This is a genomic window from Polynucleobacter arcticus (genome assembly GCF_013307205.1).
GTDB classification, from domain to species: Bacteria; Pseudomonadota; Gammaproteobacteria; order Burkholderiales; family Burkholderiaceae; genus Polynucleobacter; species Polynucleobacter arcticus.
Genome location: NZ_CP028940.1, coordinates 719,660 through 775,168 on the forward strand (window position 1 = coordinate 719,660; position 55,509 = coordinate 775,168).

The window sequence follows — 55,509 nt, forward strand, 5'->3', positions numbered from 1 at the left end:
GCGACATCTCTGAGACAGTACGTAAGCTTAAGGCTGCTCAATACACAGCAGCTCACCCAGGTGAAGTTTGCCCAGCGAAGTGGAAAGAAGGCGCAGCCACATTGACTCCATCTTTAGATCTCGTAGGCAAGATCTAAGCTTTGTAGTCAATATGCACTAGTAATTAATAGACTCTCTTCGGAGAGTCTATTGGGTAGGATCAGAAGCAGATTTCCTACCCAATAGACTCATCAAAAAACATCGGGACTCATCAGGACTCATCAGTAATCAAGACCAAGGAATACATCATGTTAGATAACAATATCAAATCCCAACTCAAGGCCTATTTTGAAAAAATAGTGAGCCCGATCGTTCTGGAAGCCACTCTCGATGAGAGCGCCTCATCTGCTCAAATGCTGGAGTTGCTGAACGAGGTTGCGGAGCAATCTGACAAGATCACTGTAAAGACTGCGGGTAAGAGCCAAAATATCCCTAGCTTTACAGTTGGTAAATCCGATGAAACTGCTCGCATTGCATTTTCCGGCTTGCCAATGGGTCATGAGATGACTTCCTTCATCTTGGCAATTTTGCAATCCAGTGGCTATCCACCGAAAGTGGAGCAAGATGTCATCGACAGCATCAAGGGTCTTGAAGGTAAGAAGCGCTTTCAGACATTTATCTCCTTGTCATGCCACAACTGCCCTGATGTAGTGCAGGCCTTAAACCTCATGGCTGCCCTCAATCCGAATATCGAACACGAGATGATCGATGGCGCCCTCTTTCAAGGTTTGGTTGACCAACACCAGATTATGGCAGTACCGACCGTCATTTTGAATGGCGAAGTGTTTGGGCAAGGTCGCATGAGCGTTGAAGAAATTGCTGCCAAACTCGATACCAGCTCCTCAGCACGCGATGCCGAAAAGTTAAGCGCAAAAGCTGCATATGATTCATTGATCATTGGTGGAGGGCCTGCTGGCGCCTCTGCAGCAATCTACTCCGCCAGAAAAGGCATTAGAACAGGAGTTGTGGCTCAAAACTTTGGTGGTCAAGTTGCTGATACTGTAGGTATTGAAAACTTCATCTCGGTTAAAGAGACCGAAGGCCCTAAATTGGTGATGGCACTTGAGCAACACGTGAAGGAATATGACGTCGATCTCATGAACCTACAAACTGCTAAGGGCTTAAGTAAGACTGGTGATGAAATTGCCATTACTTTGGAAAATGGCGCCGTTCTGAAGAGTAAGACCGTAATTCTCAGTACAGGTGCACGCTGGCGCGAAATGAATGTACCCGGAGAGCAAGAGTATCGCGGCAAAGGCGTGGCTTACTGTCCTCACTGTGATGGCCCTTTATACAAAGGTAAGCGCGTAGCAGTGATTGGCGGCGGAAACTCCGGAGTTGAGGCTGCGATTGATTTAGCGGGTATTGTGGATCACGTCACTTTGATTGAGTTTGATACCAAGCTGCGTGCGGATGCGGTACTACAGAAAAAAATGTATAGCATGCCTAACGTTACGGTGATCATGAATGCCTTAAGCAAGGAAGTGTTGGGTGCTAATGGCAAGGTAACCACTCTGCGCTACGAAGATCGTGCTAATCAACAGATGCATGATGTCGCACTAGAAGGGATCTTTGTACAGATTGGTTTACTGCCTAATACTGATTGGCTTAAGGGTGTGATTGATCTTTCTCCTCGCGGTGAAGTCATCATTGATCAAAAGGGTGAAACATCCATGCCTGGCGTGTTTGCAGCTGGAGACTGCACTACAGTTCCCTTCAAGCAAATCATCATCGCTATGGGTGAAGGCGCTAAAGCCTCCCTCTCAGCATTTGATTATTTGATTCGTTCCTAAGACTTCACAGTAGGAATTGGATGTAAAAAAGCCCCGATTATCTCGGGGCTTTTTTTTGCTTTGCTTAGTTTAGTTTAGTTTAGCTTAGATCATCGCTGAGCTTGATGTGCCATCTGCAATAGCTCTGCTAAGTGTTTCACTTGACGACCCGTTTCTTGCTCAATCTGCTCCCTACAGCTAAAACCATTCGTGAGAATAATGGTCTCCTGATTGGTAGCTCGAATCGCTGGCAGCAAGACTAGCTCACCAACTGCTTTTGATAGCTCCACATGCTCAGGATTAAATCCAAATGAGCCGGCCATACCGCAGCAGCCACTATCAATGTAATTTGCTTTAGCACCCAAAGCGCTGAGGAGCGCTACATCACCCTTAGTGCCAAATAAAGACTTCTGATGACAATGAGAATGCACCAAGATATCGCAATCTAAAGGTGGCGGCACATAACCCTGTTCATGCAAGAAATCCCCTAACAAATAACTGCTAGATGACAATAACTTCGCTCTGGGATCATGAGGAAAGAACTTCAATAGCTCATCTTTAAATACGGACATGCAGCCCGGCTCAAGACCGACCACGGCAATCGGTGAATCAACACCTGCATCAATCTGGTCCCCAATAGAATCTAGAATTTTCTCGAGCTTTTGCTTGGCGAGATCTAGATACCCAAAGTCATATAGAGGGCGGCCACAACACAAAGGCGTCTTTGGCAAGGTTGCCTCAAAGCCTGCATGTGCTAGCACCTCAACGGCAGCATTAGCGACCTCAGGGTGGAAATGCTCACAGAACGTATCGACCCAAAGAATGACTTTCTTCTGCCCAATACTTGCAGGCTTTGATTGCTTGAATTGCTTTCTAAAAGATTGGCTAGCAAACTTCGGCAGGCTACGCTCTTGCGCTACACCACCAACCCATTTAGCAATGCGAGATAACACTGGAGTTTGCATCACGCCATTCATCAGCCAAGAGAACGGGCTCGCTAGTGGAGCCCAGTCGCCAATGCGGCCCATGGTGAGAGCCTGACGAGGCCTGCTATTGGTCTCGTGATAGTGAGACAAAAACTCCGCTTTGTACGATGCCATATCGACGTGGGCAGGACAGTCGCTCTTGCAGCCTTTACAGGAGAGGCAAGTATCTAGCGCCTCTTTGAGCTCTTTGCTTTCCCAGCCATCCCGAATCACTTCACCCTGCAGCATTTCCCAGAACAGTCGTGAGCGACCGCGAGTCGAGAAACGCTCTTCTTTGGTGGCGCGATAGCTAGGGCACATCGTACCTACTTTTTCACTACGGCACTTACCCATACCAACGCAACGCTCAACCGCTCTTTGGAAACCATTACCCTCTTGGCTCAAGAAATTGAGACGTGTCTTGATGTTGACTACTTTATATTCCGGACCCATGCGTAGGTTTTCATCTACACGGTAGGGATGTACTACCTTACCTGGATTGAGTTTGTTCTGCGGATCCCAGATCCGTTTGAACTCATGCATCGCACCCATCAACTCTTCGCCAAACATAATTGGCAAAAATTCTGCTCTAGCTTGGCCGTCGCCATGCTCACCAGTAAGTGACCCCCCAAATGCCACTACCAGAGTTGCAGCATCCCGAATGAAAGATCTAAATTTAGCGACGCCTTCTGCACTGCGTAAATTAAAAGTGATGCGCGCATGAATGCAGCCATCACCGAAGTGTCCATAGAGTGATGTTTCATACTCGTAGGAGTCTACTAATGCCTGGAAAGCTCTGAGGTACTCGCCCAGGCGATCTGGATCGACTGCGGCATCTTCCCAGCCGACGACTGGATCAGGAGAATCGGGATCGATCGATAGATGGGTTGCAGATGCGCCATTCTCACGAATAGACCAAATGCGTTTCTGCAACAAAGGATCAGGGACCAGCCAAGTTGAAGGCTGAGGCCCTTTAGTTCTTACCTTGAAATACTCCTCTGCTTTTTCAGCCTGAGCGATCGAACCCTCTAACGTGTCATCACCGAACTCCACTACCACCCAAGCGTTTCCAGGTGGCAATAAATCAATTTCAGCCTTAGCTAAATTGCGCTGCTGCAAACCTCGAATAATTTTGTAATCCAAACCTTCAATTGCGATTGGATTAAAGGATTGGTATTCAGGCACGGCATCGCCTGCAACATAAATATCTTCAAAACCCAATACCAAGACAACGCGCTTAGCGGGACTTTTCACCAGTCGCACTTTGGCAGCCAGTGTTAACGCACATGTGCCCTCAGTTCCAACCAAGGCCTTCGCCACATTAAATCCATTCTCCGGCAAGAGTTGGTCTAAGTTATATCCAGAGACACGGCGCTTGATATTCGGAAAACGAGCACGAATGAGGTCGGCATAACGATCACGTAAGGTCAGCAAGTCTTGATAGATCTGACCTTTACGTCCACCAGCAGCAATAATGTCTTGCAATTCTTGATCCGATGTTGGGCCAACCCAAAAACGCTCGCCGTCGTAAGTAAGAATCTCTAAGGCTTCGGTGTTCTCCAGCGTCTTACCTGCCATCACCGAATGGGCACCACAAGAATTATTAGCCACCATGCCGCCTAAAGTGCAGCGGCTGTGCGTAGAGGGATCCGGGGCAAAAGTGAGGCCATGGAGCTCAGCGGCATCGCGCAAAGAATCACAAATCACGCCCGGCTCAACCACTGCATTACCGGCAGCAGGATCCAAAGAAAGAATGTGATTGCAATACTTGGAGATATCAAATACGACCGCATTATTTACGGTCTGGCCGTTCATAGAGGTGCCTGCGCCGCGCATCAACACAGGCGCTTTATTGCGGTGGCAAATTTCAATACCTTTGATAAATTCTTCGGTATTTTTTGGAGTGACAACCCCAATCGGAATTTGACGGTAATTCGATGCCTCTGAGGCATAGACCGCCTGATGGGCTGTATCGAAATGCACAGAGCTACCTAGAGCTGCTGTCAGCTCAACATTGAGCTGCTCCCACTGAGAAATACCACCCATAATCAATCCTTGTTAGCTACGATTACCCTGCTTAGGCATTGTTTATTCTAACAATTCTGGATGATTTGTGATTTTTTCCAAATAAATCAAATAAGCTAAATTGGGCCTGATTTAGGGAGTCGTCTTGGCAATAAAAAATGCCTTGGGAACCTCAGTACACCAAACAACGCCATCACCAACTTGACCCGTTTGGCAAATAGTGACAATGCGGTCCATAAAGATCTCAGCAACTTCATCATTGCAGACAATTTCGATCTTCACTTTCGCAGAATAGTCCGTGAGCTCATCCTTAATATTGGACTTACTGGTCCGATTAGGAGCGCTACAGCCTTCAACCTTGGTCACCGTCATACCCGGAAATCCCGGGGTTTCTATTAATGCCGTTCTAAGAGCGGCTAATTTATTTGGGCGTATTACCGCCTTGACTTCCATCATGCTTCCACCTCTTTATCTTCAAACCATCTATATAAGACGGGGAGTACTAGCAATGTTAATGCTGTTGAGGTAATTAATCCAGAAATCACCACTGCTGCGAGAGGGCGAGTGACCTCTGATCCCGGTCCGCCAGAAAACAGCATTGGCACTAAAGCCAGCATCGCTACCGAAGCAGTCATCATGACGGGCCTAAACCGGTGACCGCAACCATGAAGTAATGCATCCTCCATGGTGTAACCGTCCTCACGCAACTGCTTAATGAAGGAGATCAATACGACGCCGTTCAGCACCGCGATACCCCATAAGTTAATGAAGCCCACCGCTGCAGGCACTGACAAATACTCTCCTGTAATGAACAAACCAAAGACTCCCCCAATAGAAGCAAACGGGAGCACCAGGATGATAAGGCCGGCCAAACGGATGGACTTAAAGAGCATGAACAGCAGGAAGAAAATAGCAAGAATGGTTAATGGAATGATGACCATTAAGCGTGCCATAGCACGCTCCATATTTTCAAACTGACCGCCCCACTCCAGGGTATAGCCTTGAGGCAACTCTACCTGCTTGGCAATACGATCTTGCGCCTCTTTCACAAAGCCACCAAGATCTCGGCCTTCCACGTTAACGCCCACCACCAAACGTCGCTTACCCGATTCTCGTGAGATCTGTGCAGGGCCGTCGACTAAAGTAATTTCAGCCAAATCACGCATCAATACTTGAGCACCCTCTGGAGAATGCAGGATAATATTTTCGATGGCATCCACTTTATTTCTATAGGACGATGGGTAACGAAGCATCAATGGAAAGCGACGCTCTCCTTCATACACGATACTAGCCTGCTTACCACCGATAGCGGTTTCAATGACCTCGTTGACATCCGATACATTGATGCCATAGCGTGCGATGGCATCTCTATTGATCACAATGTTGAGGTAGTTTTGTCCAGAGGCCTGCTCAATACGCAAGTCGTTACTACCCTTCATCTTAGTCAGAATTTGACTAATTTGAGCACCTAACTTTTGGAGCATGACCATATCATCCCCAAAGATTTTGATCGCAACCTGAGAGCGTACCCCAGAGACCATCTCGTCAACTCGGGCAGCAATTGGCTGTGAAATAGATAACTCAATACCAGGGAGTGTTTTTAACTTATTACGAATTTCTTGCGCTATTTCTTCCTGACTCAATTTTCTGTCGCCCAAAGGCTTGAGCGTCACAATCGGATCAGACTCATTTGGCTGACCTGGATCCGCGGGAGACTCCCCTTTTCCTAAACGCGAGACTGCCATCTGAACATCTGGAATAGTCATGATGCGCTTAATTGCTTCAAATTCCAGCTTGATTGATTCATCCAAGGAAATATTGGGAGCACGAACAATCACCGGAGTAATTGCCCCCTCTTGCATCACCGGAATAAATGCCTTACCAAGTAAAACAAACCCCACCAAGCTGACAACCAAACCAATTAAAGAGCGCTTCACCACTAACTTCGGATTAGCCAAACTCCAATGAAGCCAACGCTCGTAAGGCGCACGTAGGCGAGCTACTAACTTGGTGTCATCCTCACTACCCCCCTTAAGGATGTAGGAGCATAAAACTGGTGACAAGGTAAACGATAGGATGAGAGAGATAGTCAACGCAATAGCAATCGTGATGGCCATTGGCGCGAACATTTTTCCTTCCATACCCTCGAGCGAAAGGAGGGGCATGAAGACCAAGATGATGATGCCAACACCAAAGAGCACTGGAGTTCCAACCTCGGTAGCGGCCTCTAAAATAATTCGGTTCTTGGATTCTCCAGACTTTAAGCGCTCACCTAATTTCGCAAAGGTATTCTCGACCACCACCACCGATCCATCCACCATGATGCCAATGGCAATCGCAAGACCTCCGAGCGACATGAGATTGGCTGAAATGCCATAGCGGTTCATTACCAAGAACGTCAGGAGCGGTGTGAGGATCAGAGTAGCTACCACGATAAGTGATGAACGCACATCCCCGAGGAATAAAAATAGCAAGATGACGACCAGAATGACGCCTTCGACTAAGACCTTAGCCACGTTAAACATCGCCGCATTGACAAGATCTGTACGATCGTAAAAAGGCACAATTTGCAGGCCATCGGGTAGTAACTTGCCCTCATTAATTTCGGCAACCTTGAGTTTGATCCGATTGACGACATCGCGCGCATTACCACCACGAATCATCTGAATAATGCCGGCAACACTCTCGGTGTAACCATTCTTGATAGCCGCACCCTGACGGACTTCACTACCAATTGTGACTTCAGCAACGTTCTTTACATAAACCGGAATCCCCTTCACTTCTTTGAGAATAATTTTTCTAATGTCTTCTGGTTGGGTAATCAGGCCAACTCCTCGAATGAGATATCGTTCTGCGTAAGTGGGCAGTTGGCCTCCACCAGAGTTTGCATTATTTCTGGCGAGTGCCTCATATACCTCGCGCAAACTAATTTGATAGTGGCGCAATCTTTCTGGATTGACTAAGACTTGGTATTCACGGGCATAGCCACCTTGGGTATTAATCTCTGCTACGCCAGCTACAGAGCGCAGCATCGGTCGCACAATCCAATCCTGTATTGTGCGGCGCTCCTCTAGCTCCTCCACGGTTAACTGTCTATCTCCATCCGAAGGATGATCGAGTGTGTACTGATAGATCTCGCCCAAACCTGTTGATGGGGGCGCCATCACCGGCGTAATTCCCACGGGCATCTTGGAGGCAACTTCAATTAAGCGCTCGGTGACCAACTGCCGCGCAAAATACAGGTCTGTTTTTTCAGTAAAAACCAAAGTAATGACAGAGAGGTTATTACGATTAAGCGAGCGCATTTCAGTCAAACCAGGCAAACCGGTCATTGCCAGCTCAATCGGCACCGTGACAAAACGTTCCACCTCTTCAGGTGAGCGGCCTGGCGCCTCTGAAGCAATCTGCACTTGTACATTGGTGACATCTGGGAAAGCATCTACCGATAAGCGTTTTGTCGCCAACAAACCAGCAACCATCAGCACAATCGCAATAATGACTACCAATAGCCTTTGCTTTAGTGAGAGACGAACAATTTTCTCAATCATGCTAATTATCCGCCGCTCAGCTGTCGCTTGCGCTCAGTATTCAGATGAAATGCACCATCGACCGCAATTTCTTGCCCCTCTTTGAGGCCAGAAATAACCGGACGATAGCCCTTCCCTTCCGGCCCTAACTTGACGGTCACCATGCGATAAGTATCGTCATCTTCGCGAATGAATACGTGGTCATAATTATCTTCCCGAATTACTGAACTGACTGGCACTAATAATCGCTCAGTAGGTTGACTTTCAATCAACATGGTTGCCAACATACCGGGCTTGATTAAGCCATCTTTGTTAGGCACTTCCATTCTGACCACTACCGTACGGGTTTGCGGATTCACAATGGAATCGACGTGCGCTACTACGCCTTCCGTCTGCGCATTTTTGAGGGCAGGAATAATCAGAGTGACTTTTTGGCCTTTACGAATCAAATAGGAACTGCTCTCTGGAATTTCTGCTACAGCCCATAAAGAGCTCAAGTCAGCTACTGTAAAGAGCGCATCTGCAGGCTGCACTACCTGCCCTTTGTTAATTTTCCGCTCAACAATTTCCCCGGGGATGGTGGCAATAACATTATTAATGGATTCAATCACGCCCGATTTTGCGAGGCGATCAATGCTAGCCTGATCCATTCCCTGTACTCTGAGCTGGTCATTTGCCGCCCGAAACTCGGCCTTTGCACTACTAGACTCCGCTTCGCGTCTTTGTAATTCAGCCAAAGCAATCACGTCTTCTTTAAACAAAATTCTGGCACGGTTGGCAGCTTGATCTGCTAACTGGCTGGCACTTTTTGCTTTTAAATACGAGAGTTGGGACTGCGTTAATTCTGTGGATGTAATCTTTGCCAAGATGTCACCCTGCTTTACCATCTGACCAGGAATCGCTAGGATTTCAGAAACACGACCGGTCACATTTGCACCAATACGCGACAGAAATAGTTCATTGAAATCAATGCGACCAGACGCGCGCAGCTCTTCCACAAAAGAGCCGTTAGCTACCTTTCCATCAGCAATCATCTTGCGTAAATCGTCATTCACAATCACCACATTGGGGTCTTGAATAGACTTAATCATCGGACTTCTATCAAACACATTGAAGTAATTGAGGATGATCAGGAATAGAAAAAACCAAGGAAGATAAAAGAGACCCTTCTGTGTCCATTGGGGGCTCTTGTCGTATTGCTGCGCCACACGTGGCAAGTGCTCACTAAACCAGGTATGGGTAAAGGTATACAAATCATTTTGGGTTTTGACGACGGTGGCAGCCCAGTCCTGAGCATAGGCCTTGGCAACTGCCATATAGCGGGCGCAGAACTCTTTTAACTTTGCCGTCATTTCCGTAAACTCTTGCTTCATTGCTTTCCACTTTCAATTTTGGCAACCCACTCTGGGGTTGCTCTTAAACGCTCAATCTCAGTAACCACTGAAGCCAGATCAAACCTCGCCTTAATCAAATCATTACGAGCGATCCTAAAGGTTCTTTGCGCATCTAAATACTCCAGCATTCCTCGCTCGCCATAGCGATAAGAGACCTCTGCAATGCGTCGTGCACTAGATGCCAGCTGAACAACCTCTTGATCCAGAATTTTGACTTGATAACTGGTGATCTGATAGAGCTTATAAGCCGTCTCCATCTGCTGCTCAAGGCTCTGGCTTTGGGCGTTCAATTGATTTCTCGCCTTCGATGCATTGGCCTCAGCCTCAGCAATTTGGCCACCCTTGAAGTCCCAAATTGGAATGCTCACCACCAAACCATAAAGGCGATCAGTAAAGTTGGGGTCGTTATATTGCTGTGCCTTTACAGAAAGTTTGGGCAGTCGAGAGTTCTGCTCAAAACTCAGCTTAGATTCGGTAGCCTCCACTTCTGCTTTTGCCCTCTGCAAGTCTGGACTTTGTGCATGCAACTCACTTAACAAGATCGGCAAAGAGGGTAATGTCTCCATCTTGACGGGTAGCGTGACGACTTGATAATCGGCTGGTAAGTTATGCCCAACTACCTGCCTCAGCTGACTTTTAGCCTGATCCACTCGGAGCTTGCTCGACTCAGTATTAATTTGCGCGTTCAAAAATTCAGTCTGCGCACGAATCAGTTCAAAGCGTGCAGTCTCACCAACGTCATAACGTATTTGCATGCGATCACGAATCTGTTTTGTCAAACCTAAATCTTCTTCGGCAGCTTTTAATTCTGCATCACGACGCATCAACTCATAAAAGCGTTGCTGCACTCTAGAAATCATTTCTATTTCGAAGGCAATACGTGTTGCTTCTGCAGCACGCACATTGGCCTCAGCAGCGTTTACACGCGGAAACCGGGTGTACGGCATATCCAGCGGCTGGGTCACGGACCACGAAGAAACGTTGCCCGTTGTTAAGGGGCCCGTCGCTGATCTTTGCTGGCCAGTATTCAATTCAAATTCTGGATTTGGGATGGCACGTGCTGTGGACAGCTGCCCTCTGATTGCCCTAGATTGATCTCTGGCGGCAAGCACCTGAGGGCTGGAATCGAGTGCAATCCGAATTAATTCATTGACGTTGAGTGGTTTTTGACCTTGTGCATTGATTCCGCCTGAAAAAAATACACAGGCAGCTAATATCGACACAGGTTTTATATATTTCATTAATGCAATTTTAGATAAAAATAGAATGAATCATTATCCTGTCTATACAGATGACGGGTCGGTAAAAATTCTCGAAAAAAGGGCTTGAAGCACTGTTTTGACTGGATATTTTGCGGTTTGGTGCGGAAAAGTCACAGTACAAGCATTTATAAAAATTAAAACGGCCTTGCCTTGACGTTCAATTAACCTATTTAAAGAACCCTTCAGGCCTCATTGACGGCATTGAGGATCTATTTTTTGGCAGGCTACTTCACAGAATTCCCTTTCATTAAAAACAAAAATCAGAATAACAAGGTAATTATTCAGAATAAAGCAGAATTTAAATGATATTAATTCAGTATTTACCTGAATATTTGCTAAAAAAATACCCTCAAAAGAGGGTAAGAAAGAGAACTGCTGAGTTCTTCTGAGTTCTGCTGAGTTCTACTAATTACTTGTTGGTCCTAGAGTTTCAATAAGGAAATCCGGACTCTTTTTATCTCCCCCAATTTTTTCCATGGATCCCATGCCTTTTTATAACTTTACTATAGGCAATCAGGCTTTTCAGTAAAAGCAGAGATATATTGATTATAATTTCGTAAAAACCTGATAATGCAATATAACTATCGTCACCTTTACTACTTCTGGGTAGTCGCCAAAGAAGGCAGCATGTCTAAAGCTGCTGAGCGGCTGGATATGGCCATTCAGACTATTAGCGCCCAAGTACATGAATTAGAAAAATCCCTGGGCTACTTGTTATTTAAGCCTGCAGGTCGCGGTCTCGCTTTAACTGAATCAGGATTTGCTGCCTTAGCAATCGCTGAGCAAATCTTTCTCCTCGGAGAAAAGTTGCCTGAAGCAGTCAGAGATGCGGCTATCTCTCCCAAAACCAAAATTACAGTTGGTGTATCCGATGGCTTATCAAAGCTGGTGACCAGACAACTCCTTGAGCCTATCCTAGAAAAAAATGACGTTCAGTTGATTGCCCATGAGGGTGAGTTTGAGGATCTCTTAGCTGACCTAGCATTACATCGACTGGATATTGTCTTGGCTGACCGGCCCGCGCCAAGCAATAAAAATTTACACGTATACAGCGAAGAGCTCATGAAATCCTCTATCGCTTGGTTTGGCGTCAATAAAGTATTAAAGCAAACTGAAAAATCTTTTCCAGAATGTCTCAATGATTTACCCATTCTTTTGCCAACGACCCATTCCAAGGTGCGCCATTTGATTGATCAATGGTTTGCAAAAAATGGTATCAATCCCCATATCGCTGGCGAATTTGAGGACAGCGCCTTACTAAAGACTTTTGCAGCTAGTGGATTAGGTGTGTTTCCTGCGGGACAAATTATTGAAAAGAATTTGAAAGAGACTTACAACATGGATATGTTTGGCAGCTGCAAAGATATGTATGAATATTTTTATGCCATTCGTTCAGAAAAAAAGATTCAACATCCTTTGGTAGAAGCCATTATCAAGCGATAGGCATTCAAGAAAAGACTCAATCATGGCCAATTTTTTAGACCCCGCAATCTTATTTTTTATCTTTGGCGCATTCGCAGGTGCCGTCAAATCGAACTTAGAAATTCCGCAACCGATTTCTCGATTTCTTTCTCTTTACCTTCTGATGGCATTGGGTCTCAAGGGTGGCTTTGCTCTGCACAAATCCGGCTTCACCACTGAAATTGCACTCTCTCTTGGCCTGGCAATCTTTCTCGCGATCCTAATTCCTTTGATAGGCTACCGAATTCTCAGGACCAAGCTCAATACATTTGATTCGGCAGCGATTGCCGCTACCTACGGCTCTGTGAGTGCAGTCACATTCATCACGGCCACTCAATACTTAAACCAATTTGATATTCCGTATGGTGGCCACATGGCTGCGGCAATGGCGCTCATGGAGTCTCCGGCGATTATCCTGGCAATCGTCTTGGCAAATAAGGCGAGATCCTCCCATGCTATTCAGACTGAGACTCAATCCCAGCATCAGCCGGTAGGCCTATCTAAAATACTTCACGAGTCTTTTACTGATGGCGCGCAATTACTCCTGCTTGGATCGATGCTGGTAGGACTCGTGAGTGGTGAGGCCGGTCAGAAGTTAATGGCGCCATTTTCTATAGATCTCTTTAAAGGCATGTTGGCATTCTTCCTCTTGGATATGGGCCTGATGGCAGCCAGAAATTTTCAAGGCCTTAAAGGTAAACCACTGATTACTGTGCTGTATGCCATTGGCTCTCCACTCTCACACGCCCTCATCGCATTGGTACTCTGCAAACTCATTGGGCTGCCACTTGGTAATACCATCTTGCTCATGGTGCTTGCTTCAAGCGCTTCCTACATTGCTGTTCCGGCCGTTCTACGCCATGCATTGCCCGAAGTCAATCCAGCGCTTTATATGGGAATGTCCTTAGGAATCACTTTCCCATTCAACATTATTTTAGGCATCCCCCTGTACGCGATGCTGGCTAAAATGGTTTTGTAAATACGGGCACCTACCTCAAACAATAATATTCAAATGAATATTTTTTCAAATAGAACTGCTAGTCTTTTAACGAAGCATGGCAAAGAGCTTGTGCTAGATGAAGTCTTGCCTGCGGCAACCGGCCTCCAAGTCAAACTCACTACTGCTTACGATACTGACCTGCTTGGCACATTTACGTTAGAAACACCTAGGCATGGCAGTCAACTCGATGCAGCCAGAAAGAAGGCTCAAGTGGGTATGGAGCTCTTGGGGACGGATTTTGGGCTCGCTAATGAAGGTGCCTTTGTCGCTGATCCATACACTGGGATGTTGCCGTGGAACAATGAACTGGTCATTCTGATTGATCAACAACATCAACTAGAAATTACTGGCTTTTCAAGCGCGCCCGCTCAAAATGCGCACGCCTACATTAGTCATTGGGAGGGGTTGGAAAAATTTGCTGAGACGGCGCTATTTCCTTCGCACCTTCTCGTCATCAAACCAACAGACGAATATCACCCCAAATCAATAAAGAATATTGGTACTCGGCAGCAGCTGAAAGAAGCATTTGAATGGGCTTCAGCGAACTCTAGCAAAGGCGTTATTTATGTTGAAAACGACCTTAGGGCGTTTGCCAACCCCACTCGCATGGAAAATATTCGCCAGGCGACCATCAATCTAGCCAATAAAATGAATTCGCTATGTCCAGCATGCCAGACTCCTGGATACTGGATTCAGGATATTCAGCGTGGCCTACCCTGCAATGCCTGCGGTATGCCTACCGATCAAGAGATCACCAAAATATGGGGATGTCTCAAATGCCAATACAGCGATAAAGAAGCGGTCAAGACACTCCGCTTTGCCAACCCCTCTCAGTGTAAGCACTGCAATCCATAGTCAGGCAAGTTCGCTGATTGACGCTATTTCGTTTTTTTCGTTCTTGCAGAACTTTCTTTTTGGGCACCCTCTTTTTGCACGGCAGAAAACTGGCTCATGTTTTCAACGCTTTTCTCAAAGCTCACAAATGAGTCTGCCATTGCTGCCCGAATTAATTCAAAATTCTGGAGTGCGTTACTAAATGAGGCTTTGAACACAGAAGTGTAAGGCTCGGTTCCAGCTGGAGCATTTTGAGTGGCTTCATTCACAAAATGAATCAAATCCTGTTGCGACTCTTTAATCATGGACTCTGCAATGTTAGCGATCTCTTTATTTCCGCTAGCTAAAGCTTGAAAAAGTTGAGATTGATAGCCTGCGACTTCTTTCGCCGCCTCTTGCAAGACTTCAGCATGCACAAAATCAAATGCCGCTTTGGGATCTTGAGTTTTCATGAGCTCTGCGACTTTAGATTGCAGGCGAGAAGCAAGCTCCTGTGCGGCCTGTTGATTCAATTGCGCAATCGCCTGGGCGCTAGTTAATGCTACTTGACCGACGGCCTTGACTGACTCAATCCCCTTAGTCTGATTTGCCATTGCACTGACATCAAATGGATTCTTGCTCATATACGCCCTCTTGTTGAATTGGTGATTCTTCAATCTACTCTCGATTCCACCCGCTGGAGATAGAGGAATACCACTAGAGGCGCCTATAGAATGTAAAAGGACGCCCTAAAGCGCCCTTTTCGTCAATGAATACAGGGATCAGCGAACAACGATATTGGCACCCTGACGTAGTTGAGATAAAAATTCAAATTGCTTTCTTTGCATCAGGCCATTACGAATAGCTGCTTTAGCCTGCTCGAAAGTAGGCGGTTTGCTGGATTTTTTATCTTCCAACTTGATCAAGTACCAACCTTGTGGCATCTGGATCGGGGCTGGAGAAACCTGTCCCTTTGATAGTGTTACTAAGACGCTAGCAATTTGAGGTAAGGTCTGTCCTGCCTGAACCCAACCTACTGCTCCACCCTGAACTTTATTTGGTGCCAAGGATACGCTCTTGGCTACCTTATCAAAAGACTCGCCCTTTTTGATTCTGGCTAAAGCAGCTTGCGCATCCGCCTCGGTAGCAACGGCAATATCGCTTACCTTGTACTCTGTGATCATGCCTTGGGGTCCTAAGGTGGCGATTTCACGGTTGTATTCGGCTTGAATGTCAGCATCCGTCACTGGATTCTTGGACATATAAGTAGACAACTCTAAATCCGCTAGATAATTTTGACGAATGAACGCCAATTCACGATTCGCCCTGTCAGAGTTTGCAAGCCCATCTTTATCAGCCTGCTGCGACAAGAGTGAAATTTCAATCATTTTTCCCAAAACAGCTTTGCGTAGTTCTGGTGAATCTTTTTGTCCCTGTGCCAATGCTGCCTGAATACCTTGCTCAACACTGTCGTTTGAAATGATCACCCCGTTGACTGAGGCTGCAGCATTGATAGGCAATGCGTTTTGAGAATAGGCAGAAGGTATACATCCTAGGGCAATAACAGCAGTTGCGAAAAAACGAATGGCAAATAATTTCATGAATAACTCTTTTCTAATATGGATAGGCAATGTTAACAGTTGAGCTCAAAACATCATTAGAAACTGATCGTGGCTGGTATGGGCTCAAATGGTGCGGCAGACCCTGCGCCTTGTGCCTCAGCCTGCTCCTCACCATCCGGATTCTTGATGTAGCGTGAATCTATTGACGGCCTGGGCTGCTGCTTTGCAGGCATATTCTCTAAATACACTGGGCCCGCAGGAGTCTCTACAGGTGCAATTGGCTGACTATTAAATTCTTGTATTTGCGCAGGGGTGTAAGGAGAAAAAGTTTGCCCAATCGCTAGGCTATTTGGTGATAAACCGATGGCGATACTGACAACATAAATTGCTTTGAACTGGGTTGGGGTATTCATATTCTCTTTTAGTAAAGTCTAGGTAAATAAGCCATCGGCAATCAATTTGATACTCACGACCAATAAGCAGCATTGAACAATGATGTAGTACCACTTCACCGAAATCTTCTTCGCCAAATAGAACCCAAGATATACGCCTACTGGCACTAAGGGTAGTAACAGTATTGAGGTAGCCAATTGATTGAAGTTGAGTAAGTCAAGATAAGCATAAGGCGCCAGCTTACCGAAATTCATAGCGGTGAAGAATATGCCTAAGGTAGAGGTATAGACCATCGGCGAGAGTTTTTCCCTCAACATATAAATCGTCACCGGAGGACCGCCAATATGTGCAACGAAGGAAGTAAATCCCGATAGACAACCCATCAACCTTCCTAGCAAGGGATAAGGCTTAGCTTCTTTGAGCTCAATGCGGGACATCACTACACTCTGGATCAAAAATAGCAAAGTAAATATACCGATTGATAGGGATAGCATTTGCGGCGTGATCAGCGAGAAAAACAAAAACCCGAAAAGCATACCGATCCCGGCAGGCCACAAAATGATTTTGAGGATTCGTCTATCAGCGTTAGACCAAAACCGGCGTAAGCCAATCAAATCCATTGCAATTAATAGCGGCAATAAGATGGCTAAGGCTTCAGCCAGACTAGATTGACTTGCCATCAGTGGGGGCGCTAGAGCGCCAAGGCCTGCACCAAAACCACTCTTGGATATGCCTAAGATCACCACACTGATTCCCGCCAGCACAAAAAATAGGGCTGAATGCGCATTAAAGGCCTGAAGCAAAGAAATCATCAATGGGGTGATACCGTAAAAAGAATGATCCATTTTAGGGTCAAAAGTACTTTATGCGGGTAGCTAAAAACGGTATCCTCAAGAATCCAGCCATAGGGAATCGTTGCCTATCAATATGTCTATCCCATTTACCAAGCAAAGCTACGTGCTAAGTAATGGCAGTAACGATCTCGCTTATCTCATTCGGCCCATTCAGGCCAATGACAAAGAACGCATTATTGACTTGTTCGGGCACCTTTCTCCTGAGAGCCGTTATCTCAGATTCGCTCACGCCATTTCTAAACTGCCCGATGCATTTCTAGAAGACATCTTGCACTTAGACTATGCGAAAGAAATGGCCTTAGTTGCAGTGATTCACCCCCAAACAGACTCAGAAGAAATCATTGGTATTTCACGTTACGTGACACCACCCAATCAGAATATTTGCGAATTCTCTCTGAGCGTGAGCGATAGCTACACTGCACAGGGTGTTGGTACGCATCTCATGCTTGACCTGATGAGCCATGCAAAAGAAAACGGCCTACAAGAAATGATAGGTTACGTCTTAATACACAATCCTAAAATGCTGCACCTAGTTTCTGATCTCGGCTTTCAGATTTCTACTCTCCATGATGACCCTGACTTTAAAACCGTCAGCTTCCCACTATCAGAAAAGTGACCATGAAAATATCAGACGCAATTGATTCACAAATATCTGTCTTAATCTTGATTGATTTACAAGGGCGCCTCATGCCTGCAATTGAGCATGGCGAAGAGGTACTCAATCAATGCATCCGCACCGCGAAGATTGCCCAGTTACTGGACATTCCGATTATTGGTACGGAACAAAGCCCTTCTAGCCTCGGAAGTAATATCGAAGCCATTCAATCTTTATGTAGCAAAACCATGAGTAAGGAATACTTTAATGCTTGTGCCGACGGCCTCATCGAGGAGTTACCCCAAAATCGTCGGCAATGTATTTTGATGGGGTGCGAGACCCATGTCTGCTTAATGCAAACAGCACTCAAGCTCATCAATGCGGGATACGATGTTTCTGTAGTGGTGGATGGCGTTGGCTCTCGCCGCGCGCTGGATAAGCAAGTTGCACTAGATCGACTCCAGATTGCAGGAGTCCGACTCGTTAGCGCAGAGATGCTGGCTTTTGAGTGGCTTAAGTCTGCCAAAAATCCAGCCTTTAAAGAAGTTCTTGCGCTAGTGAAGTAATAGGCCTGTGCTTATCAGCCTTTATTTGCTATTCTGCAGCATCACCTAAAGGATCAATATGACAAACGACACTCAAACCCAAAACGACGAAGATTTTGACTATGGGTGCGAATGCGCCATGAAGCTGTTAAATGAGCCTACAGAAGATTGCTTAAATGATCTGATTGACGAGCTCGATGAAGATGGCATGATCGCCACTGAAGTAGTCTACGGCCTCCTAGCCACCATTCTGATGAGCATGAGCTCTGAAGATGAAGAGGATGAGGATCAGGAAATTCAGTAAGGTATTTACTGACCCGCAATCTGCAGAGCGAATTGATCCATGGCACTTGCCATGGTGGTATCTAGCTCGGTCAAGGCTTTCATTGAATGGGTACTCAGGCTAACTGATACCTTATTCCAGGAATTAGACCAATCCGGATGGTGGCCCAACTCTTCTGCGAAGTCTGCACACAGTGTCATAAATTGAAATGCGCTCTTAAAGTCTTTAAATTCAAATACCCGCACTAGCGCAGGATTGCTTTGATTCACTTGCCACTCAGGTAAGGTCTTTGCAAAATCAAAATCGTTTGCAAGTAAATTTGGCTTAATCAATTGATGCCTCCACACTTTTAGATAATTTTTGTAAATCTTCTGGGTAAAGCCAGCGCCACTCACCCTCAGCTAAATCCGTCGGCATACGGTATTGCCCAATCTCGGTACGATGCAGCTTCACAACATGATTACCCACTGCAGCCATCATGCGCTTCACTTGATGATAACGACCCTCAACAATCGTCATAGCCAATCTATTCTCACTGAGCTGCTTACAGGCGCTAGCAAAACACGGTTTTGGATCATCATCCAGTACAACGCCATTGAGCAAGTGGTCTATTTGCTTTTGAGTGATCGGTTCGGGTGTCGTGATCTCATAAACCTTCCCAATGTTTTTCTTGGGAGTGGTCATCTTATGAATAAATTGACCATCATCTGATATCAAAATGAAGCCCGTGGTATCAAAGTCTAAGCGTCCCACACATTGCAAGCCCCGCTCGACAAAAGGCTTAGGCAATAAGCTATAGACACTGGGGTGGTGGGTAGTCTTATGGGAGCACTCGTAGTTTGGAGGCTTGTTAAAAGCAATATAGGCTTTTTCATGAAATTCCCAATCTCGCCCCTCCACATTGAGCATCAAACCATCTGTGGTCATTCGCTCTTCGGGGTCTTGGGCCAAAACACCATTGACTTTGACGAGATCGGCATAAACCAAATCACTGCAATAGCGCCTAGTGCCAAAGCCTTGGCTAAATAATATTTTTTCGAGTGAGATTGGTTTGGCCATGTATGCTGCCGAGAATACTACAAAGCTAGCTTACTGAGCGACTGAGAAATGAAGTCGTTATCATTTCCTTTTACACCTGACTATCGACTAATTGACCCCCGCTATGCTTTCGACTCCAGCACCTAGAAGCCCCCTCCACACACGTGAAATTACTTTTCAGGGCTATGCCCGTGAGGACGGCTTATGGGACATTGAAGCCCATCTCAGAGACTTCAAATTCCAGCCCTTCACTACCGGCGGAAAAACTTGGGAGCCGGGGCAAGCTTTTCACGACATGTGGGTTCGCATTACCGTCAATACTGAACTGGTGATTCAAGCAATCGAGGTGTCAATGGATAGTCACCCCCACCCCGAATGTCCACAAGTGATACCGCCGATGGACGCACTTATTGGGGAGCGCATTGGCAAGGGTTGGCGTAAGACGATTAATGAACATCTAGGAGGGATTAAGGGGTGCACCCACCTGCGAGAGCTGCTCAGCAATATTGCTACGGCTGCTTTTCAATCTATCCCGGGAGCGCTTTTTGATCCAGATGGCGACAAGCCACCCCTCTATTTAGGGACCTGTAAATCCTGGGATTTTGACGGGCCCGTAGTATTGCGCGTCTATCCCAAGTTTTACCAATGGAAACCAACAGTCTAGGTCTAACTAAACTCGCCGCGGTGAATCTGAAAAGCACTAAAGGCTTGCTGCACCGGCATGAGCTCAACTAAATTGATGTTCATATGACTTGGTAAATTAGCGGACCAGTAAATAGCCTCTGCAACATCATCCGCACTTAAGGCCTTCACGCCACTGTAGACCTTGCTAGCTTTGTCATCATCACCCTTAAAACGTACGTTCGAAAATTCTGTACCAGAGCACATGCCTGGCTCAACGCAAGTGACACGTACAGGCGTTCCAATGAGATCTGCCCTTAAGTTCAAACTAAACTGCTGCACAAACGCTTTCGTTCCGCCGTATACATTGCCGCCTGGGTAGGGATAGCTAGCTGCTACAGAACCCAGATTAATCACATGGCCACACTGACGCTCGACCATTCCTGGTAAGAAAGCACGCGTCATATGAACCAGACCCTTGATATTGGTATCAATCATCCGATCCCAATCAGAAAGAAATGCTTTTTGTGCCGGCTCTAAGCCCAAAGCCAAACCAGCGTTATTGACGAGCACTGTTACTCCAGCAAATTCTATGGGTAAGGTAGCAGCAAGATCGTCTACTTTTTCACTGTCGCAAACGTCCACGGCCAAAGTGAGTAATTGTTTCTGTTGCTCTGGGGGCAAAGAAGTCTTCAAGGCCTCCAGGCGCTCCACCCGTCTGCCTAGGGCAATGACCTGATGGCCCTCAGCCAAAAAACGGCGGGCGGTAGCCTCACCAAATCCAGCCGTTGCACCGGTGACTAAGACGGTATGTTTCATATTTTTCTACTTATTTTTGGTAATTGACAGTGTCATTTAATATTAACGCCTCTATGACATTTCTGCGAATTATTACTCACTCCATGATTTCATTGACCCTACTAGGGTCTGTGGGTAAGGCCATGGCCGATGAAAGTAAATTCTCAGGCGGCTTTTTAAACCTAGAAAAATCATCGGATCAATATTCGAGTCAACGGGTTCTGGAATTTTGGGGTTATCACAATACCTTTGGTGAACAAACCCAAAGCGATACCCTGAAGCTGCGCTACTACCAACCCCTGCAATTTGACCAATGGCGAGGCACCCTGAGGCTAGATACATCGTATGTTTCGACTTACGGACCCACGCTCCCGGAGCGGTCATCTGGCACCTATAACGCCGGCAACACAATGCTCACTATTTGGGGCAATCATCCCGATGTCTTGAAAAATTGGGAGGGCACTTTAGGGGGTCGAATTATTTTTCCATTTGGCAACCATGGGCAATGGGCGGCAGGGCCTCAGATAGGCACTATATATGTGCCCAATAAAGGAAGCGAAACGCGCCTCTCGGACTTTTCACCGCTCTTACGATACATGTATGGGTTTGATGCTAAAGGCAACTCTTTTGCCAATAATCCCAATCAACCCGCACTGGTTCGCAATCTCAATATTTTCCCAACACTGGGATTTAATCTCCTACCAAATACACAAATTCGGTTCTGGGATGAAAACGGCATCATCTTGAATACGGGCGGTGGAGGTGGCTGGTTTGTCCCCTTGGATGCGATGGTGACACATCGACTCAGTAAACACTTCTTATTTGCAGTAGGAGCGAGTAAGCAAGTAGTCCAAAGCTACCCCGTTTACGACTGGTCCTTTTACGGAAAGCTTTCGTTTAACTTCTGAGCCAAGTAGTTAGTCCAGATTAACGAGGCGATCTTGCTCTATAACTGCCGCATTGGATTTCACTAAGGCTTGCGGTAACCACTCCTGAAAGTCCTCAGTCGCCATATTCAACTGCTTGCGAATGCTCTCTAGAACGGGGGTGGCACCCATCCATTGATGTACTGCTGTCATCTCTTTGCTGCGCCATTCTAGTAATTTGTACTTCAGCAAGACCTTAGCGCCATGACGTGCATTGCGATCAGCATCGCTTGCTAGGTAATCGAGGCGAGACTTTGCAGTCTCTAGAGACTGTTTTACATTCGTAAAAGGCTTTCCGTGCCCGGGTATCACTAAAGCAACCGGGAGCCGTTCAATCAACTCCAAGGTCTGCGCAACTTCTTCAAAACCCCCTTCACCCCAAAGCTCTGGAAAGATCACCCCAAAACCCGCCTCCCACAGCGCATCGGCTGAAATCAAGATCTGGTGTTGCTCTTGATAGAGCATGACTGAATGATTGTCATGGCCAGGGGCCGACAGAATTTGCCAGCGATAGCGACCCAAAATAATTTCTTCACCCGGCACCAGCAAACCTTGGTGAGTAAAGCGTGGGCAGTCTTGTCCTAGTTGTTGGAAGCTGAGTAAATCATGATCCCAATATTGAACTGCACTCGCCTCTGCTTCTGGTATCCAAATCGCACAACCAAATTGCTTGGCTAGTACTGCATTGCCGCCACAATGATCTGAGTGCAAATGGGTATTGACGACTTTGCTTATGCTCGATAAACCATGCTGCTTAAGCGCATGCGCCACTAGGTCCACCGTGAGTTGCTGGTGCACGCAGTATCCACTATCGACTAGCGAAACATCTTCATCACCATACAGAAAAATATTATTCGCCGATAACCATCCGCGTTCGAAGATATCGATGCCAGGCGGGAGCAAGTAATTACCAATACGCTTTTCGAACACGTTAATTCTTCTGCACAGTAAGCTCAAGCTTTTGAATATCAAATTGTTGTTGCTTTAGGCGTACCAATAAATCAGCATAGACCTTGGGATCGAGTTGTGGTGTTCTGGATAACACCCAAAGGTACTCCCTCTTAGGGTCACTCACCGCTGCTACCTGATACTGCGGATCCAAATCAATTACCCAGTAGTCACCCCAGACCAAAGGAAGAAATGAGAGCCACTCAGGGGCAAAGCGCACCTCTAGTTTAGGTGAATCTTTAGCACCTATTTGGCGAGCTGCACCCTCTGCCTCTGAAGTCTCTCCGTTGGCAGTGTTACAGCTATTGAGTACTCGCAAATTGCCGTCGGGTTTGGCGGTATAGACCGCCTTAGTATTGCTAATACATTTTTTCTGAAACCAATTCGGAAACTTGGCAATTTCATACCAAGTCCCTAGATAGCGGGGAACATCTAAAGAGGCAATGGTCTTCACGGTCTGATCCCCTTGTTGCGCGCTCGCCGAGGTGGAGCCGGCGAAAATAAGCAAGCAACCCAATATAGACATGAGCAAAGAACGAGGGAATTGAAATGAGGTCATTGGATAAGCTGTTTAAATAGAAGAGCGCCGGCTCAAGATGTTGCGTATGTAAGGAATCCTACAACACAGTAGCAAAAACACGATAGCCGCATAAATGCTCACCGTATCAAGATCATTCTTACCTGCCTTGTGCCACCAATAATGCAGGATCGCCGTACAAGCGATGAGATAAATCAAACGATGTAGCTGAACCCAGTGGCGCCGCAGCCTTTTCTGTGCCCAATGCGTCGAAGTGAAAGCTAATGGAACAAGCAATACCAAGCTGATGAAGCCCATCGTGATGAAAGGTCGCTTAACTACATCTTTCCACATTTCTGCCAGATCAAAATCCAGATCTAACCAAAGCCAAATTCCAAAATGAATGCAGGCGTAAAAGAAGCTGAACAAGCCCAACATTCTGCGATACCGAATCCAAATAGTTAAATTACTGATCAAACGTAACGGCGTCATTGCCAGTGTGAGGCACAAAAAGACTAGCGTCCAGGTTCCCGTTGAACGCGTAATGAACTCCATTGGATTAGCGCCTAGCCCATCCGTAAATCCCAGCCAAATCAAGCGCTCTAGTGGCAATAGTGCCAGCAGAAAAATGAGGGCCTTCATAGCGCTCGGTGAATTACTGAATATCAATAGAATTTCTTCAGATCCATGCCGGTATACATGCTCGCCACTTGATCCCCATAACCATTAAACATTTGCGTTTTGATTTTCGGTGCGAATACGCCCTTCGGGTCTCCAATGCGGCGCTCGGTGGCCTGACTCCAACGCGGGTGATCCACCATAGGATTGACGTTGGAATAGAAGCCATACTCACGGGCATCAAACTGACTCCAGCTGGTCTTGGGCATCTCTTCAGTCAGTCGAATTTTGACAATCGACTTGGCACTCTTAAAGCCATACTTCCAAGGCACTACCAGCCGAACTGGGGCGCCGTTTTGCTTAGGCAGAGTCTCGCCATACAGACCAAAGGTCAGCAGGGTTAAGGGGTTCATAGCCTCATCTAGGCGCAGCCCCTCGCGATAGGGCCACTCGATAATCTGGCTCTTGAGGCCTGGCATTTGTTTGCGGTCAGCTAGCGTCACAAATTCCACATACTTTGCAGAACCTAAAGGCTGAACTTGATTTAACAATTTAGATAAAGAATAGCCATCCCATGGAATCACCATAGACCATCCCTCGACACAGCGCATGCGATAGATACGCTCTTCCATTGGGGCAAGCTTGAGCAATGCATCAATGTCGATGGTCATGGGTTTTTTTACCAAGCCTTCAATCGTGACAGTCCATGGCCGAGTTTGCAAACTTTCAGCATAAGCAGCAGGGTCAGCTTTATCAGTGCCGAACTCATAGAAGTTGTTGTATCCAGTGACGTACTTATAACTAGTCAACTCTTCCTTAGGAACGAAGTTGGGATTAGGAGTGGCAATCAATTTTTGTGAGCTACTAGCCAATGCATCCCGAGAGAACCAGGGAGCTAGGGCTACTCCAAATGCGCCAGCCGCTGCCGATTTAATCAACTCACGACGAGACTCAAAAACTGCTTTTGGAGTCACTTCTTGAGAAAGTTGTTTTTGATCATTTAAGCGCATATCCAGATCTCCGTAATGGATGTAAGACAAGGTAAAGTATTTCAACCATTTTGCTACGCCTGCTGATTTATTGCTGAACTACTTTCTTCATCTGAAAAAAGAGCCTAGAACACAGGTTTGATATGAAAAAAGGCAAGCCGATCAGCTTGCCTTTTTAATAAAACGAACTGATTTACTCTTTAGGCTGCCTTAGCAGTCTTCAGAATTGCGTTCAGAGTGGCACTTGGACGCATTACTGCTTCACACTTCCCAGGATCTGCTGCAAAGTAACCGCCGATATCTACAGGCTTGCCTTGAACCGCTTTGAGCTCAGCAATGATCTTCTGCTCACCATCAGTCAATGCTTTAGCAATCGGAGCAAAATGGGCTTGTAATTCTTTATCTTCGGTTTGCGCAGCCAAAGCTTGGGCCCAATACATCGCTAAGTAGAACTGGCTACCGCGGTTATCCAGCTCACCAGTACGTGGTGAGGGTGATTTATTGTTATCCAATAATGTGCCAGTAGCCTCATCTAAAGTACGAGCCAAGATCTTCACTTTAGGATTACCGGTTTTGTCGCCGATATCTTCTAGAGAAACTGCCAAGGCCAAGAACTCACCCAAAGAATCCCAACGCAAATGGTTTTCTTCGACTAATTGCTGCACGTGCTTAGGTGCAGAACCACCCGCACCTGTTTCGAAGAGGCCACCACCGGCCATCAAAGGCACGATTGATAACATCTTGGCACTGGTACCGAGCTCCATAATCGGGAACAGGTCTGTGAGATAGTCGCGCAGAATATTACCAGTCACAGAAATAGTATCTTTGCCACGAATGACACGCTCTAATGTGAAGCGCATGGCACGAGTCTGAGACATGATCTGAATATCCACGTCCTTTAAGTCGTAGTCTTTCAAGTAGGTTTGAACTTTCTTGATCAATTCAGCTTCATGTGGGCGGTACTCATCCAACCAAAATACCGCCGGAGTATGAGAAAGACGTGCGCGATTGACTGCCAACTTCACCCAGTCACGAATTGGTGCATCTTTCACCTGGCACATACGCCAGATATCACCCTCTTCGACATTCTGCTCAAGTAGTACTGTGCCGTCATCAGCAACAATGCGAGCTACGCCTGCTTCAGTAATCTCAAAGGTCTTGTCATGGGAACCATATTCTTCAGCCTGCTGAGCCATCAAACCCACGTTAGGTACTGTACCCATCGTCCTTGGATCAAAATTACCGTGAGTCTTACAAAAGTTAATCATCTCTTGGTAAATACGAGCAAAAGTACTTTCCGGAATCACTGCCTTGGTGTCATGCAAACGGCCATCAGCGCCCCACATCTTGCCGCCCACACGAATCATCGCTGGCATGGATGCGTCCACAATCACATCGCTTGGTGAGTGCAGGTTGGTGATGCCTTTAGCGGAGTCAACCATCGCCAATGCTGGACGATGCTCATGGCAAGCGTGTAAATCTTGAATAATTTCTTCGCGCTTGGACTCAGGCAAGGTTTTGATCTTGTCATACAAGCTGCTCATACCGTTGTTGGCATTCACACCCAACTCTTCAAACAACTTGGCATGTTTTGTAAATGCATCTTTGTAAAAAATCTTCACGGCGTGACCAAACACGATCGGGTGTGACACCTTCATCATGGTAGCCTTCACATGGAGCGAAAGCATCATGCCAGTCTTGTAAGCATCTTCGATTTCTTTTTCATAAAAATCGCAGAGTGCTTTTTTACTCATGAACATGCTATCGATAATTTCACCAGCAAGCAGAGAAACCTTTGGCTTGAGAACAATGGTCTTACCACTCTTAGTGACTAAATCCATCTTGACATCACATGCCTTGGTCATTGTCATTGACTTCTCACCCGCATAGAAGTCGCCGCCATGCATATGGGACACATGCGTGCGGGAAGCCTGACTCCAGTCACCCATAGAGTGGGGATTTTTACGGGCATAACGCTTCACTGCATTGGGTGCACGGCGATCAGAGTTACCTTCGCGCAATACCGGATTGACGGCACTACCCAAGCATTTGGAATAACGCGTGCGAATCGCTTTTTCTGCATCATTTTTAGGATCATCCGGAAAATCAGGTAGCGAATAACCCTTCGCCTGCAATTCTTTAATAGCGGCGAGTAACTGCGGTACTGAGGCGCTAATGTTTGGTAATTTAATAATGTTGGTATCTGGCAATAAAGTCATGCGACCAAGTTCAGCCAAATTATCGGGAACCTGCTGCTCAGCAGTTAAGCAATCAGAGAACTCGGACAAGATACGTGCTGCAACAGAAATGTCGCTCGTCACAACCTCCACTCCAGCTGGTGCGGTAAAAGTGCGAATGATGGGCAAAAATGCACAGGTCGCCAACGATGGCGCTTCATCTGTCAGGGTGTAAATAATCTTTGATTTCTCTGAAGCCATTGATAGTTCCTCAATATGGATAAATATTAGGGTTCGGTCTATTCCGAGCCCCTCTCGCATTCCGCACGCATCACATCAGGCGCTTTTGACTGTCTTTTGTGTAATTTCACGCACTGGACCGAGAAATCTATTTTAAATCATCGCCCTTGGCAATTTGAAGGGATTTGGATAGCAAATTGGCTGAATAAGCGCATTGGGGGGTCTATTAAGGCTGCCCATGTCCTGCTAAAGCCGTAAACTGCGATACATGATCGAAAAGCACCCGTTGCTCAACAAAAATCTCGTTTTGTTGATCCTCTGCCAAGGCCTGTTTCTCACCAATAATGTGACTTTTATCGCCATTAATGGTCTGGTTGGCCTGAGCCTAAGCCCAGTAGCCTGGATGGCCACCTTACCCGTCATGGGCTATGTGGTCGGAGCCGCCTTCTCCACATCGATCGTGGCCAAAACCCAAAATTACTTTGGTCGCAAGATCTCTTTTCAGCTTGGCCTCCTGGTGGCGGTCTTTTCAGCCCTCCTTTGCGCCTATGCCGCCCTTTCTAAGAACTTTTGGCTCCTAGTAGTGGGCACCTTCATTGCTGGCTACTACAGCGCTAATGGGCAACTCTATCGCTTTGCCGCTGCCGAACTCACGGTTGCCAGTCAAAGGGATAAAGCCGTCTCATGGGTCCTTGCTGGCGGCATCCTCGGTGCTGTCATTGGTCCAAACCTAGCTGCCTGGACACAGAATCTCTTTAATACCGCTTTCTTGGGCGCCTACCTTGCACTCTCAATGGCTGGCTTGATTGGCATCATCGTGATGCAATTCATCCACTTCCCAGAAGAGTTCAAAACCCAACATGCCCTCACAGCTGGTAGAGATCTCAAAACCATCTTGCAGCAACCCGTCTTTATGGTTGCCGTGATCGGCGCCTCCCTAGGTTATGGCGTCATGAACTTACTGATGGCTGCAACTCCATTGGCAATGCAAATCTGTGGTCTACCATTTACCGATACTGCGCTGGTATTGGAGTGGCACGTGATCGGCATGTTCGCGCCCGGATTTTTTACGGGCTCATTGATTCAGCGCTTTGGTGCACTGAAGATCATGGGCGTTGGTGTTGTCCTGAATATGCTGTGTATTGCTATTGCCCTTACTGGAGTCGACTTTCATCAATTCCTCATTGCACTATTTTTACTGGGTGTTGGTTGGAACTTTTTATTCACTGGCTCTACCTCATTGGCAATGACAGCATATCGACCTGAAGAGCGCGATAAGGCTCAGGCTGCAATTAATTTCTTTGTCTTTGGCACCATGGCCTTTACCTCATTCGGCTCCGGAGCACTGATTACCTCTCAGGGCTGGAATATTCTCAACCTCGGATCAATACTGCCTGTTGTGGTGACAGCAGGCGCTCTGATTTGGCTAAGCAGTAATCGCAAGAAGACTGCTACAGCTCAATAAGCTCTTAAGATTTAGCTAAAGGCAGATTGAAGAGTAAATTTTGTGGCTTGAGCTTGAGCTGCTTCTCATTATTCATGGCAATACACATGTAGACAGGCTTACCGGCTTGGGATTGGGTGACAGCGGCCTCGTCAATAAAGTCCAAGCGGAATAAACAAATCACTTTTTCTAATTCATCTGAGTCTACTGGCTCTTTGTTGTAGAGCTTATTCAAAATATCAGTAGCAGAAGCATCTAGGCCAACGTGCCAAGACCATTTTGGATCGGTGATTTGTTGCATCGGGGTAATGCGTACTTGTGGGCCTAAAAAATGCTGTATCCATTTTTCAAGCACTCGACAAAAATGGTTAATGGGAGGCTGACCAAAGTTCAGTTGCACTGCAAAATCATGGTCCTCATCTTTATCCCAGTAGAGATCTGCATTTTCTTCATGTAGGACATCCAAATCAATCGATCGCATCGACATGGATTTTCCTTTCAGGAGATCCATGATGTTGCCGGTCTCTCCCGCTTGGGCATTCTGAGTCACTACCTCATCATCCGCGCCCATGACTACACCCTCCTCTAGAACGCTAATTTTTTGCGTCCTAAAAAAGAGTTCACCCATACGCGCATCCAAGGGATGGCATTCCTCACCCAAAATATGCCTAATGAAGATTTGCGCCAGTTGCGAGATAAACAAAGGGGGCACATCTACACCCTCACCCTTGAACAAGCTCATATAAAAATTTTCCAAAGAGCTGGCGGCCAGCAACTTGCTGCGATATCGAAGCCAGACCTGATAGTTCACCTGAATATCCGGATCCGCCATTGCGGCAATTTCTTGATCCGTAATCACTGCGCGAGGATTCTCACTCAAACGCTGATGTAGGGCACGCTCCGCACTGCATGACTCAGGAACCAAATTTAACTCCGGGCGCAGCAAATAGGTCCGTAGAAATTCATCCGTGACTAATAGTTGATTATCAGAACCCACTAACAGGGTTTTATATGGAGAATGGGGCCAGAAGTTTGTCATGATGGTTTGCTCGAACAAAAAGATTACGCTCAGAATATACTAGGCCTTCCATTTCAGCCAAAGAGAAAGATAAATATGAGCGAACTCAAACAAATAGATACCGTTGTAGGTGAAGGCAAAGAAGCGGTTGCGGGCAACCATGTAGACGTGCATTACACCGGCTGGTTGTTTGATGAAAAGGCAGCAGACCATAAGGGTCAGAAGTTTGATAGCTCCCTCGACCGCGGACAGCTATTTAGCTTTCCTCTAGGCGCTGGCCATGTGATTAAGGGCTGGGATCAGGGCGTACAAGGCATGAAGATCGGCGGCAAACGCACCCTCATCATCCCTGCAGAAATGGGCTATGGTGCACGTGGGGCTGGTGGTGTCATCCCGCCAAATGCAACACTAATATTTGATGTGGAACTGCACGGAGTCAATTAATTCAGCAGACGATAAGACCGCATTAGTACTAAGGCCACTCAGTTCAATTGAACTCAGTGGCCTTTATTTTTCTTACGGCAAAATTAAAAAATTAAGAACGTAAGGCTTTGCCATTCAAGGTGAGCTTACTTGGGGCTGTCGGCTGACAGAGGCTAATTAAACGATTTCTCTCAGCCATGACCTTATCGGCGTAGCCGCCGTCGTTTTCAGCATTAGCAGCACCGACGTAGTATTTCAAACCGGAGCGCAGTGAACCAGTAGTAGCAATTAAATACTTCAGGATGTACGCGCCCACCCGGATGTTGACCTCAGGCTTCACTGCATCCGTCTCACCACCATACAAAGCGTACTTATCTTTGTGAATCGAGGTCATTACTTGCATCAAGCCTTCTGCACCGGCATGGCTTTTTATTAGGGGGTTGAAGTTCGATTCCACGGAAATTACCGCGAGCAACAACACAGGGTCAATATTGACTTCTTTAGCGATCAATACGGTATTGGAAACATATTCCTCAATCTTGGCGCGATCGAGCTTGTACTTCTTCTCAAAGAAGTCAGCGACGGCACGTTGATTTTGAATGGACACCATCAGTTTTGAATCAAGGGCCTGAGGGTCAATCTTTGAGGTCGGGATGCGGTCCGATAAATGTGAAATCGGTCTTACCTGTGCTTTAGCTACAGAAGGCATCAAGAGGGCAACGGTCTGCTGCTTTGCGCTCATCAAGCCGACACCTGGAGTGGCAGAGGCCTTGCCATAGATCACAGTGGCGATTTCTTTGTCAGCTAGCGCCCTTGGGGTTTCCTCTTGATACTGATCGAGCATCCCAAAACCATTTTGCCAAACCATGACACGGGCCTCGTCTGGAACCAAGATACGGGCTAAATCAAAGGCGCCGGCTTGAGTACCATTACCCGAAAGCCACAGCCCAACGATCATGAATACTGTCATGATCAATAAACCGTTCAACACCCGATAGACAGGGGAAAGTGCATGAGCTAACAAGGCCTTAGCGCCAGCTGTTGCCGGCTGCACTAGTTGCATGTCACTCAAAGTAGTAGAAAAACTTTTAATCATTCATGGTCTTGCAGCGCCTCAAAAAACCATACTGCTGATTTATGTTGCACTGCAATAAGTAAAAAACATGAGTCATCCTAAGAAGGTTCTTATATCAAGTCAAGAATATAGAAAGCCATTTCGATAACTTATAGGTCTTGAAATACCCTCGATCTTCATATTACTTCCTTAAATTGATAATAAATCGTTTAATTTCAGTAACTTATAGAAGTTAGTGAGGACTTATTTCATATAATAAAAAAGAGGTGAAAAGTAGACTTTTTTACTATTTTGGAGCCCCAAAGGAAGGCTCCAACCCATACATCTAGTATTTGGCATGACTCATTTTTCTACTGGTAGTGTTATTGCAACCATCATCTCCATCTACAGAGCACTCAAATACTCCCTTCGCAATGACATCAAAGAATTGAGCAAAACATCTTTAAATCTTCGTAGGCACTAGCCCTAGGGTTAACTCAACTCAATGAAAAGCTCAACTTAGACCTTCTCTTGGCGGCACTCATTACACTCAGTTGCAATGCAATCGCTAGCCAAACTTCTACTTGTAGGCGCGCTCTGGTTCCCTCTGAGCGCATCTGCTCTTTTTGATCAATGCAAAGATCAGTTTCCAAATCAACAAATTCCCAGTACGCATCAAGTTGGACGCGACCTTTGCTTTGATGATTTCGCCATCTACTACTCACCTATCGATAAAAAACCGATTTACACCGTCGAGAAATTAAATGCTGAGCAGTTTCAGGCGCCCCATCCCCGTCGGACTAACCGTTTTTACGAGGAGGCTAGACTCCCTTTTCATGAGCGCTCCCTGCTAGCGGACTATCGAGGTAGCGGCTTTGACCGCGGGCATAACGTTCCGGCTGGAGATATGACGCGTGAGCGAGGGATGGCCCAATCCTTCTCTCTAGCGAACATGATGCCGCAAGCTAGACAAAATAATCAAGGTATCTGGGCCAAGCGGGTTGAAGAGCCTACTAGGATGTACATTAAACGTGCGCAGGGAGATATTTTTGTCTTTACCGGATCCGTTGGCCAGGCGGGCAGTATTGGGAAAAGCAAAGTGACTGTTCCAAGCCATCTATACAAACTAGTCTACGACCCTAGCAAAAAGATCGCCTGGGCCTACTGGGTAGAAAATACTGATGAGGCGCAAATGAATCCGCCTATTTCTTATCAAGAGCTAGTGCAAAAGACAGGTGTCGACTTCCATCTGCCGGTAGATCTCATTGATAACAGGGCTAGTGCGCGAGCTCAGTGAGCACCTAATGCTCGTGAGTACGAGCAGCAATCCCATGCGCCCGCTGAATGGGCGCCAACAAACCTCGTAAGCCGTTGTGATCTAAGGTGTGCATTAACTCCAACAACTCACCAAGCTCCCCCTTAGGAAATCCTTCACGAGCAAACCACGCCAAATAATTGCCAGGCAGGTCGGCCAAAGCTCGACCAGCGTGCTTACCAAACGGCATCTTCATATTCACGAGTTTCTCTAGCGCTTCTGAATTCATAAGCATTGATCTTACAAGCTAAGTGGTCATTTTCTCAATTGATAACGATTCTCATTTACTGTATATTGAGAATCATTCTCAATAACTTTTATCAACCTGACCCACATCAACATGAAAATGACCATCAAACGAATCACCTTATTTGCCGTCTTATTAGCCACAGCCCTCCATTTCTCATTTGCCAACGCAGGTGAAGGCGCCTTTGGCTGGATTTACACCCTGGATCTCCAACCCAAAGGGAAGCTCGAGTTTGAGCAGCGCCTACAACTTAATCAGCTGCAATCTGCTGGAACTTACGATGCTTGGACCGCTCGAACAGAGCTTGAGTATGGCCTCACCAATAATTTACAAATCGCCGGCTATATCAACTCCTACTACACCAGCGCAAGTCAGAACTACACCAATCCGGAAGCTTGTGGCGATAGCGCTAGCTGTACTGGTGGCTATGGAGTGCCATCTAGTCATGATCCTGCAACCCCTTATCGAAAGAGCGGGATTGAAGGTGGGTCACTAGAGGCAATTTATCGAATTACAAACCCAGTCACCTCACCAGTCGGAGTAGGACTCTATTTCGAGCCAACTATTGGAAAAAATAAGAACGAGATTGCAGCACGCCTATTACTGCAGTCCAACTTTATTGACGACAAGTTGATCTTGGCTGGGAACGTAGTCGTTGCGAATGAACGTCTGAAATTTATTGAGAATGGCAATGTGCCAGAGTCTATGCTCGATTTTCTTGTCGGCGCTAGCTATCGATTCGCACCCAAATGGTCTGCTGGTGTAGAGGCGCGCTTCCATAACGATTATTCCGAGTTGAATTTACGCAATCAAGTACAGCGCGCCACTTTTGTAGGGCCGAACATGCACTACGCCGCAAAAGACTGGTGGGTCACCGGTGCATGGCGCTATCAATTGAAGGGCGGCAACTGCATGGGTGGAGGCGAAGCGGAGTGTTCCAATGCGCGCGTTTGGGATAGTCACTCCGTGAATGAATTCATCGTCAAAGTTGGCTTTCCACTGAACTAAAACCTCTACACCATTAACTCAGGAGCAATTATGGGAACACAAAATTTATTAACAGCAGCATTGATACATTTGATTGAATTTCAGTCATCGCATTGCAGCACTGCGAGGAAAAGGGCTTTGATGGTATTTGAAGCCTTATCCAATCTTCAAGATGGCAACTCTGAGATTGAAGCCCTCTGCCTTCAGGCAAACGAACTACGTTCTACTTAAATATTAATTACCTAAAAAATTAGATCTTATGTACTGGAATCCAAACCCCTTCATCATCATCGGCTTGGCAACTGCATTAGCCCCTATGGTTGCACAGGCAAAGATATACGTCTCTGTAGAGCAAGCCCAGAAAGTACTCTATCCCAATAAATCACTTACGAAAAATCCCATCATCATTACCGATGACCTACAAGACCGGATGCGCTCCGCTTCCAGTATTCGACACCCTTTTCAAGGGGATCGCATCTGGAAAACATCGGATGGCGGCTGGTTCATTGTGGATGAAGTAGTAGGTAAACATGAAATGATTACCTATGCTGTAGCACTGAGCCCAACAGGCGCTGTTACTGGTGTTGAAATACTAGACTATGTGGAATCCTATGGCTACGAAGTTGCCGAAGTCCAATGGCGCAATCAGTTCATCGGCAAAACAGCAGCAGACCCAATCAAGCTCAATAAAGATATTCAGAATATTGGAGGCGCTACCCTCTCTTGTAAGCATCTTACTGATGGGGTAAAAAGAGTTGCTGTTTTGTATGAGATAGCCCTGAAAAATCAATATCAGGCTAGTAAATCCAAATGATGCGCTGCAAGCCCCTACTGGGAACCTTTGTAGAAATATCCACCCCAGATGAAGGGCGCTTTTCAAATGCGATTGAGAATGCATTTTTAGCTATTGAAGAAGTCCAAGCTTTAATGGACTTCCATCATCCCAATAGCGAACTCACTCAAATCAATACACGCTCTCATCTGGAAGCTGTTCGTATTCATCCATGGACAGCCAAGGTGCTCATGATTGCTCAAGAGATGAACCTGCTTTCGGGGGGACTTTTTAATTGCGGAATTGGGCACTGCTTAGTAGATAGTGGGCTTCTGCCTCGCAATCTTGATGCAGCAGACTACTTTGGAGGTATTGAGCATCTCAAATTTTTAGAGCCCACTTTAGTGCGATCTGATCTCCCACTATGCCTTGATCTTGGAGGAATTGCCAAGGGATTTGCTGTGGATCTGGCTGTCAATGCACTCCAGTATGCCGGCGCTCTATCAGGATCAGTCAATGCGGGAGGCGATATTAGGGTATTCGGAAATAAGGCGCAAGATATCCAAGTGAGGAATCCAGATCATCCTCACGAGGTGATTTACTTGGGGAATCTGCGCGAAGGTGCCATTGCCACCAGTAGTCTTTACTTTGCTAAACGGGACAGGGCATCCCCTAGTTATCTAGTAAACCCCATCAATCGTGAGCATATTGAATTTTCTGATTCTTACTCAGTGATTGCAGATCAATGTGTTTATGCAGATGCCCTAACAAAAGTAGTATGCCTTTCTGGAAACATCCATCACCCTTGCTTGGCCCACTTCTGCGCCCAAGCAATCAACATCCCAAGCACCCTTACAGTATGAAAAATACCAGTCGTCTAGGCAAGATGCCCCCATGGCAAAGATATTTTGTCCTCATTGGTATGTTCTGTTGCTCTCTTACGGGCACAGCCTATTTATTAGGCCATGAATTTCAGATCCAACGCACCTTCCTGGGGACACATGCCGTATTAGCATGGCATGGAGTGGCCGCTATGCTGGCCAGTATTGCCTTAGGGTCGATACTACCCTTTCACCTGAAGGCGGGCCTCAAGTCCAAGAGAAAATTGCTTAGTGGATTGAGTCAGTTGGGATTTTTGATCACACTGATCATCACTGGCGCCCTGCTGTATTACGGTCCTGCGGAGTTACGAGAGTCGGTAGTGCTCACGCACTGGTTAATCGGGCTTGTATTCTTTGCCATCTTTTTACTGCATGGAGTGTATTCTCCAAAAACCCAGCCATAAATAGAAAAAATTTCATTTCTTGCAGTAGTGCTTGTACAGCAAACTTATTACAGACACGACTACCTGGCTTGATAAGGAATAGTAGATTTGCTTTCCCTCTCTACGTGTTTTGACCAACTTCTCTTTACGTAAGACAGTCAGCTGCTGTGAGAGGGTTGGCTGATGGAGATCAAGTGCAAGCTCCAGCTCGCCGACGCATTTTTCTGCCTGACCAATTTCACATAAGAGCATCATGCGATCCCGATTGGATAAGACCTTCATGAGCTTGCAGGCATCCTCTGCTGAGGATTGCATCTTCTTTAACTCCGATTTAGAAATCGGCATATTCATCGTTTTCATTGCTGTCATAGCGCATCAGAGCGTGTTTAATGGGATCTTTAAATAAGACATCCCATTGCTCTCTGGCTCAGGAAAGTGGCCAGCACGAATATTGACCTGAATAGCGGGCAAAATGAGTACGGGCATCTCTAGCGTTTGATCTCGTGCAGTACGCATCTGAACAAACTGCGCTTCGCTAACACCATCATGCACATGAATATTGCTAGCCTTCTGATCCGCAACCGTTGTCATACATGCAGCAGGTCGATTATTTGGTGGGTAGTCATGACATAAATACAGTTTGGTCTGCGCCGGATAGGACAAGATCTTTTGGATAGAGTGATAAAGATTTTTAGCACTTCCACCCGGAAAGTCACATCGGGCGGCGCCAACATCGGGCATAAATAATGTATCGCCTACAAAAATAGCATCACCGATTTCATAAGCCATACATGCGGGAGTATGGCCAGGCACAAAGAGCGCTTTTAATGAGAGTTTGCCAAATGGGAGAGACTCACCCTCTTTCAGTAAATGGTCAAATTGCGCACCATTAGCCTGAAAACGTTCATCCAGATTGAAAATGCCCTTGAATACAGCCTGCACAATCGTGATGTGATCCCCAATCACCAACTTGCCGCCCAAGTGACTTTGTAGATAAGGGGCTGCCGTTAAATGATCTGCGTGGGCATGCGTCTCTAAAATCCAGACTGTCTCTAGTTGGTGCGCCTGAATAAAGGCAATAACTTCATTTGCTGATGTCGTATTTGTTCTGCCAGATTTAGGGTCGTAATTTAGTACTGAATCAATGATGACGCAAGGGCTGCCATCCGCCTCATAAACAACATAGGTGTAGGTCCCAGTTTCTGGATCATAGAAGTCCTTAATCAGCGCTTCTGGTTTTAAATTTAACATAGACTTTCACCTAAATAAATAATATATATATTTATATACTATATTAATCTAAAATAAACTGCAATGGACTACTCAACCCTTATTAGCCCCGCATTAGGAATTCTGGTGGGTTTACTCATGGGCCTCACAGGAGCCGGTGGTGGGATTTTGTCAGTACCACTGCTGGTTTTCTTCCTAGGCTTTCCTATCGCAGAGGCGGCCCCGATCGCTCTTTGTGCCGTTGCCCTAGCTTCTAGCATTGGTGCAGTCCTAGGCCTGAAAGACGGGATCTTGCGCTACAAGGCGGCTGGTTTCATGGCGATCTTTGGTTTAGCGCTGTCCCCAATAGGACTTTGGCTTGCACCCAAGATACCCAATGCCCCCTTACAGATTGCATTTAGCTTCATATTGCTATTCGTAGCCATTCGCCTGCTAAGTCAGGCTCGTAATGCCATCAAAGGCATCCCTGAGGAAAGCAGGCAACCTCCACCCTGCCTCATGAACCCCAGTATCGGCAAGCTCCAATGGACCGTACCTTGCGCACGCGCCCTCATGTTTGCAGGCGGTCTCGCAGGCTTTTTATCTGGCTTACTTGGTGTTGGTGGTGGCTTCATCATCGTGCCAGCGCTCAAGCGTTATACAGACTTACCAGTCAAATCTATTGTCGCAACCTCGCTTGGTGTACTCGCCATCATTACCGGTGGTGGTGCGATTTTCTCAGCAGTGCGCGGGGGTCTCAATGTGTCGGTTGCTGCGCCGTTTGCAATTGCTGCATTAGGCGGCTTACTAATGGGTTTACTCTTAGGAAAAAAATTGAGTGGTCCACTTACTCAACTAATTTTTTCTGTCTTCGCTCTAGTAATTTCCATTGGACTACTCATTAAAGGTGTATTACTTTTAACTACCTATTAACTACCTTTTAACTACCTAAAGTACCGCAATGATGCTGTAAAAGGAAAAGCCCTCAAATGAGGGCTTTTTCATAAACATGCTGCTGCTAAAGCTTAGTGACCACCAGCACCACCCAAGTAAGCCGCCTTCACCGCTGGATCATGCAGCAACTTGTCTGCCGGTCCATGAGTGGCAATCTTGCCGTTCTCAAGTACATAGCCGTAGTCAGCAACCTTTAAGGCGGCTGCTGCAAACTGCTCGACCAACAACATGGTCACGCCTTGCGCTTTGAGATTAGAAATAATCTTAAATACTTCCTCAACCAAGATTGGCGCGAGGCCCATTGATGGCTCATCCAAAAGAATAATCTCCGGATTTAACATCACTGCACGGGCCATTGCCAACATCTGCTGCTCACCGCCAGATAAAGTACCTGCTAACTGATTGCGGCGCTCTTTCAAGCGCGGGAACATTTCTAATGAACGCTCTAAATCACTCTTAATGTCACCCTTTGGTCGGCTACCCGTAAAACGTGGAAAAGCCCCCAATAAGAGGTTGTCATTAACGGACATCGTCGTAAATACACGGCGACCTTCCGGACTGTGGGCCAAACCGAGACGGGCGATTTTATGAGAGTCGTAACCATCAATTTTTTCGCCGCCCAAAGTGACTTCACCACCAGTAGGCTTAATCATGCCTGTGATCGCACGCATGGTGGTTGTTTTACCAGCGCCGTTTGACCCGATCAAAGTAATGACCTGCCCTTTAGGAACATCAATGTTGATGCCGTGCAGAACTTTAACTTTGCCGTAGCCTGCTTCAAGATTCTTAATAGATAACATGGTATTTACCGATTCAATATAGTTCTAGTGATTAAGTACCCAAGTAGGCATGAATCACCTTCTCGTCTGCCTGAACTTCAGCTGGTTTACCTTCTGCAATCTTCTGACCGAAGTCCAATACAGAAACGGTATCGCACACTGACATGACCACATCCATGTGATGCTCAATCAGGATGAAGGTAATACCGCTATCGCGGATCTTACGAATAATACGTAAGAGTTCTTTGATGTCAGGTGCAGTCAAGCCAGCAGCTGGCTCATCCAACAGGAGCAACTCTGGATCGAGCGCCAAGGCACGAGCAATTTCTAAGGAACGCTGCTTACCGTACGGCAAGTTACGCGCCTCTTCATTGGCAAAGTCCTCTAAACCAACAAACTTCAGCAAGGCCATTGCGCGCGCGTACGCTTCTTGTGATTCCTTTTTGTAACGCGGCAGATTCAATGCAATCTCCACCATGTTGGACTTAAAGGTGTGATGTAGGCCAACCAGAATGTTCTGGATCGCAGTCATTTCACCGAAGAGCTGTACGTTTTGGAATGTACGTGCAATACCTGACAAAGCGATATCAGAAGATGTCTTACCAACCACGCTCTCACCAGCGTACAACACGTTACCGGCCGTAGGTATGTAAATGCCAGTCAACACGTTCATCATCGTGCTCTTACCGGAGCCGTTAGGGCCAATCAGACCATGAATGGTTCCACGCTTAATGCTGAGATCGACGTTGTTCAATGCCTTGAGACCACCAAACTGCATTAAGACAGAATCTACCTTCAATATCTCATCACCGGTGTTTTGATTCTTCACGGTGCTAATGAAGCTGACTGAATCATCAATCTCATCCGCTTTTTCACCACGAGTAGTGACGGTCTTGCCGGCGATCGATTGGTAGAAGCTCTTCGCAAAACCAACGATACCGTTTTGCAAGTAGTACACCACTAACAAAATCATGAAGCCGAAAATACTTAAGCGCCAATCGGAGATTCTGTCTAACCAGAATGAAAACACAGCTAAACCAATCACACCGGCTAAGGGCACCATCACGCGTTTTGGTGTGGTGACTTTCTTGGCCAGGGCCATAGCTGCACCTACTGCAACCACAACCGCAATCGTTGTTGCAACAATACGGAACAAATTGATATCGTCAAGAAGCTTAGGCAGGAGAACAATGATTGCCGCTCCCAATATAGAACCCAAGCGAGATTTACGACCGCCCATAATCACCGCCAACAAGAACAGAACCGCTAATTCATTGTTATAGGTATTTGGAGAGATGTATTGCTCAGAATAAGCGTACAAGCAACCTGCCAAACCAGCAAAGCCGGCGCTGATCACAAAAGCGATTACTTTGTAGCGATAGACGGAAACACCCATACAGTCACAAGCTACCGGGCTATCGCGTAAGGCTTCAAAAGCACGGCCCATTTGTGATTTAACGAAGCGGTCCACCACAATCATGGCAAGAATCAAAACAATACAGACTAACCAGAAAAATTCGGCCTTGGACATGGGCACACCCATCAGATCCGGCTTCGGAATTTTGATTCCCAAAGGACCTTCGGTAAGCCAAGTCATCTCATTGATCAAGATCTGGGTAATGGTTCCAAACGCTAAGGTCACCATGGCCAAATAAGGCCCAATCACCTTCAGGGCTGGTAACGCCAGAATTCCACCAAAGATTGATGTCACCACAATCGACGCTGGCAAAGTCACCCAAATTGGTAAACCAAAGTGGAAGAACAAGACGCCGGCAGTGTAGGAACCAATTCCGAATAGCGCTGCATGCCCCAGAGAGACTTGACCAACATAACCCACCACAATGTCTAAACCATACAAGAGGATGGTGTAAATCAGAATAGTTTCAACTAAGTGAATGTAATACGGATTGGTAATAAAGAAAGGCAGGCTAAACAAGCCAACAATCGCAATTAATAGAGGTAATAGAGACTTCGATTTCATTATTAAACTTTCTTAATTGCAGTTTTACCAAAGAGACCAGACGGCTTAAATGCAAGCACTAACAAGAGCAAGATCAAGCCTGGTACATCTTTATAGCCAGTAGAAATATAGAAGCCTGTGGCTGTCTCCACAATTCCGAGAATCAAACCACCCACAATGATTCCCATACCGCTGGAGAGACCGCCAATAATGGCAACCGCAAATGCTTTCAAACCTAATGCACCGCCCATGGCAGCGCCAGTCAATGTCAATGGCGCAATTAACACGCCAGCAAAGGCTGCTGTTAAGGAAGACAGTGCATAGGAGAAGGTAATTACCATGCTGGTGTTAATACCCATGAGGCCAGCAGCATCACGGTCATTCGCCGTTGCTACTACTGCCTTACCGTAAATGGTTTTACGGTTAAAAAATTCTACGAGCAACATCATGACCAACGCACCAACGACTACCAAGATTTCCATTGGCAAAATGTTAGCGCCTAAAAAGGCCATAGGCTCCATCGGCAATGGTGATGGGAATGGCAACGCATCACGACCCCAAATGTTTTCTGCCACGTTTTTGAAAATAATTCCCAGCGCGATAGTGGACATGATCCAACCGAACTCAGATTTAATTTTGATAGCAGGACGAACTCCAACCAATTCAACAAATCCGCCTTGTACCATTCCGAATATGCACACTACTGGAATCATTAACCAGTAATTCATACCGAATAAGTCAACGCAGGTAAGACCAACTAAGGCCCCCAACATTAATGCCTCGCCTTGACCGAAGTTCAAAGTGCCAGAAGTGGCAAAAGTCAGCTGAAAGCCGAAAGCAATGACCGCATAGATCATGCCTACTGCTATACCGCTGGAGAGGATTTGTGCAAACATTTCCATGATGTAGACCTAAAAAATTCTAAAACTGTTTTATGAACGATCCGCTATTGTAAGCAAAACGCCGCTTTGTGGGCGGCGTTTTGCTTTAATACTGTCTAAATGCTGCACTGCGGAAAATCCGCAGTCACCCTTCAGAAGAATTACTTCTTCTTCGCTGTAGCATCCTCAGCGTTCAAGAACTCAACGCGGCCGTTCTCAACTACACCCATCACCACATCTTTAGCTTTGATAGCCTCGTGATCAGCTGATGTAAATGGCTTGTTATAAGTCATCACAACGCCATCAACCGGGGTTTTCAGATCTTGCAATGCTGCCAAAATCTTCGGTCCTTCTGTACCCTTAGCTTGCTTGATTGCAGCGGCTAGGAGGTATACAGAGTCGTAGCCTTGTGCTGCTGACACTGGAGAAGCAATTACGCCATTCTTTGGCTTAAAGTCTTTGAGGTAAGCATCAATGAAGGCCTTGCGCTTTGGAGTAGTCGCAGGGCTCTGAATGAAAGTCTCTGGCATCGTTGCGCCGTTACCATTCTTACCAGCGGTATCAATGAAGCTAGCCATGGACAGTGTCCAGCTACCAATCATTGGCTTTTTCCAGCCTAATTTAGACATACCGTTGGCAATTTGTGCCAACTCAGGTCCAATTGCGTAGGTCAACACGACTTCCGCACCAGCATTCTTGGCTCTGAGCAACTGTGAGGTCATATCTACGTCACCCAAGTTGAACTTCTCAACAGCAACTGGAGTTACGCCATAAGCCTTTAGGGCTTTTTCCAAGTCCTCACGACCCAACTGACCATAGTTAGTGGAGTCAGCCAAAATTGCGACGTTCTTCAAGCCTCGCTTCTCAACCGCTTCTTTAGCGATCATCGGAGCTTGAATGTTGTCGGCAGCAGAAGTACGGAATACGTAGTTCTCAGCAGCATTTGGAAATTGCTTAGTAATCAAAGTACCGGTTGCAACGTTATTAATAACTGGAATCTTGGCTTCTTGGAAAAAACGCTGTGAGGCCAAAGCCACGCCAGTATTGATGTAACCCAAAGTAGCAGCCACTTTTTCGTTATTAATCAATTCTTGGGCGATTTGTACGCCACGCTCATTCTTAGCTTCATCATCGCGCTCAACTAAAACAATCTTGTTGCCATCAATGCCGCCAGCAGCGTTAATTTCTTTAGCAGCTAAACGAACACCATCACGCATGCTCACGCCCATTGAAGCTGAGCCTCCGGTGAACGGGCCAATAACGCCCACTTTGATATCGGCTGCGTAAGCGCCGGTGGATAACATTGCAGTAGCGGCTACTGCAAAAATGTGACGACGAATATTCATAAAGTCTCCATGACTAAAAGTGCTAATTAAATAAATTCTTTTTTTGATAAAACTTAAAACGAATAGTTATATTACAGTCAATTCGAGAGCAAAAAATGGGTTTTGTATTAGGGTTTTACATTAGCCTTTGGTGCTTAAAGTCCTTTTAAAAAAACCGACGCATTTGCTCGCGTAAGCTTGGCCAGAAAAGATTGATCATCAAACCAGCAATAACCAAGCCGGCTGCCATCATCTTCCAGCCCGGGAGAGATTCATCTAAGAAGAACGCAGATGCCCCCATTCCAAAAATGGGTACTAGCAAGGGTGCGGGTGCCACCACTGCGGCAGGGTGTTTTGACAAGAGCCAACCCCAGGCAGCGTAACCAAACAAGGTATTGCCCCAAGATTGCCAAAGAACCCCAATCCAAGCTCCCAATGGCGCCGCCAAAGTGACATCCCATAAATGGCTGGCGCCACCTTCAAAAATGAGCGCAACGATCAAGAGGGGTGGAATAGAAAATGCGCTAGCCCAAACGACATAGGACAGCATATTGATGGATCCAGCTTGGCGACTCACCGTATTGGCGATCCCCCAAGAGAGGCCGGCAAAGACTACTAAGGCCAGACCGAAAAAGGTGGTGGTGGCATCCGTGTGCAGCGCAATAATCACTAAGCCGGTCATGGCTACAGCTACGGCGACTGCCTGATATAGCCTCAATCCCTCTCTGGCGAAGAACATCGCAAAGCCAATCGTAAAAAATACCTGCGTCTGAATGACCAAAGAGGCTAAGCCGGGAGAGATGCGCCCATCGATAGCGAAATACATGACGCCAAACTGCCCTACTCCAGTTGCCAAACCATAGATGCACAAATTAACCCAAGAGACTTTAGGTTTTGGGATAAAAAATACCAGCGGCAATAAAGCAAATATATATCGCAGTGCAGCGAATAAAAATGGAGGAAAACTCTCTAGCGAAATCTTAATTACTACAAAGTTGGTGCCCCACACGGCAACAATGGCAAGCGCTAATAGCAAGTGACTCGGTGGGAGTCCAGAATAAGACGGCGAACTACTGTGCGTTTGCGGACTACTCACCAGTGAGCAATTCAGCGGCGCGTTGCGCAATCATCATCGTAGGCGCTGCCGTATTACCGGAGGTAATCGTTGGCATTGCAGAAGCATCTACCACTCTGAGATGATGAATACCCCTCACCCGTAATTGAGAGTCAAGCACTGCCATCGGATCATCGTCACAACCCATCTTACAAGTGCCTACTGGATGAAAAATCGTTGTCCCAATATCACCTGCTGCTTTAATCAATTCTTCATCGCTTTGATATTGCCTGCCTGGTTTGTATTCATCAGGTGCATAGGGTTTCAGTGCGGGACTTTCCACAATCTTGCGCGTGAGACGTAATGAGTCAGCAGCAACCTTGCGATCATCATCGGTAGATAAATAATTTGGTGCAATCACTGGCGGCACTTCAGGATCAAGTGATTGAATGTGTACACTACCGCGTGATGTTGGCCGCAAGTTACACACGCTTGCGGTGATCGCATTAAATGAATGTAAATCTTCACCAAACTTTTCAAGCGATAAAGGCTGCACGTGATATTCCACATTTGCTGAAGGCTGATCAGGAGAACTATAGGCAAACGCGCCCAGTTGAGAAGGCGCCATCGACATCGGTCCAGAGCGCTTAAACACATACTCAATACCAATCATCAATTTACCCAGCCATGAATTTGCTTTTGTATTCAGAGTCTGAATACCATTCACTTTATAAATCATGCGCAATTGCAAATGGTCTTGCAAGTTCTCGCCGACGCCTGGCAAGTCTGCCATCACGGGAATACCCAGCTTGTTGAGAAGCACTGCAGAGCCAATACCCGAGCGCTCCAAAATCTGCACACTACCAATGGCACCTGCACTCAAAATGACTTCGCCCTGATTAGCGATATTGCAGAGAACTTCAGTTGTCTTGCCGTCTTGGACATATTGCACGCCGTAACAATTTTTAGAGTTTGGATCGATCAGTAATTTATTGACCATTGCCTCCGTAATAACCGTGAGATTAGCTCGTTTAGCAGCATCACGTAAAAATGCTTTGGAGGTGTTGAGACGCCAGCCCTTACGCTGGCTAACATCAAAGTAACCCACCCCAAAGTTATCGCCTTGGTTAAAGTCATCCGATGCCGGAATACCCGCCTCTACTGCAGCCTCTCTAAAGATATCCATGATGGGCCAACGCAAGCGCTGCTTAGAAACAGTCCACTCACCGCCTTTACCGTGCCACTGATTAGCGGCCCCGTGGTAATCCTCAAATGATTTGTACCGACGCAATGCGTTTTGCCAAGACCAAGAGTCATCACCCGTTGCCTTGACCCAAGAGGCGTAATCACCCTCTTGGCCCCGCATATAAATCATGCCGTTAATAGATGAGCAGCCACCCAAAACCCTACCGCGCGGGTACAACAATGAACGGCCGTTCAGACCCGGTTCGGCAGCTGTCTTGAAGCGCCAATCTGCGCGGGGATTATCAATGCAATACAAATACCCAACTGGTACATGTATCCAGATGTAATTGTCGTTCTTGCCAGCCTCAATTAAGAGCACCCGTTTAGCGGGATTCTCCGTTAGACGCTTAGCCAACATGCAGCCCGCGCTACCGGCGCCGATGATGATGTAGTCGTAGGTGTTTGTTGGAGTCATGGTCTTGGTATTAGGCAGTCCTAGTTTGATCCTATTATTTACCAATACAAAAAATCGGGTATTAATTGTTACTTTTGTTGATTTGATATAGAATCAAAATTGATCTAATATTAGATCATGAGAACTACCTTTAAAAAAGCCTTTGTCCAGTTTGTAAAAAAGGCTTCTAAGCCTCTGCAGTTAGTAATTGAAATCAGGGTCGCTGAAGTTTGCAATAACCCTAAGATAGGTCAACAAAAGCTGGGGGATCTTCAGGGGGTATTCGTTTATAAGTTTCGCTTTAAAACACAAGAGTATTTGATGGCGTATCAGTGTGATCATTTTACTGAAACAACAAAAATAACCTGGATTAAATTTTGTCAAATTGGGCCTCATGAAAATTTTTATACGCGATTAAAAAAATCCATTCAATTCAAATGACAATTTCAAGCCACTTCAATACAGAAAGTAAGGTTTCTATATGACTCAATACATGACCGCGGAGGATCTTTTTGCTCATGTGCAAAAAATGCCCTCAAAAGAACGTATTAAATTTTTCTCTTTAATTGCGATAAATGCCTTCCAAGATAATGACTATAACCATGAGCAAGTATTTGGACACCTAAGAAATGCCACCTTTTCGGCGGAAGAGGCCGCAGAATTTTTAGAGATCTCGCTAACTACCTTACGTAGATATGTACAGGCTGGCAGATTAAAGCCCACATCAATCATTGGAAGAAATCAGTTATTTTCTAGCGCCGATCTGAAATTGCTAAAACAGAAAATTAATAAAGAATAGTGAAAGTCCAATACCCGTCTAAAATAACCCCATGCACGTCAATGAAAAGAACCGGACCCCCAAGAAAGTTGATCTGGATGAAGGTCCCAGCAAGTCAGAGTTAAAGCGTCTGATGACCGAGCGCCAGAAACTGGCTGAGGTTCTGGCAGCGCTCAGTAGCGATGCTTTGAAGACCATCCCTATGGATGAGGCCATTAAAGCGGCTATTGCGGAAACCAACAAAATCAAAAGTTTTGAAGCGATTCGGCGTCACAAGCAATATCTTGGAAAACTCATGCGCTTTTTAGATGAAGAAGAGCTCGATGCGATTCAGAAGCGTTTGGATGCTATCCAAGGGGTTAGCAAAGCAGAGACTGCCAAACTCCACCATCTTGAGTCCTATCGCGATCGACTGATTGCGAATGATGAAACCTTCACCAAGATGATTGAGCAATACCCTGATATGGATATTCAGAATATGCGTACGCTGATTCGTAATGCCCGCAAAGAAAAAGAAACCAATAAGCCACCTAAGGCTTATCGTGAAATCTTTCGCGTTTTAAAAGATATGGGAATTTAAGCTCATTTACCAAGAATCAGGCTTTTGAATTTTTGAGTTCGGGATCCTAAGTGGCAGCTGCGCAGCGGCGATATGCGAAAGATTCAGAATCTTTCTCCAATCAGAGTACTTTGTTAAGTCACCCGAAATATGTCGATGGTCTTCACTTTGAATTGGTGCAACTATGCCAATGCGCAATTGAGGATGATGCTTCTTCACTACCGCTAAGGCACCCTCAAGATCAGAATCATTACTACAAATTACAGCCTGCTCATATGCGGCTGTCCAAGCACCCGTAATTAAGTCTGATGCTAAGTTAACATCTGTCTTCTTTTCATTAAAGTCGTATACCTGAACTATTTTTAATTCAGGAGCCTCTGAAATTGGCTTGACCAATCTTTGGTAAGGCGTAGTAGCCAAAATTTTTCCTTGAATAATTTCCAAATTATGTGGGTGAATTTTTCTTAGAGCCTGAAGGTATATCCGCTGTCTCTGGGTTGACATCGGATCATCTGACATTCTTCCGAGAACGGGGGCTGTGTAATAGCGTACCTGAGCTAGCTCTGCATTTTTATCTAATATGCATTCCGAAAACAGCTTAACGATATCGAGCCACTTCATGTTAGATTTTCTCAGCAAGCCGTAATACAGGTTGTATCCATCAATATAGACAATAGTTTTGATAATTCTTCTATCCCAGAAAAGACAAAACCACCCGAAGGTGGTTTGTCGCCCAAAAAGCATTCAATTAGATTAATTAGATTAAACGGTTAAAGGGTGAGTCGTATCAATACTATACACTTTTTATAAAGATAGATAAATTCACGCATTCGTCAAATGGTTTTCATATCACCAATGCAAAAGAATTCGTCTAAATCTTTAATCTCATTGAGGGTAGCTCTACCCAGCGATATAAATAGTTGGCAGTAATGATGCTGCAGACTAGCACCCCGAACATGAAGCCAATGGCAATCCAGCCACTTTGGTAAGCTTGTAATCCCGAAGCAATATATAGCGTGTTTGCTAGCAAGATAAAAGCAAAGTGAATCAAGAATGCGCAGTAAGAGCGTGGGCTAGCCCAGGCAATAGCGCACAGCGCTCCGGCTTTTAGCTTAGAGCGAGAAGTCACTGGATAGCTCATGTTGCCCCATACGAATAAGAGCAAGGCTACAAACCAGGCCAAATAATTGCGTAACCAAACTGCTTGCCAAGTCGATATCAGAATAATTACCCCAATACCGATGAGTGAGGCCTTAGCTAAGATCTGAATTTTTTTATTGGCAAAGTTTCTTGCGAGATAAGCCAAAACGCCGAGACTATAAGCACCAATAAAGTAAATAAAGTAGGCCTCGAACTGGGCAGAGCGATTGAAATACAGTAACGAGCTCACCGCAACAATACTGATAAACCAAATCAGCGCCTGATAAGAAGAAAAAGAGACCAGCAAGATGGCCAGTACTGAATAGAGCTGCCAGTCAATGGCAACATACCAAGCACCTGCAGAAATAGAGTCGAGCCCCAAGATACCTTGCAAGAAGAATAGATGGGCGATCAGTTGGCCCAACGTTTCTTGCTCGCCAACAAATTCATCGCTCACCCAAAAGCGTGCAATCCAAGCGCAAAATATTGTAAAAATTAAAGCGGTAATATAAGGCGCAAACAAACGGAGGTAGCGATTGATGATCACTCGTAATAAGTTTCGGCCATTCAATTTTGCATTCGCGAAACGGGTCAGTGACTGGGCGGCTAAGTAGCCTGCCATTACCAAAAAGATTTGCACTGCATAGCGGCCATACTCAAACAACCAGGCCATCAAACCAGGTAGTGCAGCACGCGCATCAAGAGCCAACTGCCCATAATTGGACAAGTGATGAAGAATGATGAGTAGTGCCGCAAAGACCTTGAGAAGGTCTATGAAAAATAATGAATTAGCTTGCTTCAACAGTTCTAGCGGTAATAGCGATTACTTCGCTTTTGTCTTGCCCATCAAAGAGGCAAGCATGGGATTACTGCTAGCGAGATCCTTCTTTGTTTTGGCAATATCGTCTGCAGCACCGGGTTTCGGTGTCTTGGCAGAATTTTTCAAACGCTGCGCAGTTGTCAGAGCGAGGTTTTTATAGAGATCGGTTTTTTTCATGGACATGGGGCGGTACTCACTTAAGTTTGTTGCCTATAACGCGTTATCGACTGAATCAATAAAGTCACGGACAGTGCGATTAAATACTGCGGGCTGCTCAATATTGGATAAATGCGCTGCATCTTCTAGTATGACTAATTTTGATCCATCAATCATGCGATTGAGCACGATAGCTTGATCCACTGTACAGGCTGGATCTTGACGACCAGTCAAAATGAGCGTGGGTGCCTTGATCTTCAATAGCATGGTGGTTTGCGCCATATCTCTGACTGCGCTAGCGCAACCGAGGTAACCCTCAACGCCAGTCTTCAAAATCATCTCGCGGACCTTGGTAATATCTTGAGGGGCACGGGCTATAAATGGGGCGGTAAACCAGCGCTTGATCGTGCCGTCCACCAGTCCAGCAGTTCCCTCCTTGCGGGCAATATCAAAGCGCTCTTCCCATAGACTACGCGGCGGCATTTCGCTGGCAGTGTCACAGAGGGACAAAGAGTAAATACGCTCGGGATAACGGGCGCCTAATTGCTGTCCAATCATGCCGCCCATGGATAAGCCAACAAAGTGGACTTTATCGATCTTGAGTGCATCCAATAGCGCAACTGCGTCATCGGCCAATTGAGGAATGGTGTAGGGGGCGGGAGTTGTCTCGGAGTCGCCATGTCCACGCTTATCAAAACGTAGTACACGGTAGCGGTCAGCCAAGGCCGGTACATTCCAATCCCACATGCTGCAATCAGACATCAAGCTATTGGCCATGAATACGACGTGACCATCACTAGTACCATCAAATCGATAGGCAATATCGATGCCATTGACCTTAATGATCTGTTTTTCTAGTGTTTGGCTCATATGTCTCTACTTTCTGGCTGAAATAGCAATTTTTATATTTCCTATCTTGATCATGGAGATCTTGAAAGGAGCATGGTAGATTATCCAACGAAACTATAAAAACTCTAAGGAGACATGATGCAAAAGACATTACCATCCCCACGCTCAAGCCAACAGAATCTCGTACGGAGCTTATTCCTCAGCTTAGGACTGACTGTTGGTCTTACTATGAGCCTAAGCTCCGCTCATGTTAGTGCGCAGAGCTATCCCAACCGAACTGTGAAGATGATCGTACCCCTGACAGTTGGATCTGGGGCTGATATCGCCGGCAGGATCGTTGCAAAGAACCTTTCGGAAACCTGGAAGCAATCTGTCATTATTGAAAATCGCCCTGGTGCTGGTGGCCTGATTGGTACTGGCGCGGTCGTGAGCTCTGAAGCCGATGGTTACACCCTCTTGGTGCAATCAGCTTCTTACGCAGCTAATCCTGCCATCTATAAGAAATTGCCTTATGACCCCTTGAAGAGCTTGATTGATGTCGACATCCTTGGGCAAACCCCTTATGTATTAATTACCTCTGCAGATGGTCCTTACCAATCTATTCGAGATTTGGTGATCGCCAGTAAATCTAAGCCCGGTGAAATTACCTTCGCATCTGCCGGCGTTGGAAGCTCCACCCACCTTGCTGCTGAGTACTTTAATCAAATGATGGGCATCAAACTCATTCATGTTCCATACAAAGGCTCTCCAGAGGCGATTGCAGATACGATGGCTGGCAGAACCGCGTTTTATATGGCGCCTTTAGATACGGCCATTGGACAACTCAAGGGCGGCAAAGTTCGTGCACTCGGCGTTACCAGCAAAGCACGCAATCCCGCAGTACCCGAGATCCCCAGCATCGCAGAACTAGGCTATCCCACTTTTGAGATTGGTCTGTGGTTTGGTGTCTGGGCTCCTGCCGGCACACCACCAGCGATTGTGAAAAAGATTAATCAAGACATTAATCTGGCCATGCAAAATCCTGAAGTAAAAGCAGCCTATGAAAGCAAAGGGATTAAAGCCACGCCAATGAGCCCGCCAGAATTTAGTAAATTTGTGCGCGAAGAAATGGCTAAGTATCAGAAGATTGCTAAAGACGCGAACATCGAACCGCAGTAATCAAGCCACACTAACGAGATCTCAATCACTTGAACTCCAACTCAGCACCACTCTGCCAAGCCCCAGATCCAGAAATTCGATCACCTCAGATTGTGTTTCCTGCGGGCTCGGTAGATTGCCATGCCCACGTGTGTGGGCCGGCTCTCGAATTTCCCTATAGCAATGAACGAATCTATACGCCACCCGATGCAACGCTGACTCAATACGAATCTTTGTTGAAGATGCTAGGTATTGATCGTGGTGTTTTAGTTCAGCCCAGCGTCTATGGAACAGATAATCGAGCCATGCTTGCTGCACTCGCCTCCAACCCCCAGAAGTTTCGTGGAGTTGCCGTCATTGATCCTAAGATCTCCGATGCGGAACTAGAGACGATGCATCTTGCTGGTGTTCGTGGCATTCGCTGCAATGTCGTTGATGTTGCTGACAAATCTGCTGGCTTACCGATTGCCCAATTAACAGCCCTAGCCAAACGCATTCAGCCTTTTGGTTGGCATTTAGAGCTACTAGCCCATGTTAATGAATACCCCAATCTCGCAAACCTCTTTGCAGACTTTCCGGTAGATTTAGTTTTTGGTCACTTTGGCTACTCCCATGTAAAACATGGTGTGAATGACAAAGGCTTTCAGGGTCTACTGGAGTTACTCAAAAATCACCGAGCCTGGGTCAAAATGACGGGGCCCTATCGTATTGGTGATGGAGACCTTCCCTATGACGATATGCGCGTGTTCAATGATGCGGTGATTCAGGCCAATAGTCAGCGATTAATCTGGGGTAGCGATTGGCCTCATGTGATGGTCAAAAAGCAAATGCCGCACGATGCTGATCTCTGTGATCTGTTTGGATCTTGGGTAAGGGATGCAGGTCTCAGAAAAGCGATTCTCTGTGACAATCCCTGTATGCTATATGACTATCCAGCCTTCACCGGCGCTTAATAGACATTCGCAAGAAAGAATACCAACCCCATGGACAACACGCTTACTATTATTTTCGGCATTGTTGCCATGCTGCTTCCACTGGTCATTGGCCGTTTGGTCTGGAAGCGTTTTGATCAATATTTTGGCCGCAATGATGAGGCCTATATGGATACCTTAGAGTATTTCCTCAAGAAGATTGGTTTTACCATTTTGGTTGCTTTTATCATTTTGTGGATTGGTATCAGCCTCGTATTTAGCGGTAGTGCTAATTCCTAAATATCTCACCAACAAAGACTGCCTGCCGTGAATGATCAATTTAAAACTCTTTTCAATAAAGCGAAACTGAACTTTGCGGTACTTGCCAGCATTTTGATGTTGGCAGTCCTGGGGAAAATAACCAATCCAGAGCTGACGAATAGTATTTTTATGATTGCAGATCAGTTAGTTTCGGATCTGATTTTGCTCTTTGTGGCAATTACCCTTGGCGCTTTTATACCCAATTTCAAGCTCGTGGTATTCGGAGCAATTGCCGCCTTTGTTGCCGCAGCTATCGCTATTCAAACAGGTCTTTTTACTTACCTCACCTTAGAGTATCTGTTTGCAGTTCTGATCGTGGTTCTGGGCTTTGCATCGATTGCTAATTTGTATCGTCATTACAGAGAAGTTCAGTTTTAAGACCCAGTTAATGCTATTTTCAATAATTTCTTGATTTTTCATGAAATTTCAAGAAAAATAGTGAAAACTACCGGAACAAGTCTATGGGCACCATTTTATTAAGCAAATTTTCATCTCAAGCAAATCCCGAGATACTCAATACCTTGCATCAGATTGCTGATATCGAGGGGAAAAAGTTTCATGCGGTTTTGGATGAAGCATTCCGTGATTTTTTAAATAAAAAGGGGGTGTCTACCCCCGATCGCCAGGTAATGACCAGCTTTGCACAAAGTCTGCATGAGTTTGAGGATCTATACAAAGAGCTTGCCAAGTAATGCTCTTTATTACCATGCAAGACATCCTGCTGATGCACGGTGTCTTGATTAATCGTTTTGGCGGATCACCAGGCTTAAGAGACAAAGCAGGACTTGAGGCAGCACTAATGCGCCCTCAATCAGGCTACTACCCAGATGTCATCTCTCAAGCAGCAGCATTGTTTGAAAGTCTCATCGTTAATCACCCCTTTATTGATGGCAATAAAAGAATTGCGTTTGCTGCAATGGATACTTTTTTGCGCATCAACAATAAGAGACTCAATACCGATTCGACAGAAGCCTACCGTCAAATAATGCATATGTTCAAAGTGCAGGAGCTAAAGTTCGACCAAGTTGATGCATGGCTCCGAACTATCTGCAAATAAACAAAATTTCAAAGCAACTGTTCCATTTCATGCTCATCAATGAGCCGTTGCATTAACAACCTCTCTTGCTCATCAATCTCATGGATCTCGAGAAAGCGCCTGTTCCGCTCATAAATCCCTATCGCCTCTTTATCAGTTAAGAGTATGTCGTGATTAAGTTGCCATGACAAACTTCTTAACTGTGGATAGTCTCGAATCCTAATATGCGCTCCATCACTATTGAATTCAACCGCATCCTTTTCTATTTTAGGGATTGGCAGACCCAGCGGCTTCAAAATATTCAAATCTAGAGCCAATGCTTTACAAAGCTTAATGTAAGAATTTATGGCAGCCGAATTAGCGCCTCTTTCAATGCGCATCAAAGTAAAGAGAGATATTCCTGATGCCCTTGCAGCAGATTTAATCCGAACACCCAAAGCCTTCCTTTGTGCACGAATCTGTTGACCTAGGGCTAACCGATACATAACAAGTTCTCTCAATTATCAGGATCTAAGTTTGAACTGGGAACCGCATAAGTTCCCTAGGCCGCCATTTGAAAAACACGTATACGCGGCTCAATTTCTTTTTGCAACATGCGTTTTGCAACTCGCATGTCATATTCCATCTGCAGGTTTAACCAGAACTTGGGATCCATCCCAAAAAATAGGCCTAGACGTATTGCAGTATCAGCAGTAATGGGTCGATTTCCATGAACAATATCGCTGATACGACTAGGAGAAACATCAATGTCAGCCGATAACTGGCGCGCAGTAATCCCCATTGGCCTCATAAAGTCCTCTAAAAGGATTTCTCCTGGGTGAATTTCATCAAGTAATTTTGTCGTTGTCTTCATTTTTATCTTGCCTTAGTGATAATCCACAATCTCCACTTCATGCACGCCATCAACCTGCCAAATAAAACAGATCCGCCACTGGCCATTGATCCGAATACTATGTTGACCTGCTCTATCCCCATGCAAAGTTTCAAGTAAATTACCAGGCGGCACACGCAAGTCCAATAAATTGGTTACTGCGTGAAGTTGCAGTAACTTACGCCTTGCAACCCTTTCAAAGCTCTTAAATTTTCGTGAAGTTTTGCTATGAAAAAGTGCCTGAGTTTCTTTGCATGAAAACGAATAGATCATATGCCATTATATTCTATCAAACAGAATCTGTTATGTGGAACTTTTGTTACTTTTATTGCGAAATGTATCTGAAACAAACACCAAATCTATATATATAGATTGATATATAGATTCAATATTTAAGTATTTGTAGTTATGGATATAGCCCCAGACAATAGGGGTCTATGTACAAATATGACCACATTGACCAAACTCTTGTAGATCAACGGGTTACCCAATTCCGAGACCAGGTTGAGCGACGCCTCAATGGCACCCTCGCCGAAGAAGAATTTCGCCCCCTTCGTCTACAAAATGGTCTTTACCATCAGCGCCATGCTTACATGCTGCGTGTTGCTATTCCTTACGGCTTATTGAGTGCCAAGCAATTACGTACGCTCGCCTTTATTGCCGATAAATACGATCGTGGCTATGGTCACTTTACGACCCGCCAGAATATTCAGTTCAACTGGGTAGAGCTAGAGCAGACCCCAGACATCTTGGCTGAATTAGCCAAAGTCGAGATGCATGCCATCCAGACATCAGGCAACTGTATTCGGAACATCACCAGTGACGCCTTCGCCGGCGTAGCTGCAGATGAATACATTGACCCTCGCCCAGTTTGTGAACTACTTCGTCAGTGGTCAATCCTGCATCCCGAGTTTGCACACTTGCCACGCAAATTTAAGTTCGCGATCAATGGCGCCAAAGAAGATCGTACGGTTTTACTTTGCCATGATGTGGGCATTGAACTCAAGAAAAATGCTGCAGGAGAATTGACTGCAGACATCTACGCTGGTGGCGGTATGGGTCGCACTCCTATTCTGGGCTCCTTGATCAAACAAGGCTTGCCATGGCAAGTTCTGCCAAGTTATTTAACTGCACTATTGCGTGTGTATAACCGCTTTGGAAGAAGAGACAATCTCTACAAAGCCCGTATTAAGATTTTAGTGAAAGCCTTAGGTCCAGAAGAGTTTGCACGTCAAGTTGAAGGT

The 55,509-nt window shown here is 46.0% G+C and carries 64 protein-coding genes (2 of these 64 only partly in view); 29 read left to right on the forward strand and 35 right to left on the reverse strand.

Annotated features, from left to right (window positions below; translation table 11 throughout):
- A protein-coding gene (ahpC, locus tag DN92_RS03660; protein WP_173959983.1) for an alkyl hydroperoxide reductase subunit C crosses the window boundary here: on the forward strand, positions 1–137 show its 3' end. 427 nt of this gene lie to the left of the window's left edge; 137 of the gene's 564 nt are visible here — the last part of the coding sequence; the start codon falls outside the window, past its left edge; the stop codon is at positions 135–137.
- 150 nt (positions 138–287) lie between these two features.
- The gene (ahpF, locus tag DN92_RS03665; protein ID WP_173959984.1) at positions 288–1,832 is read left to right on the forward strand and encodes an alkyl hydroperoxide reductase subunit F; all 1,545 of its coding nucleotides are present in this window, start codon (positions 288–290) and stop codon (positions 1,830–1,832) included.
- 89 nt (positions 1,833–1,921) lie between these two features.
- Here ahpF and DN92_RS03670 read toward each other — a convergent pair whose 3' ends face one another.
- The 5 genes from DN92_RS03670 to DN92_RS03690 form a co-directional block, all read right to left on the reverse strand.
- Entirely contained in the window at positions 1,922–4,822 is a 2,901-nt protein-coding gene (locus DN92_RS03670; protein WP_173959985.1) for an FAD-binding and (Fe-S)-binding domain-containing protein, read from the reverse strand.
- Between the two features lie 111 nt (positions 4,823–4,933).
- Positions 4,934–5,257 carry a P-II family nitrogen regulator gene (locus DN92_RS03675; protein WP_173959986.1) on the reverse strand — a complete coding sequence of 108 codons (324 nt, stop codon included), beginning with the start codon at positions 5,255–5,257 and terminating at the stop codon, positions 4,934–4,936.
- Entirely contained in the window at positions 5,254–8,349 is a 3,096-nt protein-coding gene (locus DN92_RS03680) for an efflux RND transporter permease subunit (RefSeq protein WP_173959987.1), read from the reverse strand. The genes DN92_RS03675 and DN92_RS03680 overlap by 4 nt, the downstream gene beginning before the upstream one ends.
- A gap of 5 nt (positions 8,350–8,354) precedes the next feature.
- Positions 8,355–9,701: an efflux RND transporter periplasmic adaptor subunit gene (locus DN92_RS03685; RefSeq protein ID WP_173959988.1), complete on the reverse strand. Its 1,347-nt coding sequence runs from the start codon at positions 9,699–9,701 to the stop codon at positions 8,355–8,357.
- Positions 9,698–10,963 (reverse strand): TolC family protein, encoded by a 1,266-nt coding sequence (locus DN92_RS03690; protein WP_173959989.1) that lies wholly within the window; start codon positions 10,961–10,963, stop codon positions 9,698–9,700. The genes DN92_RS03685 and DN92_RS03690 overlap by 4 nt, the downstream gene beginning before the upstream one ends.
- Positions 10,964–11,554: 591 nt before the next feature.
- Between DN92_RS03690 and DN92_RS03695 the strand changes: the two genes are divergently transcribed.
- The 3 genes from DN92_RS03695 to DN92_RS03705 are packed head-to-tail and all read left to right on the forward strand — an operon-like array spanning position 11,555 to position 14,300.
- The gene (locus DN92_RS03695; RefSeq protein ID WP_173959990.1) at positions 11,555–12,427 is read left to right on the forward strand and encodes a LysR family transcriptional regulator; all 873 of its coding nucleotides are present in this window, start codon (positions 11,555–11,557) and stop codon (positions 12,425–12,427) included.
- A 22-nt stretch (positions 12,428–12,449) separates the two neighbouring features.
- Positions 12,450–13,424: a sodium-dependent bicarbonate transport family permease gene (locus DN92_RS03700; RefSeq protein ID WP_173959991.1), complete on the forward strand. Its 975-nt coding sequence runs from the start codon at positions 12,450–12,452 to the stop codon at positions 13,422–13,424.
- Between the two features lie 33 nt (positions 13,425–13,457).
- Positions 13,458–14,300 (forward strand): DUF6671 family protein, encoded by an 843-nt coding sequence (locus DN92_RS03705; protein WP_173959992.1) that lies wholly within the window; start codon positions 13,458–13,460, stop codon positions 14,298–14,300.
- Between the two features lie 23 nt (positions 14,301–14,323).
- On the opposite strand, the gene DN92_RS03710 is transcribed toward DN92_RS03705, so the two are convergent.
- The 4 genes from DN92_RS03710 to DN92_RS03725 form a co-directional block, all read right to left on the reverse strand.
- Complete coding sequence (locus DN92_RS03710) at positions 14,324–14,902, reverse strand: phasin family protein (RefSeq protein WP_173959993.1); 579 nt, start codon at positions 14,900–14,902, stop codon at positions 14,324–14,326.
- 138 nt (positions 14,903–15,040) lie between these two features.
- Positions 15,041–15,859 (reverse strand): peptidylprolyl isomerase, encoded by an 819-nt coding sequence (locus tag DN92_RS03715; RefSeq protein ID WP_173959994.1) that lies wholly within the window; start codon positions 15,857–15,859, stop codon positions 15,041–15,043.
- 56 nt (positions 15,860–15,915) lie between these two features.
- A complete protein-coding gene (locus DN92_RS03720) occupies positions 15,916–16,233 on the reverse strand; it encodes a hypothetical protein (protein WP_173959995.1) in 318 nt (105 codons plus the stop codon).
- 18 nt (positions 16,234–16,251) lie between these two features.
- Positions 16,252–17,058 (reverse strand): sulfite exporter TauE/SafE family protein, encoded by an 807-nt coding sequence (locus DN92_RS03725; protein ID WP_217426047.1) that lies wholly within the window; start codon positions 17,056–17,058, stop codon positions 16,252–16,254.
- Positions 17,059–17,140: 82 nt separating this feature from the next.
- On the opposite strand from DN92_RS03725, the gene DN92_RS03730 reads away from it, so the two are divergent.
- From DN92_RS03730 to DN92_RS03740, 3 genes are read left to right on the forward strand one after another with little or no spacing between them, the layout of a single operon-like run.
- On the forward strand, positions 17,141–17,683 hold the full coding sequence (locus tag DN92_RS03730) for a GNAT family N-acetyltransferase (protein WP_173959996.1): 543 nt from the start codon (positions 17,141–17,143) through the stop codon (positions 17,681–17,683).
- A 2-nt stretch (positions 17,684–17,685) separates the two neighbouring features.
- Positions 17,686–18,228 (forward strand): isochorismatase family protein, encoded by a 543-nt coding sequence (locus DN92_RS03735; protein WP_173959997.1) that lies wholly within the window; start codon positions 17,686–17,688, stop codon positions 18,226–18,228.
- Positions 18,229–18,286: 58 nt separating this feature from the next.
- Positions 18,287–18,511, forward strand: a complete 225-nt coding sequence (locus DN92_RS03740; protein WP_173959998.1) for a hypothetical protein — start codon at positions 18,287–18,289, stop codon at positions 18,509–18,511.
- Positions 18,512–18,516: 5 nt separating this feature from the next.
- Here DN92_RS03740 and DN92_RS03745 read toward each other — a convergent pair whose 3' ends face one another.
- Together DN92_RS03745 and DN92_RS03750 are read right to left on the reverse strand one after the other, a co-directional pair.
- The gene (locus tag DN92_RS03745; protein WP_173959999.1) at positions 18,517–18,822 is read right to left on the reverse strand and encodes a 4a-hydroxytetrahydrobiopterin dehydratase; all 306 of its coding nucleotides are present in this window, start codon (positions 18,820–18,822) and stop codon (positions 18,517–18,519) included.
- Positions 18,815–19,549, reverse strand: coding sequence for a pseudouridine synthase (locus DN92_RS03750; protein WP_173960000.1), 735 nt, complete (start codon positions 19,547–19,549; stop codon positions 18,815–18,817). The genes DN92_RS03745 and DN92_RS03750 overlap by 8 nt, the downstream gene beginning before the upstream one ends.
- Before the next feature lie 103 nt (positions 19,550–19,652).
- Between DN92_RS03750 and DN92_RS03755 the strand changes: the two genes are divergently transcribed.
- Positions 19,653–20,192, forward strand: a complete 540-nt coding sequence (locus tag DN92_RS03755) for a DUF2889 domain-containing protein (RefSeq protein ID WP_173960001.1) — start codon at positions 19,653–19,655, stop codon at positions 20,190–20,192.
- A 2-nt stretch (positions 20,193–20,194) separates the two neighbouring features.
- On the opposite strand, the gene DN92_RS03760 is transcribed toward DN92_RS03755, so the two are convergent.
- Positions 20,195–20,968, reverse strand: a complete 774-nt coding sequence (locus tag DN92_RS03760; RefSeq protein WP_173960002.1) for an SDR family oxidoreductase — start codon at positions 20,966–20,968, stop codon at positions 20,195–20,197.
- 29 nt (positions 20,969–20,997) lie between these two features.
- Here DN92_RS03760 and DN92_RS03765 point away from each other — a divergent pair, with 29 nt between their 5' ends.
- Entirely contained in the window at positions 20,998–21,855 is an 858-nt protein-coding gene (locus DN92_RS03765) for a hypothetical protein (RefSeq protein ID WP_254598335.1), read from the forward strand.
- A gap of 9 nt (positions 21,856–21,864) precedes the next feature.
- Here DN92_RS03765 and DN92_RS03770 read toward each other — a convergent pair whose 3' ends face one another.
- The 5 genes from DN92_RS03770 to DN92_RS03790 form a co-directional block, all read right to left on the reverse strand.
- A complete protein-coding gene (locus DN92_RS03770; RefSeq protein ID WP_173960003.1) occupies positions 21,865–22,803 on the reverse strand; it encodes an MBL fold metallo-hydrolase in 939 nt (312 codons plus the stop codon).
- A gap of 1 nt (position 22,804) precedes the next feature.
- Positions 22,805–23,380, reverse strand: a complete 576-nt coding sequence (locus tag DN92_RS03775) for a lipocalin family protein (protein ID WP_254598336.1) — start codon at positions 23,378–23,380, stop codon at positions 22,805–22,807.
- A gap of 12 nt (positions 23,381–23,392) precedes the next feature.
- Positions 23,393–23,980, reverse strand: coding sequence for a protein-methionine-sulfoxide reductase heme-binding subunit MsrQ (gene msrQ / locus DN92_RS03780; RefSeq protein WP_173960004.1), 588 nt, complete (start codon positions 23,978–23,980; stop codon positions 23,393–23,395).
- Positions 23,981–24,003: 23 nt separating this feature from the next.
- Complete coding sequence (gene msrP, locus DN92_RS03785) at positions 24,004–24,966, reverse strand: protein-methionine-sulfoxide reductase catalytic subunit MsrP (RefSeq protein WP_173961244.1); 963 nt, start codon at positions 24,964–24,966, stop codon at positions 24,004–24,006.
- A gap of 179 nt (positions 24,967–25,145) precedes the next feature.
- Positions 25,146–27,383 (reverse strand): NADP-dependent isocitrate dehydrogenase, encoded by a 2,238-nt coding sequence (locus DN92_RS03790; protein ID WP_173960005.1) that lies wholly within the window; start codon positions 27,381–27,383, stop codon positions 25,146–25,148.
- Positions 27,384–27,630: 247 nt separating this feature from the next.
- Between DN92_RS03790 and DN92_RS03795 the strand changes: the two genes are divergently transcribed.
- Complete coding sequence (locus DN92_RS03795) at positions 27,631–28,827, forward strand: MFS transporter (protein WP_173960006.1); 1,197 nt, start codon at positions 27,631–27,633, stop codon at positions 28,825–28,827.
- A 4-nt stretch (positions 28,828–28,831) separates the two neighbouring features.
- On the opposite strand, the gene DN92_RS03800 is transcribed toward DN92_RS03795, so the two are convergent.
- Complete coding sequence (locus DN92_RS03800) at positions 28,832–29,845, reverse strand: DUF6352 family protein (protein ID WP_173960007.1); 1,014 nt, start codon at positions 29,843–29,845, stop codon at positions 28,832–28,834.
- A gap of 75 nt (positions 29,846–29,920) precedes the next feature.
- Here DN92_RS03800 and DN92_RS03805 point away from each other — a divergent pair, with 75 nt between their 5' ends.
- Positions 29,921–30,268, forward strand: a complete 348-nt coding sequence (locus DN92_RS03805; RefSeq protein ID WP_173960008.1) for an FKBP-type peptidyl-prolyl cis-trans isomerase — start codon at positions 29,921–29,923, stop codon at positions 30,266–30,268.
- Positions 30,269–30,359: 91 nt separating this feature from the next.
- Here DN92_RS03805 and DN92_RS03810 read toward each other — a convergent pair whose 3' ends face one another.
- Entirely contained in the window at positions 30,360–31,343 is a 984-nt protein-coding gene (locus DN92_RS03810) for a transglycosylase SLT domain-containing protein (protein WP_173960009.1), read from the reverse strand.
- Between the two features lie 517 nt (positions 31,344–31,860).
- On the opposite strand from DN92_RS03810, the gene DN92_RS03815 reads away from it, so the two are divergent.
- On the forward strand, positions 31,861–32,598 hold the full coding sequence (locus tag DN92_RS03815) for a DNA/RNA non-specific endonuclease (RefSeq protein WP_217426048.1): 738 nt from the start codon (positions 31,861–31,863) through the stop codon (positions 32,596–32,598).
- Between the two features lie 4 nt (positions 32,599–32,602).
- On the opposite strand, the gene DN92_RS03820 is transcribed toward DN92_RS03815, so the two are convergent.
- Positions 32,603–32,845: a DUF3820 family protein gene (locus tag DN92_RS03820; RefSeq protein WP_173961245.1), complete on the reverse strand. Its 243-nt coding sequence runs from the start codon at positions 32,843–32,845 to the stop codon at positions 32,603–32,605.
- Positions 32,846–32,956: 111 nt separating this feature from the next.
- On the opposite strand from DN92_RS03820, the gene DN92_RS03825 reads away from it, so the two are divergent.
- From DN92_RS03825 to DN92_RS03845, 5 genes are read left to right on the forward strand one after another with little or no spacing between them, the layout of a single operon-like run.
- Complete coding sequence (locus DN92_RS03825) at positions 32,957–33,871, forward strand: DUF6662 family protein (protein ID WP_173960010.1); 915 nt, start codon at positions 32,957–32,959, stop codon at positions 33,869–33,871.
- A gap of 30 nt (positions 33,872–33,901) precedes the next feature.
- Positions 33,902–34,081 (forward strand): hypothetical protein, encoded by a 180-nt coding sequence (locus tag DN92_RS03830; protein WP_173960011.1) that lies wholly within the window; start codon positions 33,902–33,904, stop codon positions 34,079–34,081.
- A 28-nt stretch (positions 34,082–34,109) separates the two neighbouring features.
- Complete coding sequence (locus DN92_RS03835) at positions 34,110–34,664, forward strand: FMN-binding protein (protein ID WP_173960012.1); 555 nt, start codon at positions 34,110–34,112, stop codon at positions 34,662–34,664.
- A complete protein-coding gene (locus tag DN92_RS03840; protein WP_173960013.1) occupies positions 34,661–35,485 on the forward strand; it encodes an FAD:protein FMN transferase in 825 nt (274 codons plus the stop codon). Before DN92_RS03835 ends, DN92_RS03840 begins: the two co-directional genes overlap by 4 nt.
- A complete protein-coding gene (locus DN92_RS03845) occupies positions 35,482–35,907 on the forward strand; it encodes a hypothetical protein (protein ID WP_173960014.1) in 426 nt (141 codons plus the stop codon). Before DN92_RS03840 ends, DN92_RS03845 begins: the two co-directional genes overlap by 4 nt.
- A 12-nt stretch (positions 35,908–35,919) precedes the next feature.
- On the opposite strand, the gene DN92_RS03850 is transcribed toward DN92_RS03845, so the two are convergent.
- Together DN92_RS03850 and DN92_RS03855 are read right to left on the reverse strand one after the other, a co-directional pair.
- Entirely contained in the window at positions 35,920–36,246 is a 327-nt protein-coding gene (locus tag DN92_RS03850) for an ArsR/SmtB family transcription factor (RefSeq protein WP_254598337.1), read from the reverse strand.
- A gap of 15 nt (positions 36,247–36,261) precedes the next feature.
- On the reverse strand, positions 36,262–37,137 hold the full coding sequence (locus DN92_RS03855) for an MBL fold metallo-hydrolase (RefSeq protein ID WP_173960015.1): 876 nt from the start codon (positions 37,135–37,137) through the stop codon (positions 36,262–36,264).
- Positions 37,138–37,200: 63 nt separating this feature from the next.
- Between DN92_RS03855 and DN92_RS03860 the strand changes: the two genes are divergently transcribed.
- A complete protein-coding gene (locus DN92_RS03860; protein ID WP_173960016.1) occupies positions 37,201–38,028 on the forward strand; it encodes a sulfite exporter TauE/SafE family protein in 828 nt (275 codons plus the stop codon).
- Positions 38,029–38,120: 92 nt separating this feature from the next.
- Here the strand turns inward: DN92_RS03860 and DN92_RS03865 are convergent, their stop codons facing one another.
- From DN92_RS03865 to DN92_RS03890, 6 genes are all read right to left on the reverse strand, one after another.
- Positions 38,121–38,849: an ABC transporter ATP-binding protein gene (locus DN92_RS03865; protein ID WP_173960017.1), complete on the reverse strand. Its 729-nt coding sequence runs from the start codon at positions 38,847–38,849 to the stop codon at positions 38,121–38,123.
- Between the two features lie 31 nt (positions 38,850–38,880).
- Positions 38,881–40,809 carry a branched-chain amino acid ABC transporter ATP-binding protein/permease gene (locus DN92_RS03870; RefSeq protein ID WP_173960018.1) on the reverse strand — a complete coding sequence of 643 codons (1,929 nt, stop codon included), beginning with the start codon at positions 40,807–40,809 and terminating at the stop codon, positions 38,881–38,883.
- Between the two features lie 2 nt (positions 40,810–40,811).
- A complete protein-coding gene (locus DN92_RS03875; RefSeq protein ID WP_173960019.1) occupies positions 40,812–41,690 on the reverse strand; it encodes a branched-chain amino acid ABC transporter permease in 879 nt (292 codons plus the stop codon).
- Between the two features lie 140 nt (positions 41,691–41,830).
- Positions 41,831–43,015, reverse strand: coding sequence for an ABC transporter substrate-binding protein (locus tag DN92_RS03880; RefSeq protein ID WP_173960020.1), 1,185 nt, complete (start codon positions 43,013–43,015; stop codon positions 41,831–41,833).
- 145 nt (positions 43,016–43,160) lie between these two features.
- Positions 43,161–44,090: an EamA family transporter gene (locus DN92_RS03885; protein ID WP_173960021.1), complete on the reverse strand. Its 930-nt coding sequence runs from the start codon at positions 44,088–44,090 to the stop codon at positions 43,161–43,163.
- Positions 44,083–45,708 (reverse strand): GMC family oxidoreductase, encoded by a 1,626-nt coding sequence (locus tag DN92_RS03890; RefSeq protein WP_173960022.1) that lies wholly within the window; start codon positions 45,706–45,708, stop codon positions 44,083–44,085. The genes DN92_RS03885 and DN92_RS03890 overlap by 8 nt, the downstream gene beginning before the upstream one ends.
- 117 nt (positions 45,709–45,825) lie before the next feature.
- Here DN92_RS03890 and DN92_RS03895 point away from each other — a divergent pair, with 117 nt between their 5' ends.
- The 3 genes from DN92_RS03895 to yjgA are packed head-to-tail and all read left to right on the forward strand — an operon-like array spanning position 45,826 to position 47,045.
- On the forward strand, positions 45,826–46,128 hold the full coding sequence (locus tag DN92_RS03895; protein ID WP_173960023.1) for a type II toxin-antitoxin system RelE/ParE family toxin: 303 nt from the start codon (positions 45,826–45,828) through the stop codon (positions 46,126–46,128).
- Between the two features lie 40 nt (positions 46,129–46,168).
- Entirely contained in the window at positions 46,169–46,486 is a 318-nt protein-coding gene (locus DN92_RS03900) for a helix-turn-helix domain-containing protein (RefSeq protein ID WP_173960024.1), read from the forward strand.
- Between the two features lie 31 nt (positions 46,487–46,517).
- Positions 46,518–47,045, forward strand: coding sequence for a ribosome biogenesis factor YjgA (yjgA, locus tag DN92_RS03905; protein ID WP_173960025.1), 528 nt, complete (start codon positions 46,518–46,520; stop codon positions 47,043–47,045).
- Between the two features lie 6 nt (positions 47,046–47,051).
- Here the strand turns inward: yjgA and DN92_RS03910 are convergent, their stop codons facing one another.
- From DN92_RS03910 to pcaD, 4 genes are all read right to left on the reverse strand, one after another.
- The gene (locus tag DN92_RS03910; protein WP_254598338.1) at positions 47,052–47,645 is read right to left on the reverse strand and encodes an NYN domain-containing protein; all 594 of its coding nucleotides are present in this window, start codon (positions 47,643–47,645) and stop codon (positions 47,052–47,054) included.
- 250 nt (positions 47,646–47,895) lie between these two features.
- Positions 47,896–48,966 (reverse strand): acyltransferase family protein, encoded by a 1,071-nt coding sequence (locus DN92_RS03915; RefSeq protein ID WP_173960027.1) that lies wholly within the window; start codon positions 48,964–48,966, stop codon positions 47,896–47,898.
- Positions 48,967–48,987: 21 nt separating this feature from the next.
- On the reverse strand, positions 48,988–49,167 hold the full coding sequence (locus DN92_RS03920; RefSeq protein WP_173960028.1) for a hypothetical protein: 180 nt from the start codon (positions 49,165–49,167) through the stop codon (positions 48,988–48,990).
- A 27-nt stretch (positions 49,168–49,194) separates the two neighbouring features.
- Positions 49,195–50,010 carry a 3-oxoadipate enol-lactonase gene (gene pcaD, locus DN92_RS03925; RefSeq protein WP_173960029.1) on the reverse strand — a complete coding sequence of 272 codons (816 nt, stop codon included), beginning with the start codon at positions 50,008–50,010 and terminating at the stop codon, positions 49,195–49,197.
- A gap of 117 nt (positions 50,011–50,127) precedes the next feature.
- Between pcaD and DN92_RS03930 the strand changes: the two genes are divergently transcribed.
- The 6 genes from DN92_RS03930 (at position 50,128) to DN92_RS03955 (ending at position 53,415) form a co-directional block, all read left to right on the forward strand.
- Positions 50,128–51,147 (forward strand): Bug family tripartite tricarboxylate transporter substrate binding protein, encoded by a 1,020-nt coding sequence (locus tag DN92_RS03930; RefSeq protein ID WP_173960030.1) that lies wholly within the window; start codon positions 50,128–50,130, stop codon positions 51,145–51,147.
- A 29-nt stretch (positions 51,148–51,176) separates the two neighbouring features.
- Positions 51,177–52,079: an amidohydrolase family protein gene (locus DN92_RS03935; RefSeq protein ID WP_173960031.1), complete on the forward strand. Its 903-nt coding sequence runs from the start codon at positions 51,177–51,179 to the stop codon at positions 52,077–52,079.
- A gap of 30 nt (positions 52,080–52,109) precedes the next feature.
- Positions 52,110–52,337: a hypothetical protein gene (locus DN92_RS03940; protein ID WP_173960032.1), complete on the forward strand. Its 228-nt coding sequence runs from the start codon at positions 52,110–52,112 to the stop codon at positions 52,335–52,337.
- A gap of 27 nt (positions 52,338–52,364) precedes the next feature.
- Positions 52,365–52,736, forward strand: a complete 372-nt coding sequence (locus DN92_RS03945) for a hypothetical protein (protein ID WP_173960033.1) — start codon at positions 52,365–52,367, stop codon at positions 52,734–52,736.
- 83 nt (positions 52,737–52,819) lie between these two features.
- Positions 52,820–53,050: a hypothetical protein gene (locus tag DN92_RS03950; RefSeq protein ID WP_173960034.1), complete on the forward strand. Its 231-nt coding sequence runs from the start codon at positions 52,820–52,822 to the stop codon at positions 53,048–53,050.
- On the forward strand, positions 53,050–53,415 hold the full coding sequence (locus DN92_RS03955) for a type II toxin-antitoxin system death-on-curing family toxin (protein WP_173960035.1): 366 nt from the start codon (positions 53,050–53,052) through the stop codon (positions 53,413–53,415). Before DN92_RS03950 ends, DN92_RS03955 begins: the two co-directional genes overlap by 1 nt.
- Positions 53,416–53,423: 8 nt before the next feature.
- Here the strand turns inward: DN92_RS03955 and DN92_RS03960 are convergent, their stop codons facing one another.
- Genes DN92_RS03960 through DN92_RS03970 form a run of 3 tightly spaced genes read right to left on the reverse strand, consistent with a single transcriptional unit; the run spans position 53,424 to position 54,538 of the window.
- Complete coding sequence (locus DN92_RS03960; RefSeq protein ID WP_173960036.1) at positions 53,424–53,879, reverse strand: helix-turn-helix domain-containing protein; 456 nt, start codon at positions 53,877–53,879, stop codon at positions 53,424–53,426.
- A 56-nt stretch (positions 53,880–53,935) separates the two neighbouring features.
- Complete coding sequence (locus DN92_RS03965) at positions 53,936–54,247, reverse strand: HigA family addiction module antitoxin (RefSeq protein WP_173960037.1); 312 nt, start codon at positions 54,245–54,247, stop codon at positions 53,936–53,938.
- Positions 54,248–54,259: 12 nt separating this feature from the next.
- Positions 54,260–54,538, reverse strand: coding sequence for a type II toxin-antitoxin system RelE/ParE family toxin (locus DN92_RS03970; protein ID WP_173960038.1), 279 nt, complete (start codon positions 54,536–54,538; stop codon positions 54,260–54,262).
- A gap of 164 nt (positions 54,539–54,702) precedes the next feature.
- Here DN92_RS03970 and DN92_RS03975 point away from each other — a divergent pair, with 164 nt between their 5' ends.
- Positions 54,703–55,509 carry the beginning of a nitrite/sulfite reductase gene (locus DN92_RS03975; protein ID WP_173960039.1) on the forward strand. It continues 924 nt past the right edge of the window, so 807 of the gene's 1,731 nt are visible here — the first part of the coding sequence; its start codon is at positions 54,703–54,705; its stop codon lies beyond the right edge, outside the window.

What these genes read in the sequence shown, in the direction of transcription:
- DN92_RS03795 (WP_173960006.1), top strand. Translation starts at nt 27,631, where the DNA reads ATGATCGAAAAGCACCCGTTGCTCAACAAAAATCTCGTTTTGTTGATC.
- DN92_RS03960 (WP_173960036.1), bottom strand. Translation starts at nt 53,879, where the DNA reads ATGTATCGGTTAGCCCTAGGTCAACAGATTCGTGCACAAAGGAAGGCT.
- DN92_RS03715 (WP_173959994.1), bottom strand. Translation starts at nt 15,859, where the DNA reads ATGAAATTATTTGCCATTCGTTTTTTCGCAACTGCTGTTATTGCCCTA.
- DN92_RS03740 (WP_173959998.1), top strand. Translation starts at nt 18,287, where the DNA reads ATGACAAACGACACTCAAACCCAAAACGACGAAGATTTTGACTATGGG.
- DN92_RS03815 (WP_217426048.1), top strand. Translation starts at nt 31,861, where the DNA reads ATGCAATCGCTAGCCAAACTTCTACTTGTAGGCGCGCTCTGGTTCCCT.
- DN92_RS03720 (WP_173959995.1), bottom strand. Translation starts at nt 16,233, where the DNA reads ATGAATACCCCAACCCAGTTCAAAGCAATTTATGTTGTCAGTATCGCC.
- DN92_RS03865 (WP_173960017.1), bottom strand. Translation starts at nt 38,849, where the DNA reads ATGTTATCTATTAAGAATCTTGAAGCAGGCTACGGCAAAGTTAAAGTT.
- yjgA (WP_173960025.1), top strand. Translation starts at nt 46,518, where the DNA reads ATGCACGTCAATGAAAAGAACCGGACCCCCAAGAAAGTTGATCTGGAT.
- DN92_RS03965 (WP_173960037.1), bottom strand. Translation starts at nt 54,247, where the DNA reads ATGAAGACAACGACAAAATTACTTGATGAAATTCACCCAGGAGAAATC.
- DN92_RS03890 (WP_173960022.1), bottom strand. Translation starts at nt 45,708, where the DNA reads ATGACTCCAACAAACACCTACGACTACATCATCATCGGCGCCGGTAGC.
- DN92_RS03955 (WP_173960035.1), top strand. Translation starts at nt 53,050, where the DNA reads ATGCTCTTTATTACCATGCAAGACATCCTGCTGATGCACGGTGTCTTG.
- DN92_RS03710 (WP_173959993.1), bottom strand. Translation starts at nt 14,902, where the DNA reads ATGAGCAAGAATCCATTTGATGTCAGTGCAATGGCAAATCAGACTAAG.
- ahpF (WP_173959984.1), top strand. Translation starts at nt 288, where the DNA reads ATGTTAGATAACAATATCAAATCCCAACTCAAGGCCTATTTTGAAAAA.
- DN92_RS03940 (WP_173960032.1), top strand. Translation starts at nt 52,110, where the DNA reads ATGGACAACACGCTTACTATTATTTTCGGCATTGTTGCCATGCTGCTT.
- DN92_RS03830 (WP_173960011.1), top strand. Translation starts at nt 33,902, where the DNA reads ATGGGAACACAAAATTTATTAACAGCAGCATTGATACATTTGATTGAA.
- DN92_RS03705 (WP_173959992.1), top strand. Translation starts at nt 13,458, where the DNA reads ATGAATATTTTTTCAAATAGAACTGCTAGTCTTTTAACGAAGCATGGC.
- DN92_RS03895 (WP_173960023.1), top strand. Translation starts at nt 45,826, where the DNA reads ATGAGAACTACCTTTAAAAAAGCCTTTGTCCAGTTTGTAAAAAAGGCT.
- DN92_RS03900 (WP_173960024.1), top strand. Translation starts at nt 46,169, where the DNA reads ATGACTCAATACATGACCGCGGAGGATCTTTTTGCTCATGTGCAAAAA.
- pcaD (WP_173960029.1), bottom strand. Translation starts at nt 50,010, where the DNA reads ATGAGCCAAACACTAGAAAAACAGATCATTAAGGTCAATGGCATCGAT.
- DN92_RS03810 (WP_173960009.1), bottom strand. Translation starts at nt 31,343, where the DNA reads ATGATTAAAAGTTTTTCTACTACTTTGAGTGACATGCAACTAGTGCAG.
- DN92_RS03680 (WP_173959987.1), bottom strand. Translation starts at nt 8,349, where the DNA reads ATGATTGAGAAAATTGTTCGTCTCTCACTAAAGCAAAGGCTATTGGTA.
- DN92_RS03855 (WP_173960015.1), bottom strand. Translation starts at nt 37,137, where the DNA reads ATGTTAAATTTAAAACCAGAAGCGCTGATTAAGGACTTCTATGATCCA.
- DN92_RS03685 (WP_173959988.1), bottom strand. Translation starts at nt 9,701, where the DNA reads ATGAAGCAAGAGTTTACGGAAATGACGGCAAAGTTAAAAGAGTTCTGC.
- DN92_RS03835 (WP_173960012.1), top strand. Translation starts at nt 34,110, where the DNA reads ATGTACTGGAATCCAAACCCCTTCATCATCATCGGCTTGGCAACTGCA.
- DN92_RS03735 (WP_173959997.1), top strand. Translation starts at nt 17,686, where the DNA reads ATGAAAATATCAGACGCAATTGATTCACAAATATCTGTCTTAATCTTG.
- DN92_RS03840 (WP_173960013.1), top strand. Translation starts at nt 34,661, where the DNA reads ATGATGCGCTGCAAGCCCCTACTGGGAACCTTTGTAGAAATATCCACC.
- DN92_RS03930 (WP_173960030.1), top strand. Translation starts at nt 50,128, where the DNA reads ATGCAAAAGACATTACCATCCCCACGCTCAAGCCAACAGAATCTCGTA.
- DN92_RS03920 (WP_173960028.1), bottom strand. Translation starts at nt 49,167, where the DNA reads ATGTCCATGAAAAAAACCGATCTCTATAAAAACCTCGCTCTGACAACT.
- DN92_RS03850 (WP_254598337.1), bottom strand. Translation starts at nt 36,246, where the DNA reads ATGAAAACGATGAATATGCCGATTTCTAAATCGGAGTTAAAGAAGATG.
- DN92_RS03725 (WP_217426047.1), bottom strand. Translation starts at nt 17,058, where the DNA reads ATGGATCATTCTTTTTACGGTATCACCCCATTGATGATTTCTTTGCTT.
- DN92_RS03695 (WP_173959990.1), top strand. Translation starts at nt 11,555, where the DNA reads ATGCAATATAACTATCGTCACCTTTACTACTTCTGGGTAGTCGCCAAA.
- DN92_RS03825 (WP_173960010.1), top strand. Translation starts at nt 32,957, where the DNA reads ATGAAAATGACCATCAAACGAATCACCTTATTTGCCGTCTTATTAGCC.
- DN92_RS03730 (WP_173959996.1), top strand. Translation starts at nt 17,141, where the DNA reads ATGTCTATCCCATTTACCAAGCAAAGCTACGTGCTAAGTAATGGCAGT.
- DN92_RS03870 (WP_173960018.1), bottom strand. Translation starts at nt 40,809, where the DNA reads ATGAAATCGAAGTCTCTATTACCTCTATTAATTGCGATTGTTGGCTTG.
- DN92_RS03700 (WP_173959991.1), top strand. Translation starts at nt 12,450, where the DNA reads ATGGCCAATTTTTTAGACCCCGCAATCTTATTTTTTATCTTTGGCGCA.
- DN92_RS03675 (WP_173959986.1), bottom strand. Translation starts at nt 5,257, where the DNA reads ATGATGGAAGTCAAGGCGGTAATACGCCCAAATAAATTAGCCGCTCTT.
- DN92_RS03760 (WP_173960002.1), bottom strand. Translation starts at nt 20,968, where the DNA reads ATGAAACATACCGTCTTAGTCACCGGTGCAACGGCTGGATTTGGTGAG.
- DN92_RS03670 (WP_173959985.1), bottom strand. Translation starts at nt 4,822, where the DNA reads ATGGGTGGTATTTCTCAGTGGGAGCAGCTCAATGTTGAGCTGACAGCA.
- DN92_RS03805 (WP_173960008.1), top strand. Translation starts at nt 29,921, where the DNA reads ATGAGCGAACTCAAACAAATAGATACCGTTGTAGGTGAAGGCAAAGAA.
- DN92_RS03880 (WP_173960020.1), bottom strand. Translation starts at nt 43,015, where the DNA reads ATGAATATTCGTCGTCACATTTTTGCAGTAGCCGCTACTGCAATGTTA.
- DN92_RS03875 (WP_173960019.1), bottom strand. Translation starts at nt 41,690, where the DNA reads ATGGAAATGTTTGCACAAATCCTCTCCAGCGGTATAGCAGTAGGCATG.
- DN92_RS03755 (WP_173960001.1), top strand. Translation starts at nt 19,653, where the DNA reads ATGCTTTCGACTCCAGCACCTAGAAGCCCCCTCCACACACGTGAAATT.
- DN92_RS03910 (WP_254598338.1), bottom strand. Translation starts at nt 47,645, where the DNA reads ATGAAGTGGCTCGATATCGTTAAGCTGTTTTCGGAATGCATATTAGAT.
- DN92_RS03950 (WP_173960034.1), top strand. Translation starts at nt 52,820, where the DNA reads ATGGGCACCATTTTATTAAGCAAATTTTCATCTCAAGCAAATCCCGAG.
- DN92_RS03775 (WP_254598336.1), bottom strand. Translation starts at nt 23,380, where the DNA reads ATGACCTCATTTCAATTCCCTCGTTCTTTGCTCATGTCTATATTGGGT.
- DN92_RS03750 (WP_173960000.1), bottom strand. Translation starts at nt 19,549, where the DNA reads ATGGCCAAACCAATCTCACTCGAAAAAATATTATTTAGCCAAGGCTTT.
- DN92_RS03820 (WP_173961245.1), bottom strand. Translation starts at nt 32,845, where the DNA reads ATGAATTCAGAAGCGCTAGAGAAACTCGTGAATATGAAGATGCCGTTT.
- DN92_RS03790 (WP_173960005.1), bottom strand. Translation starts at nt 27,383, where the DNA reads ATGGCTTCAGAGAAATCAAAGATTATTTACACCCTGACAGATGAAGCG.
- DN92_RS03860 (WP_173960016.1), top strand. Translation starts at nt 37,201, where the DNA reads ATGGACTACTCAACCCTTATTAGCCCCGCATTAGGAATTCTGGTGGGT.
- DN92_RS03800 (WP_173960007.1), bottom strand. Translation starts at nt 29,845, where the DNA reads ATGACAAACTTCTGGCCCCATTCTCCATATAAAACCCTGTTAGTGGGT.
- DN92_RS03970 (WP_173960038.1), bottom strand. Translation starts at nt 54,538, where the DNA reads ATGATCTATTCGTTTTCATGCAAAGAAACTCAGGCACTTTTTCATAGC.
- msrP (WP_173961244.1), bottom strand. Translation starts at nt 24,966, where the DNA reads ATGCGCTTAAATGATCAAAAACAACTTTCTCAAGAAGTGACTCCAAAA.
- msrQ (WP_173960004.1), bottom strand. Translation starts at nt 23,980, where the DNA reads ATGAAGGCCCTCATTTTTCTGCTGGCACTATTGCCACTAGAGCGCTTG.
- DN92_RS03690 (WP_173959989.1), bottom strand. Translation starts at nt 10,963, where the DNA reads ATGAAATATATAAAACCTGTGTCGATATTAGCTGCCTGTGTATTTTTT.
- DN92_RS03845 (WP_173960014.1), top strand. Translation starts at nt 35,482, where the DNA reads ATGAAAAATACCAGTCGTCTAGGCAAGATGCCCCCATGGCAAAGATAT.